This is a genomic window from Pseudomonas sp. CFBP 13602, from assembly GCF_014842725.1.
GTDB lineage: Bacteria > Pseudomonadota > Gammaproteobacteria > Pseudomonadales > Pseudomonadaceae > Aquipseudomonas > Aquipseudomonas baltica.
The window spans coordinates 170,248-225,092 of the sequence record NZ_JACYVT010000004.1; the positions used below are offsets into that span (position 1 = coordinate 170,248).

General features: G+C 62.5%; 56 protein-coding genes (2 of these 56 only partly in view). 21 read left to right on the forward strand and 35 right to left on the reverse strand.

What is annotated here, in order from left to right:
• Window positions 1–30, forward strand: the final stretch of a protein-coding gene (lgt, locus tag IFU31_RS09665; protein ID WP_122480547.1) for a prolipoprotein diacylglyceryl transferase. Its footprint begins 783 nt before the window's first position; only the last 30 of its 813 coding nucleotides appear in the window; the start codon falls outside the window, past its left edge; the stop codon is at window positions 28–30.
• A 53-nt stretch (window positions 31–83) separates the two neighbouring features.
• On the forward strand, window positions 84–1,055 hold the full coding sequence (locus tag IFU31_RS09670; protein ID WP_185794890.1) for a thymidylate synthase: 972 nt from the start codon (window positions 84–86) through the stop codon (window positions 1,053–1,055).
• 120 nt (window positions 1,056–1,175) lie between these two features.
• Here IFU31_RS09670 and IFU31_RS09675 read toward each other — a convergent pair whose 3' ends face one another.
• The 7 genes from IFU31_RS09675 to cadR form a co-directional block, all read right to left on the reverse strand.
• Window positions 1,176–3,284 (reverse strand): TonB-dependent receptor, encoded by a 2,109-nt coding sequence (locus IFU31_RS09675; protein WP_122480545.1) that lies wholly within the window; start codon window positions 3,282–3,284, stop codon window positions 1,176–1,178.
• A gap of 22 nt (window positions 3,285–3,306) precedes the next feature.
• Window positions 3,307–4,497, reverse strand: coding sequence for an MFS transporter (locus IFU31_RS09680; protein WP_122480544.1), 1,191 nt, complete (start codon window positions 4,495–4,497; stop codon window positions 3,307–3,309).
• On the reverse strand, window positions 4,487–6,412 hold the full coding sequence (locus IFU31_RS09685) for an IucA/IucC family protein (protein ID WP_122480543.1): 1,926 nt from the start codon (window positions 6,410–6,412) through the stop codon (window positions 4,487–4,489). The genes IFU31_RS09680 and IFU31_RS09685 overlap by 11 nt, the downstream gene beginning before the upstream one ends.
• Before the next feature lie 287 nt (window positions 6,413–6,699).
• Window positions 6,700–7,176, reverse strand: coding sequence for a GNAT family N-acetyltransferase (locus tag IFU31_RS09690; protein ID WP_192058928.1), 477 nt, complete (start codon window positions 7,174–7,176; stop codon window positions 6,700–6,702).
• 96 nt (window positions 7,177–7,272) lie between these two features.
• Window positions 7,273–8,538, reverse strand: coding sequence for a type II toxin-antitoxin system HipA family toxin (locus IFU31_RS09695; RefSeq protein ID WP_192102811.1), 1,266 nt, complete (start codon window positions 8,536–8,538; stop codon window positions 7,273–7,275).
• Window positions 8,535–8,834 carry a helix-turn-helix domain-containing protein gene (locus IFU31_RS09700; protein ID WP_090355550.1) on the reverse strand — a complete coding sequence of 100 codons (300 nt, stop codon included), beginning with the start codon at window positions 8,832–8,834 and terminating at the stop codon, window positions 8,535–8,537. Before IFU31_RS09700 ends, IFU31_RS09695 begins: the two co-directional genes overlap by 4 nt.
• 115 nt (window positions 8,835–8,949) lie before the next feature.
• Complete coding sequence (cadR, locus tag IFU31_RS09705; protein WP_090355553.1) at window positions 8,950–9,399, reverse strand: Cd(II)/Pb(II)-responsive transcriptional regulator; 450 nt, start codon at window positions 9,397–9,399, stop codon at window positions 8,950–8,952.
• 84 nt (window positions 9,400–9,483) lie between these two features.
• On the opposite strand from cadR, the gene IFU31_RS09710 reads away from it, so the two are divergent.
• Entirely contained in the window at window positions 9,484–11,742 is a 2,259-nt protein-coding gene (locus IFU31_RS09710) for a heavy metal translocating P-type ATPase (RefSeq protein WP_192102812.1), read from the forward strand.
• 268 nt (window positions 11,743–12,010) lie between these two features.
• On the opposite strand, the gene IFU31_RS09715 is transcribed toward IFU31_RS09710, so the two are convergent.
• On the reverse strand, window positions 12,011–13,369 hold the full coding sequence (locus IFU31_RS09715) for a DUF3482 domain-containing protein (RefSeq protein WP_192102813.1): 1,359 nt from the start codon (window positions 13,367–13,369) through the stop codon (window positions 12,011–12,013).
• Window positions 13,362–14,741: a DUF2868 domain-containing protein gene (locus tag IFU31_RS09720; RefSeq protein WP_192102814.1), complete on the reverse strand. Its 1,380-nt coding sequence runs from the start codon at window positions 14,739–14,741 to the stop codon at window positions 13,362–13,364. The genes IFU31_RS09715 and IFU31_RS09720 overlap by 8 nt, the downstream gene beginning before the upstream one ends.
• 65 nt (window positions 14,742–14,806) lie before the next feature.
• Between IFU31_RS09720 and IFU31_RS09725 the strand changes: the two genes are divergently transcribed.
• Window positions 14,807–15,319 (forward strand): dihydrofolate reductase, encoded by a 513-nt coding sequence (locus IFU31_RS09725; RefSeq protein ID WP_192102815.1) that lies wholly within the window; start codon window positions 14,807–14,809, stop codon window positions 15,317–15,319.
• A 58-nt stretch (window positions 15,320–15,377) separates the two neighbouring features.
• On the opposite strand, the gene IFU31_RS09730 is transcribed toward IFU31_RS09725, so the two are convergent.
• The 3 genes from IFU31_RS09730 to IFU31_RS09740 all read right to left on the reverse strand — a co-directional run bounded on the left by IFU31_RS09730 (window position 15,378) and on the right by IFU31_RS09740 (window position 20,530).
• Window positions 15,378–16,769 carry an L-cystine transporter gene (locus tag IFU31_RS09730; RefSeq protein WP_192102816.1) on the reverse strand — a complete coding sequence of 464 codons (1,392 nt, stop codon included), beginning with the start codon at window positions 16,767–16,769 and terminating at the stop codon, window positions 15,378–15,380.
• 207 nt (window positions 16,770–16,976) lie between these two features.
• A complete protein-coding gene (ilvD, locus tag IFU31_RS09735; protein WP_122795915.1) occupies window positions 16,977–18,818 on the reverse strand; it encodes a dihydroxy-acid dehydratase in 1,842 nt (613 codons plus the stop codon).
• Between the two features lie 515 nt (window positions 18,819–19,333).
• A complete protein-coding gene (locus tag IFU31_RS09740) occupies window positions 19,334–20,530 on the reverse strand; it encodes a class I SAM-dependent rRNA methyltransferase (RefSeq protein WP_122480530.1) in 1,197 nt (398 codons plus the stop codon).
• 185 nt (window positions 20,531–20,715) lie between these two features.
• Between IFU31_RS09740 and mutM the strand changes: the two genes are divergently transcribed.
• Complete coding sequence (gene mutM / locus IFU31_RS09745) at window positions 20,716–21,528, forward strand: bifunctional DNA-formamidopyrimidine glycosylase/DNA-(apurinic or apyrimidinic site) lyase (RefSeq protein ID WP_122480529.1); 813 nt, start codon at window positions 20,716–20,718, stop codon at window positions 21,526–21,528.
• Between the two features lie 109 nt (window positions 21,529–21,637).
• Entirely contained in the window at window positions 21,638–21,982 is a 345-nt protein-coding gene (locus IFU31_RS09750; RefSeq protein ID WP_192102817.1) for a multidrug transporter, read from the forward strand.
• 34 nt (window positions 21,983–22,016) lie between these two features.
• Here the strand turns inward: IFU31_RS09750 and IFU31_RS09755 are convergent, their stop codons facing one another.
• Complete coding sequence (locus IFU31_RS09755; RefSeq protein WP_043191560.1) at window positions 22,017–22,268, reverse strand: YfhL family 4Fe-4S dicluster ferredoxin; 252 nt, start codon at window positions 22,266–22,268, stop codon at window positions 22,017–22,019.
• Between the two features lie 101 nt (window positions 22,269–22,369).
• Window positions 22,370–22,852 (reverse strand): pantetheine-phosphate adenylyltransferase, encoded by a 483-nt coding sequence (gene coaD / locus IFU31_RS09760; RefSeq protein WP_122480527.1) that lies wholly within the window; start codon window positions 22,850–22,852, stop codon window positions 22,370–22,372.
• A 268-nt stretch (window positions 22,853–23,120) separates the two neighbouring features.
• Between coaD and IFU31_RS09765 the strand changes: the two genes are divergently transcribed.
• The gene (locus IFU31_RS09765; protein ID WP_192102818.1) at window positions 23,121–23,975 is read left to right on the forward strand and encodes a sulfurtransferase; all 855 of its coding nucleotides are present in this window, start codon (window positions 23,121–23,123) and stop codon (window positions 23,973–23,975) included.
• Here the strand turns inward: IFU31_RS09765 and IFU31_RS09770 are convergent.
• Genes IFU31_RS09770 through IFU31_RS09785 form a run of 4 tightly spaced genes read right to left on the reverse strand, consistent with a single transcriptional unit; the run spans window position 23,938 to window position 28,404 of the window.
• Window positions 23,938–24,969, reverse strand: a complete 1,032-nt coding sequence (locus IFU31_RS09770) for a hydrolase (RefSeq protein WP_192102819.1) — start codon at window positions 24,967–24,969, stop codon at window positions 23,938–23,940. The two genes, IFU31_RS09765 and IFU31_RS09770, sit on opposite strands and share 38 nt — an antisense overlap.
• A gap of 24 nt (window positions 24,970–24,993) precedes the next feature.
• The gene (gene rsmD, locus IFU31_RS09775; protein ID WP_122480524.1) at window positions 24,994–25,581 is read right to left on the reverse strand and encodes a 16S rRNA (guanine(966)-N(2))-methyltransferase RsmD; all 588 of its coding nucleotides are present in this window, start codon (window positions 25,579–25,581) and stop codon (window positions 24,994–24,996) included.
• Window positions 25,581–27,056, reverse strand: a complete 1,476-nt coding sequence (locus tag IFU31_RS09780) for a M16 family metallopeptidase (RefSeq protein ID WP_192102820.1) — start codon at window positions 27,054–27,056, stop codon at window positions 25,581–25,583. Before IFU31_RS09780 ends, rsmD begins: the two co-directional genes overlap by 1 nt.
• Entirely contained in the window at window positions 27,049–28,404 is a 1,356-nt protein-coding gene (locus IFU31_RS09785) for a M16 family metallopeptidase (protein WP_192102821.1), read from the reverse strand. Before IFU31_RS09785 ends, IFU31_RS09780 begins: the two co-directional genes overlap by 8 nt.
• Window positions 28,405–28,636: 232 nt before the next feature.
• Between IFU31_RS09785 and ftsY the strand changes: the two genes are divergently transcribed.
• The 4 genes from ftsY (at window position 28,637) to rpoH (ending at window position 32,817) form a co-directional block, all read left to right on the forward strand.
• Window positions 28,637–30,112, forward strand: coding sequence for a signal recognition particle-docking protein FtsY (gene ftsY, locus IFU31_RS09790; protein ID WP_192102822.1), 1,476 nt, complete (start codon window positions 28,637–28,639; stop codon window positions 30,110–30,112).
• On the forward strand, window positions 30,109–30,780 hold the full coding sequence (gene ftsE / locus IFU31_RS09795) for a cell division ATP-binding protein FtsE (RefSeq protein WP_122480520.1): 672 nt from the start codon (window positions 30,109–30,111) through the stop codon (window positions 30,778–30,780). The genes ftsY and ftsE overlap by 4 nt, the downstream gene beginning before the upstream one ends.
• Window positions 30,777–31,808 carry a permease-like cell division protein FtsX gene (gene ftsX, locus IFU31_RS09800; RefSeq protein WP_122714503.1) on the forward strand — a complete coding sequence of 344 codons (1,032 nt, stop codon included), beginning with the start codon at window positions 30,777–30,779 and terminating at the stop codon, window positions 31,806–31,808. Before ftsE ends, ftsX begins: the two co-directional genes overlap by 4 nt.
• Window positions 31,809–31,962: 154 nt before the next feature.
• Window positions 31,963–32,817: an RNA polymerase sigma factor RpoH gene (rpoH, locus tag IFU31_RS09805; RefSeq protein WP_043191535.1), complete on the forward strand. Its 855-nt coding sequence runs from the start codon at window positions 31,963–31,965 to the stop codon at window positions 32,815–32,817.
• A gap of 104 nt (window positions 32,818–32,921) precedes the next feature.
• Here the strand turns inward: rpoH and mtgA are convergent, their stop codons facing one another.
• A complete protein-coding gene (mtgA, locus tag IFU31_RS09810; RefSeq protein ID WP_122480672.1) occupies window positions 32,922–33,644 on the reverse strand; it encodes a monofunctional biosynthetic peptidoglycan transglycosylase in 723 nt (240 codons plus the stop codon).
• 79 nt (window positions 33,645–33,723) lie between these two features.
• On the opposite strand from mtgA, the gene IFU31_RS09815 reads away from it, so the two are divergent.
• The 4 genes from IFU31_RS09815 to trmB all read left to right on the forward strand — a co-directional run bounded on the left by IFU31_RS09815 (window position 33,724) and on the right by trmB (window position 35,962).
• The gene (locus IFU31_RS09815) at window positions 33,724–34,095 is read left to right on the forward strand and encodes a DUF423 domain-containing protein (RefSeq protein ID WP_122480518.1); all 372 of its coding nucleotides are present in this window, start codon (window positions 33,724–33,726) and stop codon (window positions 34,093–34,095) included.
• Window positions 34,096–34,165: 70 nt separating this feature from the next.
• On the forward strand, window positions 34,166–34,381 hold the full coding sequence (gene thiS / locus IFU31_RS09820) for a sulfur carrier protein ThiS (protein ID WP_446731029.1): 216 nt from the start codon (window positions 34,166–34,168) through the stop codon (window positions 34,379–34,381).
• Between the two features lie 54 nt (window positions 34,382–34,435).
• Window positions 34,436–35,230, forward strand: a complete 795-nt coding sequence (locus IFU31_RS09825) for a thiazole synthase (protein WP_122480517.1) — start codon at window positions 34,436–34,438, stop codon at window positions 35,228–35,230.
• Between the two features lie 9 nt (window positions 35,231–35,239).
• On the forward strand, window positions 35,240–35,962 hold the full coding sequence (gene trmB, locus IFU31_RS09830; protein ID WP_122480516.1) for a tRNA (guanosine(46)-N7)-methyltransferase TrmB: 723 nt from the start codon (window positions 35,240–35,242) through the stop codon (window positions 35,960–35,962).
• A gap of 10 nt (window positions 35,963–35,972) precedes the next feature.
• Here the strand turns inward: trmB and IFU31_RS09835 are convergent, their stop codons facing one another.
• From IFU31_RS09835 to IFU31_RS09870, 8 genes are all read right to left on the reverse strand, one after another.
• Window positions 35,973–36,296 (reverse strand): DUF3392 domain-containing protein, encoded by a 324-nt coding sequence (locus IFU31_RS09835; protein WP_122480515.1) that lies wholly within the window; start codon window positions 36,294–36,296, stop codon window positions 35,973–35,975.
• Between the two features lie 11 nt (window positions 36,297–36,307).
• A complete protein-coding gene (gene hemW, locus IFU31_RS09840) occupies window positions 36,308–37,495 on the reverse strand; it encodes a radical SAM family heme chaperone HemW (RefSeq protein ID WP_192055874.1) in 1,188 nt (395 codons plus the stop codon).
• A complete protein-coding gene (rdgB, locus tag IFU31_RS09845; protein WP_192102823.1) occupies window positions 37,492–38,088 on the reverse strand; it encodes an RdgB/HAM1 family non-canonical purine NTP pyrophosphatase in 597 nt (198 codons plus the stop codon). Before rdgB ends, hemW begins: the two co-directional genes overlap by 4 nt.
• Before the next feature lie 112 nt (window positions 38,089–38,200).
• Complete coding sequence (metW, locus tag IFU31_RS09850) at window positions 38,201–38,821, reverse strand: methionine biosynthesis protein MetW (protein WP_043191520.1); 621 nt, start codon at window positions 38,819–38,821, stop codon at window positions 38,201–38,203.
• A 7-nt stretch (window positions 38,822–38,828) separates the two neighbouring features.
• Complete coding sequence (metX, locus tag IFU31_RS09855; protein WP_122480513.1) at window positions 38,829–39,968, reverse strand: homoserine O-succinyltransferase MetX; 1,140 nt, start codon at window positions 39,966–39,968, stop codon at window positions 38,829–38,831.
• Between the two features lie 152 nt (window positions 39,969–40,120).
• A complete protein-coding gene (locus tag IFU31_RS09860; RefSeq protein ID WP_122480512.1) occupies window positions 40,121–40,711 on the reverse strand; it encodes a YggT family protein in 591 nt (196 codons plus the stop codon).
• 21 nt (window positions 40,712–40,732) lie between these two features.
• The gene (gene proC, locus IFU31_RS09865) at window positions 40,733–41,554 is read right to left on the reverse strand and encodes a pyrroline-5-carboxylate reductase (RefSeq protein WP_185794909.1); all 822 of its coding nucleotides are present in this window, start codon (window positions 41,552–41,554) and stop codon (window positions 40,733–40,735) included.
• Complete coding sequence (locus IFU31_RS09870; protein WP_192102824.1) at window positions 41,551–42,291, reverse strand: YggS family pyridoxal phosphate-dependent enzyme; 741 nt, start codon at window positions 42,289–42,291, stop codon at window positions 41,551–41,553. Before IFU31_RS09870 ends, proC begins: the two co-directional genes overlap by 4 nt.
• Before the next feature lie 66 nt (window positions 42,292–42,357).
• Here IFU31_RS09870 and IFU31_RS09875 point away from each other — a divergent pair, with 66 nt between their 5' ends.
• Window positions 42,358–43,392 (forward strand): type IV pilus twitching motility protein PilT, encoded by a 1,035-nt coding sequence (locus IFU31_RS09875; protein ID WP_122480509.1) that lies wholly within the window; start codon window positions 42,358–42,360, stop codon window positions 43,390–43,392.
• A gap of 226 nt (window positions 43,393–43,618) precedes the next feature.
• On the opposite strand, the gene IFU31_RS09880 is transcribed toward IFU31_RS09875, so the two are convergent.
• Window positions 43,619–44,254, reverse strand: coding sequence for a C40 family peptidase (locus IFU31_RS09880; RefSeq protein ID WP_122480508.1), 636 nt, complete (start codon window positions 44,252–44,254; stop codon window positions 43,619–43,621).
• 249 nt (window positions 44,255–44,503) lie between these two features.
• Between IFU31_RS09880 and IFU31_RS09885 the strand changes: the two genes are divergently transcribed.
• Window positions 44,504–44,911 carry an NINE protein gene (locus IFU31_RS09885; RefSeq protein ID WP_122480507.1) on the forward strand — a complete coding sequence of 136 codons (408 nt, stop codon included), beginning with the start codon at window positions 44,504–44,506 and terminating at the stop codon, window positions 44,909–44,911.
• 312 nt (window positions 44,912–45,223) lie between these two features.
• On the opposite strand, the gene IFU31_RS09890 is transcribed toward IFU31_RS09885, so the two are convergent.
• The 7 genes from IFU31_RS09890 to gshB all read right to left on the reverse strand — a co-directional run bounded on the left by IFU31_RS09890 (window position 45,224) and on the right by gshB (window position 51,269).
• Window positions 45,224–46,495 carry a dihydroorotase gene (locus IFU31_RS09890; protein ID WP_192102825.1) on the reverse strand — a complete coding sequence of 424 codons (1,272 nt, stop codon included), beginning with the start codon at window positions 46,493–46,495 and terminating at the stop codon, window positions 45,224–45,226.
• Window positions 46,492–47,496 (reverse strand): aspartate carbamoyltransferase catalytic subunit, encoded by a 1,005-nt coding sequence (locus tag IFU31_RS09895; protein WP_122480505.1) that lies wholly within the window; start codon window positions 47,494–47,496, stop codon window positions 46,492–46,494. The genes IFU31_RS09890 and IFU31_RS09895 overlap by 4 nt, the downstream gene beginning before the upstream one ends.
• A gap of 11 nt (window positions 47,497–47,507) precedes the next feature.
• Window positions 47,508–48,026: a bifunctional pyr operon transcriptional regulator/uracil phosphoribosyltransferase PyrR gene (gene pyrR, locus IFU31_RS09900; protein ID WP_122480504.1), complete on the reverse strand. Its 519-nt coding sequence runs from the start codon at window positions 48,024–48,026 to the stop codon at window positions 47,508–47,510.
• 223 nt (window positions 48,027–48,249) lie between these two features.
• Window positions 48,250–48,690, reverse strand: coding sequence for a Holliday junction resolvase RuvX (ruvX, locus tag IFU31_RS09905; protein WP_122480503.1), 441 nt, complete (start codon window positions 48,688–48,690; stop codon window positions 48,250–48,252).
• Window positions 48,690–49,259: a YqgE/AlgH family protein gene (locus tag IFU31_RS09910; RefSeq protein WP_122480502.1), complete on the reverse strand. Its 570-nt coding sequence runs from the start codon at window positions 49,257–49,259 to the stop codon at window positions 48,690–48,692. Before IFU31_RS09910 ends, ruvX begins: the two co-directional genes overlap by 1 nt.
• A gap of 61 nt (window positions 49,260–49,320) precedes the next feature.
• A complete protein-coding gene (locus tag IFU31_RS09915; protein WP_192102826.1) occupies window positions 49,321–50,226 on the reverse strand; it encodes an energy transducer TonB in 906 nt (301 codons plus the stop codon).
• A gap of 89 nt (window positions 50,227–50,315) precedes the next feature.
• The gene (gene gshB / locus IFU31_RS09920; RefSeq protein WP_122795940.1) at window positions 50,316–51,269 is read right to left on the reverse strand and encodes a glutathione synthase; all 954 of its coding nucleotides are present in this window, start codon (window positions 51,267–51,269) and stop codon (window positions 50,316–50,318) included.
• 192 nt (window positions 51,270–51,461) lie between these two features.
• On the opposite strand from gshB, the gene IFU31_RS09925 reads away from it, so the two are divergent.
• The 4 genes in view from IFU31_RS09925 to IFU31_RS09940 are tightly spaced (at most 58 nt apart) and all read left to right on the forward strand, a layout consistent with a single transcriptional unit that may run on beyond the window.
• Window positions 51,462–51,851 carry a response regulator gene (locus IFU31_RS09925; RefSeq protein WP_122714517.1) on the forward strand — a complete coding sequence of 130 codons (390 nt, stop codon included), beginning with the start codon at window positions 51,462–51,464 and terminating at the stop codon, window positions 51,849–51,851.
• Between the two features lie 54 nt (window positions 51,852–51,905).
• Window positions 51,906–52,271, forward strand: a complete 366-nt coding sequence (gene pilH / locus IFU31_RS09930; protein ID WP_122480669.1) for a twitching motility response regulator PilH — start codon at window positions 51,906–51,908, stop codon at window positions 52,269–52,271.
• A 9-nt stretch (window positions 52,272–52,280) separates the two neighbouring features.
• On the forward strand, window positions 52,281–52,820 hold the full coding sequence (locus IFU31_RS09935) for a chemotaxis protein CheW (protein ID WP_185794914.1): 540 nt from the start codon (window positions 52,281–52,283) through the stop codon (window positions 52,818–52,820).
• 58 nt (window positions 52,821–52,878) lie between these two features.
• Window positions 52,879–54,845, forward strand: the 5' portion of a protein-coding gene (locus tag IFU31_RS09940) for a methyl-accepting chemotaxis protein (RefSeq protein ID WP_192102827.1). 91 nt of this gene lie beyond the right edge of the window; only the first 1,967 of its 2,058 coding nucleotides appear in the window; its start codon is at window positions 52,879–52,881; the stop codon falls past the right edge of the window.

Consider the following 54,845-nt stretch of genomic DNA (forward strand, 5'->3'; position numbering starts at 1 on the left):
ACGCCGGCGGCTTCACGTCCGGCCGTTTGATTCTTTTTGCCTGGGCGTGACTGCGGTTGCGCCCTGAACGATGCAGGTAAGTCATGAAGCAATATCTGGAACTGGTCGCCCACGTCATCAAGAACGGCACCTTGCAAAGCAACCGCACCGGCGTGCGCACCATCAGTTTCCCGGGTGCCATGCTGCGGTTCGACCTGCAGGAAGGCTTTCCGGCGATCACTACCCGGCGGCTGGCGTTCAAGTCGGCCATCGGCGAAATGGTCGGTTTTCTGCGCGGGGTCAACAATGCCGCCGAATTCCGCGCCCTTGGCTGCAAGGTCTGGGACCAGAACGCCAACGAGAACGCTCAATGGCTGGCCAACCCGTTCCGCCAGGGTGAAGACGACCTGGGCGAGATCTATGGTGTGCAGTGGCGCCAGTGGCCGGCTTACAAGCGCATCGCCCTGAGCAACCCGGCGGCAATCGAGCTGGCCACCAGCCAGGGATATCTGCAGATTGCCCAGGCCGAAGAAAACGGCGAAGGCTTTGTGGTGCTGTACAAGGCCATCGACCAGATTCGCCAATGCGTCGACACCATCATCAAGGACCCCGGCAGCCGGCGAATCCTGTTCCACGGCTGGAACTGCGCCCAGCTCGATGAAATGGCGCTGCCGCCATGCCACTTGCTGTACCAGTTCCACCCCAACCCGGAAACCCGCGAGATCTCGCTGACGTTGTACATCCGCTCCAATGACCTGGGTCTGGGCACGCCGTTCAACCTCACCGAAGGCGCCGCGCTGCTGTCCCTGGTCGGTCGCCTGACGGGCTACACGCCACGCTGGTTCACCTACTTCATCGGCGACGCCCATGTGTACGAAAACCACCTGGACATGCTCAACGAGCAGATGAAACGCGAGCCGCTGCCGGCCCCCAAGCTGGTGATCTCCGACCGCGTGCCCGAGTTCGCCAAGACTGGCGTGTACCAACCGGAGTGGCTGGAGCTGATCGAACCCAGCGACTTTACCTTGGAAGGGTACGAACACCACGCACCACTGACTGCACCGATGGCGGTGTGATCGGTCTCCACTGAAGGCGAGAACCCCCCTGGAATCGGTCTGGCGGCGGGCAAGACTTGGCTGCAGGAGGCGTGACGTACCGCAGCAATTTCGGCGTTCGCGACAAGTCAGGTCCCAACCCTACCAATCGGCCGAATAGGCCAGGCTCAGCGTTCGCCCTTGCGCATTTGCATAAGGCGCGGTGGCATTGGCTTGGGTAAGCAGCGTCTGGTATTTCGTGTTAGTCGCGTTGTAAACGCCTGCTTCCAGACGGCCGACCGGGAGTGCAACGCCGCCTATCAGATCCATCGTCAGATAGCCCTTGGTTCTGCGACCGTTGTGGTCTCGCGCAGCGGCGCCATAGCTGCTGAGTCGCATGGCTTGGGCGCGCAGGTCGTAGGTGCTTGATTGATAGCTGACATACGCGGTGGTTTTGGGCGGTGCAATCCGGGTAGCGGGAAGGTCCAGCCACTTACCTCGCTGGTATGTCTCGCCTTTTGTCCAGGCGTAGGTGCCGCCCGCTCTCCATTGTTCGTTGAGTGAGTGGTCAACACTCATTTCAAAGCCTCGCACACGTTCACGTTGGTTGATCAGCCGCAGTACGCGTGCTTGGGCATCGTAGAACTGCGTAACATCCGATGTGTTCTGATAAGCGCTTACGCGGCCTTGCCAGTTGCTCCAATCACCTCGCCAGCCCAGCTCGTAGCTATCGACCTTTATGGCTTGGGCGTTGAGAGTTTGGATATCGAAGCTGCTGGTGACGTCCCGCATGAAACGCTGAATATCAGGCAAAGAGAATCCCTGACTGAAATTCGTAAAAACGTTCTGTTGATCAGTGAGCTGATACACCATACCCAGATTGTAGAGCGTGGCGTTGTAATCAAGCGTGTCCCCGGGGAGTACAGCGCGCTGGCCGGTTTGAACGATCTCGCCATAGGCAATGCTGTCCGCTATCTCGCTATTGATCCGCTCGTGTCTAACGCCCCCTCGAAGCGTCCAGTCGCCCCAATACCATGCGGACTGGGCAAATAGCGCGCGTGTCTGAGTAGTCAAGTCAGGCCCCAATTCGTAACGAATTCCAGTTTTTCGATAGGTCAGCCCATCCACCAGGTAGTGGTCGCCACGTTGACGTGCGTGTTCGTTGCTATAGTCCGCACCCCACACAAGATCTCCGCTACTGGCGCCGATGCCGGGAAGCTCGGTTTCCACTGCCGCGCGAAGGCCGTATACATTCTGCGTGCTGGTGGTGCTGGCAACGCCGGCGTGTCCGCGTTTGCGGTCGGGGAAAAAACGCGCATCGGCCTTACGCCAATAGGTTTCGAGTTGCACTGTCTGGCCGTAAAAGTCCCCCTCTCTGTAGTTCAGATTGATCGCTTGATTATGCGTGTAAGGCTGTTCCTTCAGATACAGCCCCTTCACAGCTACTGGACGGGTCTTGTTTCGAGGGTCTTTGGTGTAGTCAGTGTCCTGACGGTCCTTATAGTCCTGCAGAGACAGGGTCAGATTACGGTCTTCCCCCAAAGCAAGTCCCCACCGGGTCTGCAGGTCATAGGTTTGAGTGTCCATGCTGCTACCCTGCGACGTGTCTTGAGGTATACGCGCGTGGCTTGCATCGTATTGATCGTTGCGCTGAATGAGATTGCCAGAGCCATACCAGTCCAGCGGACCGTGCCGGCCAGTTGCGCTCTGGAAGAATTCATAGGCGAGCCCTCCACGATGTAGGGTATCGGGAGATGTCAGTCCGATTTTACTGTGCAGCAATAAATCGGCATCAGAGTTGCGTTTGGTGATGATATTGATGATGCCACCTGACGCACCTGCGCCGTAGATACTGGTCGCTCCAGATATGACTTCGATACGCTCTATGCTGTTGGGAGCAATACTGTTCAGCTGTCGGAAATTGTCTCTAGTAGCATTCTGGGAAACCCCGTCAATCAAGACCAACATGTTCCTTCCCCGAAGCGTTTGGCCAAAATTGCTCATGCCACCGCTAGAAGGCGAAAGGCTGGGTACAAGCTGACCAAGCACATCCGAAAGGCGGCGACCGGTGCCTGCCTGTTGTCTGATCTGGTACTCATCGATCACTTGGATCGAGCCTGGAATCGAAGCGATGCTCGCCTGTGTTCTGGTGGCTGAGACCACACTGGCGTCAAGACTCAGGAAGGCCTCTTTTTCCATTTCACTGGCGCGCGAGTCCGTGCACAGAGTCAGTATCGTCAAAAGCCAGACAGGTCTAATCGTGTAGGGCATACAAAGTCCTTTTAGTTGGAAACTAGGAGATACTGCGTGGCGCGCCAGTCCTTTTGCGCATGAGCCGAATGGCTATGGCCGCTGCAACATAGGTTGCAGCCACGATCCAAAAACTTTGAGCGAGGGGCATCCATGCCAGCGTTGAAGCGCCCAAGGCGATGCCCAACAGCGACCCTGCCTTGGCTGCACTATTACCAAGCGCCATCACGAATCCACGCTGGGTTGAATCGATTGTCTGAGCAATAATTGCGTAAGTGACAGGCAGCAAAGCTCCTTGCCATACGCCCCAAACCAAACGTGTTATCAAGAAACTTAGCCAACCTTGTGCGAATATTGTTATTGCCATAGTAAGTGCACAGAGCCATGCGATACCTTCGATCAGCCTGAGCGTCTGGCTATGTGAATGATGATCAAACAGTTTCCCCCATAATGGCGCGGAGACTGCAAGGGTTGCTGCGCTTGCGGCATAAGTAATTCCAATAAGCCACCCAGGTGCATTCAGTACCTCCAGTACATAAAGTGAGTAGAAAGGCTGAGAGATTACTTTAGCCGCTTGCAAAAAAAACATGACTGATAACAACCCAGCAAGCCACTTTCTATCGAGCCTGATCACAGGCCCTCGTTGGCGGTACCTATAAGCCTGCGGGCGATGGTTGGTCAAGAACGCGCCGCCTATTGCACAGGCTAGGCAAACGTATGCAGCTACACTGCAAATGTGTTTGAAGTCATATTTGTCAATCAACCATCCGCCTACGACTGGACCAACCAAAGAACCGATTGCAGTTGCTGATTGAAGTAAAGCCAATGTTTTGGCTTTGTTAAACTCGTGACAACAACACAAAGCATAGGCCTGTGCGGCTACCAAGAACCCTGCAAGTCCGCCTTGGATGCTACGAGTTATGACCAAAGTTGTCGGGTCTGAGATAAATGCCACTGCGCCTTGGAATATGCTCAGCGCAAGAAGTGCGCGCAAGATCATCGCTTTGTGCCCGACCCGGTCTCCGTAGCGAGCCCATAGCGGGCTCAGCAGCATTGCCGCTACCAAGGGGCCTGCATATACTCCCATTGTGAAGAATGCCAAGTGTTCCTGAGATGCTGGACCTAGAAGAGCTTTTATATGCAAAGGCCAGAAAGGGCCACTCATTTCCAAAGCACCCATCGACAGTGCCTGGATCGCAACGAGGAGAAAAATCGCTTTATGGTCAGCGTGCATTGCTGTGCGTGCGCAGTGGATTGGGTATCCTTTCAACAATATCTTTCGAACTTTCTTCCAGCCGCATGCGCAGAAATGCTTTTGCAGGCCAGTCCTCAAAAAGGATAGCCTGGCGCTCTGCTTCCCAGCGTTGAGCGTCTACTTTTGACCTGAATTGGTAGAACACAGATTCTATTTCCTTAGTCAGGGCATTCCACAGCACAGCATGGGGAATACGCCACTGCCGTGCGCAGAGCAGAGAGAGTTCCCCAATGTGGCACATCAGGGTCGTGTGAATGAATTTGTCTCTCACATGGTTAGAATCATCGAACAGTGTCATGTGAGGGTCATGCAGTTGAATATTCAAAGCATGTTTATTGAATGCCTGACGATCTATTCGGATGTCACCAAAGTCGCGGATCAGGAGCTTGCTGGGCTGTTGGCCGGTGCCTAATATCACGAAGCTGTTCTGTTGGTGTGCCTCAAACGCGACACCGAAAATCAGATAGAATCCCAGAAGCCCAGGGAGTGCCATTGAAATGTATTCTTTGTAGAATTTCAAAGCGGCGTCAGGCTCATTGGAGTTGTAGCGTAACTCAATCCACTGTTCCAATAACGGCCTGCCAGACGCGTCCATTGCAAATAGGCTGCCCACCGGGATCGCCAGTTCGCCGTCATCAACCAGATCTGCAGGATTGTCTCTGAATATGGCTGCTATATGCCGCGCGCGATCGTCATCCGATTGTGCTGGTTCATATTGGATGCCCACGCGCTCTGGAATGATCTTCAGGTAGTGGATAAGGGTCGGCTCAATTTCGTGCATTTCTTGTAATAGTCTGCTTACTCGTGGTCCCATCCGTACAGAGCGGGGTGAGATTGTTCTCTGCACACTGGTCAGCCTTAGCGAGACTGGAAGTTTTACTAATGGGGCTTTCCTCCTGCCATCTGGTATTACGGTTCTGAATGACATCGTTGGATGGCCCGTAAACGCTGTCACATCGGTAATCACCAGCATATGCTGACGAATTTCATCAGGAAATAAATTCGGGAGTTCCGTAGTCGCTTGCCAGGGGTGAACCGGAATGGGCGTGTAATCATCGGGCTTTAGTTTAAGTTTTATAAGGGCTTGCTTCCACTCTTCAGCCGCTTTTGGAAAACGTTGTTGCCACCACTTTGTATGGCTCTCAACAGGATCCATTGACTCTATGTAACACACGTCAGTGCGCAACGCAGCCAGCATCACCGGAAGTCTAGCTTCGAACTCTGGGGAAAAGTCGATGATCTGAGAGATGTCCAAACCCAGCTTGGTTTTGTAATTTGGATGCCAAGGATGTCCGAGGGTACCCCATTGCTCCAGTAAGGCTGTAGGATTCGAGTTTTGAGGATTTGAGTGGAGCCAGTCCAGCGTGTTTCTATAGCCATCATGCTTGGCGATATTGCTAAGTTGTGATGCCCAACGGCGTTGGAATGCTATGCACAAAATATCATTCGCAAAGCTATCGTTGATTTCGGACTCAATCCTTGCGAAGGTGCAGTTACTGTTATGCACCGTAAGATGATCGTATATTAGTTCCAGAAGATCGGAGGGTAGTTCGACAGGTTTTACCACGCCTTGTACGTTTTCGACCGAAACCTTCCCTGTTATCGTCCAGCTCCCCATGGGCCCTGACTTGAGTGAGTCAAAGCGTATACGACCACGCCCTGAGATAGCCAAGCATGTGGTTCCATCCGCACAGGCACTAAGCGCTGAAGAATCCAGAAGTTTTTCCCGAAACATCGCCTGGATCAAGCGTTGGCAAGAATGTTCCAAGGCGATGGGCGCCGCATTTACTAGATCACTGAGACCTATACCTCGACGTTTAAAAGCTTCCGTATCTAAGGCTTTTATCCAGCGGGATAGAACGGCTTGTTGCGTTCCGATTCGAGCCGACGTCATGGGCACCCTCACATCCTTGAAATGAAGATCAAAGCGTATAGCGTAAAGCAACTCGATAAAACGTAATGATTCCTATTATCACGTAAGGCATTTCCGAAACCTATGCTTTAGGATGCCTTGCGCCATTTCCTTCACAAACGCAGGTTTTTCGTCGGATTAGGTGATGAATGGATAGAGTTGCGTGTCTTCGCAAGGGTCTTTACGGTTTTCAAGACGGGGCGGCGAGCTTTCTGGTCAGGTAACAACATCGAAGTCTGGCATATGCCAGCCCTACAGACTTTCCGACCTTACTCCTTCGACATTTTCATGAAGATATTCATCCCCCCAACGTCAGTCTCGATCTGCTCCCAGCCAAGCCGCCCGTAGTACGCCGACTTTTCCTCGACAGCACATAGATAGACCCGCTCGACACCCTCAGCTTTCGCTTTCTGCATTCCGGCTGTGAGTAATGCCGCCCCGACGCCCTCATTGCGGCTCTCGGCCTCCACCCACAGCGCCGCCAGCCAGGGCGAATACTGCACTCGTTCATCCATGTCCGAAACGATCAGCGATACCGTGCCCATGAACCGCTCACCTGCATGAGCGACCAAAGTGGTGGGAATGGGCTTGGAACGCAGGCTGTCTTCCAGAAGCGTCAGCACATCTTCCAAGGTGTGGCCGTCTTCCTTCCACCAGGCTTGCCACAGCCGCTCGCCCACGATGGCAAGAAAACCAGGTTCAGTGCGCAGATCTGATATTTGAAAGGGGGTTGCGGTGCGATTCATGACAGGTTCTTTTTGTTGGACATGTGCAACGAACCTATAGGCAGGCTTTGCAATAGCGAAACCAGGATTGTTTCAAAACCTTGCTCGCTGATTCAGTTAAGAGATCCGAAAGTCCGCATGCAGCTGTTGCCAATGTTGGCGCAGGATCGCTTGCTGGTTTGGCTTCATGACGCTGGCCGCTAGGGCCTCAGGCCACAGCGTTCGTGCTGCGTCCAGTGTTTTTCGTAGATGAACGAGCACGGGTCGCCAAGGTATTCCAGAGGTCTCGGCCCATCGTTTGAAGTGTTCGAGCGAGACGTCATACCAGGCTTTGGTATCGGCCATGTTCAACGCAAACTGGCTCTCGCCGGGAATAAATACCTTGGTCGCGACGATGTCGTAAGCCGGGGACAGTTCTGCGCTGAAAGTGTCCGGATAGATCAGGCTCCAGTTCTTCAGATGCGCGTCGCCGTTGGCCAGGAGCACATTGACCAGCAAACGCACAGCCATTTGCGTGACATCCCGTTGGCCATGGCGGGTCTGGGTGTAGAGCAATTTGGCGATCTGTTCATAACGGCCGCTGCGGTATTTATCGTGTGCGTAGGCGTAAAGCACCTGGGCGAAGTCTTCTGAATGAACGCGCTGACCTCCAGCAAGCCGATCATAACGACGAATGCCATAGGCCCATTGCTCGTCGGGTAGGTTGATTGCGGGCAGGCTGTCGATCATGTCCATGCCGACCAGGCGTATTTCAGGAATGTCGACGCCTGCCAGTTGTGCCAGTTTCATGCAGGTGTATTCGTTGAGCGGCACGAATGGATGAACGGTGGAAGGCGTCTTGATGATCCAGTCTCCCGGCGCCGTGGGGTCTGCGGTTATGTAACGACCATCCCGGTCGTGCATGGAGAATTTCATCTGTACGCCGGCCAGCGAGAAATGCGAGCGATGGTCGGGTGTGTCGATGGATACTGGAGTGATCTTGCCGTGGTTGCCCAGCGCATAGGCGGGTATGTGTTCGGCAGATACGGGAGTGGCGACCAATGCACCCGGCAAGTCCTGACCGAGCCAGCTCAACAAGGGAAATTCGCTGTCTGGATGCACTTTCATGGCTTGCGCAACCAGGCCACGCAGCGCGCCTTCCGGAAGTAGATTGCTCAACACCGGGTGCAGCCGGTGATGGGTGATGTAGGGGTGTTTGTTTGCCAGTTGACGCCTGAATATGCCCGGATTGAGGTGAGATAAGGTCAGCGTGCGGCGGTGTGGATCATCGATGTAATCCGGCGCCAAGGTAAGTACATTCTTGCCATTCGAATGGCCGGTGACATAACCGACTAGTTGCGAATGCAGCGTCAGCTTCAAGGCCGCTACGGTTTCGATACTCATGGCAGATCGTCCCAAGGATTTTCCGGATAGTTATCCACAGGGCGATCGTCCTCGAAGTACACCGGTGCGCCTGCCAGGATCTTTTCGATCAGCTTGAGTTGATCCTTGGGTACCAGGACCATGCTGGCGTCCAGGCCTTCGGCAATCAGGTCGAGGGTGTTGAGGCGCGGGTTGCCGTCTTTTTCGATCTTTCCGTATTGCTGGCGGGTGAGGCCCGTGCGCAAGGGCATGTCCTGGATCTGAAGGCCCAGTTGTTGGCGGCGGTTGCGGATCTGTTGCAGAAGTGTGGTTAACATAGGCTGATTATGAGCCTGATATGGTTCATGTCAAATGTAATGAGCCATATATTATTCATATTTCTTGGGCGATTCGAATACCAGGGTGTATCTGCTGAACCGCGACGTATTTTTTTCAATGCCCGTGACTGCGGCCCACATGTGAGTGCTCAGCATCGGGGACGGTGACGGCGCCGCTGACTTCCAAACGCTGGAGAATCGCGCAGTGCTCCTCGGCGGTACCGCCATGGCATTTCTGGCGCAGAGCAACGAGCTGCTCCTGCAAGGCTACCAGGCCGTCTATCCGCGCCTTGACGTGATGGATGTGTTCATCGATCAGGTCGTTGACGCTCTGGCACTGGTCCTGGGGGCTGTCGCGCAGGGTCAACAGGTTGCGGATCTCGTCGAGGGTCATGTCCAGGATGCGACAGTTGCGGATGAACGTCAGCCGTTCCACGTGAGCCTGGGTGTAGAGGCGATAGTTGCCGTCGCTGCGGGCAGGGGGCGGCAACAGGCTTTCGCGTTCGTAATAGCGGATGGTTTCGACTTGGCAGTCGGTGATTTTCGCCAGTTCGCCGATTTTCATGCTCAAAACCCCTGAAAGATGCTTGACCCTATAGTGGCTACAGGGTGTTCACTTGGCAACCTGCACTTCAGGGAATTGCGACCAATGAGCCACCCCACTTCCGGCCATGCCCACGATCATAAGCACGAGCACGAGCACGAGCACGAGCATGAGCACGAGCACCAGCCAAGCTCCGCACCGTCGAGCCACTGCTGCTCGAGCAAGTCGACTGCACCGTCGACCGTCCAGCTGGCACCCGGCGACAGCCAGGATGCCCGGCTGAGTCAGTTCCGCATCGAGGCGATGGACTGCCCGACCGAGCAGACCTTGATCCAGAACAAGCTGGCCAAGCTGGCCGGCGTGCAGCAGCTGGATTTCAATCTGATCAACCGCGTGCTTGGCGTGCGCCATTCGCTGCCCGATACCCAGGCGATCGAGAGCGCCATCAAATCGTTGGGCATGCATGCCGAACCCATCAACGGAGACGAGCCTGCCGCCAGTGCGCTGCCGACGCCGCGCAAGCCCTGGTGGCCGCTGGCGCTGTCAGGCGTGACGGCGGTCGCGGCCGAAGTGGTCCATTTCACCCAGGCGGCGCCGACTTGGGTCGTGGCATTGCTGGCCTTGGTGTCGATTGCCAGTTGCGGCCTGGGCACCTACAGCAAGGGCTGGATCGCGCTGAAGAACGGCAACCTCAATATCAACGCGTTGATGAGCATCGCGGTGACCGGTGCGGTGTTGATCGGCCAGTGGCCGGAAGCGGCGATGGTGATGTTCCTGTTCACCGTGGCCGAGCTGATCGAAGCCAAGTCCCTGGATCGTGCGCGCAATGCGATTGGCGGTCTGATGCGCCTCACGCCGGACACGGCCACCGTGCGCCAGGCCGATGGCCAATGGCTGGAACAGGACGTCAAGACCGTCGCTCTGGAGGCCATCGTACGTGTGCGTCCAGGGGAACGCATCGGTCTTGATGGTGAAGTGATTTCCGGTCAATCCAGCATCGATCAGGCGCCCATTACCGGTGAAAGCCTGCCGGTGGAGAAGGGCGTGGGCGACAAGGTGTTCGCCGGCACCATCAATCAGGCGGGTTCGCTGGAGTTTCAGGTCACTGCCGCGGCTAGCCAGTCGACACTGGCGCGTATCATCCATGCGGTCGAGCAGGCGCAGGGCGCGCGGGCACCCACTCAGCGCTTTGTGGATAACTTTTCACGGATCTATACGCCGGTGGTGTTTGCCCTGGCTCTGCTGATCGCTGTGGTACCGCCGCTGGTAGGTTTCGGCGCCTGGTTTGACTGGATCTACCGTGCGCTGGTACTGCTGGTGGTCGCCTGTCCCTGCGCGCTGGTCATTTCTACCCCGGTTACCATCGTCAGTGCGCTGGCTGCGGCTGCGCGCAAAGGCATCCTGGTCAAGGGGGGCGTGTACCTGGAAGGTGGCCACAAGCTGGATTATCTGGCGCTGGACAAGACCGGCACGCTCACCCACGGCAAGCCGGTGCAGACCGATTACGCGCTGCTCGATTCCGCCTTCGAAGGCCGGGCACAGGCGATTGCCCAGGCGTTGGCGGGACGTTCGGACCATCCTGTGTCGCGAGCGATTGCTGCTGACGCAAATGGGGCGGCCCTGACCTTGGACAACTTTGAGGCCTTGCTTGGGCGAGGCATCAAGGGCCAGGTGGAAGGGCAGACCTATCACCTGGGCAACCATCGCTTGGTGGAAGAGCTGGGTCAGTGCTCCCCGGCGCTGGAAGCGCAACTCGATCAGCTGGAGCGCGAAGGTAAATCGGTCGTGGTATTGCTGGGCCCGCAGGGGCCGGTGGCGTTGTTCGCGGTGGCCGATACGGTGAAGCAGACCAGCCGCGAGGCCATTGCCCAGTTGCATGCGTTGGGCATAAAGACCGTGATGCTGACCGGAGACAACCCGCACACCGCCAAGGCGATTGCCGCCCAAGTGGGTATCGATCAGGCCATTGGCGATCTGTTGCCTGCCGACAAGCTCAAGGCCGTGGAACAGCTGTACGCCCAAGGACATCGGGTTGGCATGGTCGGTGACGGCATCAACGATGCACCGGCGCTGGCGCGGGCCGAAATCGGTTTCGCCATGGCGGCAGCGGGCACCGACACTGCGATCGAAACCGCCGATGTCGCCTTGATGGACGATGATCTGCGCAAGATACCGGCGTTCATTCGGCTGTCGAGGCAGACCCGCGCCGTGTTACTGCAGAACATCGTACTGGCCCTGGCGATCAAGGCAGTGTTTCTGCTGATGACCGTGGCCGGTATGGCAACGCTGTGGATGGCAGTGTTTGCCGACATGGGCGTAAGCCTGTTGGTGGTGTTCAACGGGCTGCGGTTGCTGCGCAAGTGACGTTGCACCCGTGACTGCGCGGCGCGCTTTTCGCGGCCACTGGCCGCTCCTACGGGGTTCGTGGCACTGCGGATCTCACCGTAGGAGCGGTCATCGGCAGCGAAAGCCCCCCCCCCCGATGCATCTGACATACCGCGGCGCTCTTTTCGCGGCCACTGGCCGCTCCTACAAGGTTCGTGGCACTGCGGATCTCAGCGTAGGAGCGGTCATCGGCCGCGAAAGGCTCACCCCGATGCATCTGACATACCGCGCCGCTCCTACGGGGTTGTCAGAGCTGCCGGGCCAGCGCCTCGATCTGCTCTTCGCGCTCGCGTTGGCTCAGGTGCTTGTGGCCGTTGAGCGAGGACCATTGCGGATAGGCGCGGGCCTTGTTCAGGGCTTCGGGCAGCTTGCCTTCGCGCCAGGTCTGCTCCTGTGGCGCCGCCACTTCGATGGTGCCCATGGCGGCATGGCCACGGGCATCGAGGGCTTTGACCAATTGCTGTTGGCGCAACGCCAGCAGCCGTAGCACATTGTCGTCCACGGTCAGTTCGCGCTCGCCCTTGAACTTGCCCAGCAAGCGCGCGCCATAGCCTCGTGCGGTTTGCAGCGCGCCGCCGGCAATGGCCCCAGCGATGGCCGCCATGCCCAAGGTCAAACCGCCCACCAGCAGGTCGACGCCCGCGCCAGCCGCTGCGCCGGCCGCAATGCCGCCGCCGACCTTCACCCCCAGCTGCCTGAGCGTATCGGGGTTGAACAGATCGTCTCCCCAGCGCCCATCCGACAGCGGCAGGTCGCCTGCCGAGGCATCCTGGCTGCGGAAGGCATACAGTTTCAGCAACGTTTCCACGCAGCGCTGCTCGCGTGTGCGCACCGCTTGGCGGAGGTCTTCGATGGCGCCCGCCGCGGCGTCACTGGTAACGCTGCGACGACAGGCGGCGCAGTCGATCAGCAGTTCGGCAATCAACCGCCGCGCGCTGCCCTGGCGCGCCAGCCGTTGTGCCTGTTGATCGTCGATCAGCCGCTGCAGGGCCGGACGGGAATGCTCCAGCAGCAACGCCAGGCTTTCATAAAGACGCCGTTCACCGTCTTCGGGCGGCGCCACGCTGTCGAAGCGCACCAAGGCATGCAAACCAAGGCGGGCCAGGGCCTCGCGCCAATCCCCCTCGCGCTGCAGGCTGCTGCTGACGAAATTGAGCACTGGCAGTAGCGGTTTCCCGCAGCTGGCCAGCACTTCCAGCTCATCCCGGTACTTGGCCAGCACCGGCTCGCGTGCGTCGATCACGTACAGGCCCGCATCGGAAGCCAATAACTGGCGCAGCACCTTGGCCTCCTGCTCGAAGCGTTGACGGGCTTCGCTGCCCTGCAGAAACCGCTCGACCCGCGCCGGACCGTCGAGACGCTCGCCGGGGCGATCCAGACGCTCCACGAATTCCAGCAAGGCAATGGCATCTTCCAACCCAGGGGTGTCGTAGAGCTCCAACAAGGCATCGCCATCCACTGAAAGACGTGCGCCTTCCACATGTCGTGTGGTGCTGGGCCGGTGTGACACTTCGCCAAAACCCACGTCGCGGGTAAGCGTACGCAGCAGCGAAGTCTTGCCGACGTTGGTATGGCCGACCACGGCCAGGGTCAGGGGCTTACTCATGGCCTGTCTCCAGCCAGCTCAACGGGGTCGATTCATCGACCGGCAGGCCCAGTGCATCCAGCCCCGCCTGCCAATCTCCACGGCGTTGTGGGTCGAGGGCCTGGCCGGGTGGCGCGGGTAACAACCACACTCGGGTAACGTTGGCGCACCTGGCCAGTTCGGCAATCAGGCCGAGGCTGCCGCGATCCGGCGAGCGCCGCGGATCGCAGGCGATCACCAGCCGCGCGGGCGGAAAGCGGGTCATCTGTTCCAGCAGCCGCTGGCGCGACTCGCGGCTGTCGAGCACGCCGGCATCCTGAATGTCGGGCGCCAGGGCAGGCGGCCACGGATGCTGGCCGTCGAGTTCCAGTGCTACCAATACAGCGCCGCTGCTCGATTCGCTGGCTGCTTGAGTGGTGACATGCGGCAACGCGTCTGGCGCCTCATCGCGCACGCCCAAGCGTTCGCTGCTGGGCATCAGCCGTTCGCGCAACTGGCTGTAGCCGGGCAGGCTGGTATCCAGGGTCAAACCCGCGCGGCCTCGGCGCCAACGCCATTGGCAGAACGCGGCCAGCACCAGGCGCGGGCCGATACCGAACACCAGCAGCACGCCGACCAGCCAACCGGCCCAGGCCTGGCGTGCGCCTTCGATGTTGGTCGCCTGATCGCCACTGGCGCGGATCATGTCGATGTCCGGCACACTGAAACCCAGCAGCGCGGGCACGGCGCCCAACATCTGAGTCAGGTTGATGAAGGTGTCCGCGCCCAGAATGGTGGTCTCCCAGACGAAACCATAGCGCCGGGTCGCCAGCAGCAACAGCAGCACGGCCAGCGCACTCAGCAAGGCCAGCAGCCACAGCCCATGCACCAGTGTGCCCAAGGCCCAGCGGTTGAGTCGCCGCCGCTGCAGCAGCAATACCAGCGCCGGTGCCAGATGCATGGCTTGCGCATCACGCGCCAGTTTCTCGCTCAGCCACAACCACAGGCGGCCCAGCACCGTACCGTGTCCACCGGACGCGACCAGCCCCAGCAGCCAGCTCAGCAGCAAAATAAGGTTAAGCCCCAACAGGCTGCCCAGCGCCCAGAACACGTTGACGGGCTGCAGGCCATCGCCCAACGCCGCGAATGCCAGGCCCGCGCCGCTGAACATGGCCAGTACGCCCAGCAGCAGCATCGCCAGTCGCGCACCCTGCAACCAGTGGCCCAGGGCCTGGCGCTGGCCATCACGTTCGGCCAGCAGCAGAGCACGGTGCTCGATGCGCGCGGCCAGGTCGCCGCCTTGCTGACGTGCGCGGCGGTTGGCTTCCAGGTCTTCCAGGGGGCCTGCCTGCTCTTCGCGCAGGCGGATGGCTTCACTGAGCCAGAGTCGATGCAATGCAGTGGGTGCGCTCACGCGTTTTTCCAGGCGGCCGATTCGTCGTGAGCATAACCCAAGGAGGCTCTGCTATTCTGCCGGCCATGAAGACATCTCTCCCTTTAAGCCTGATCGCGGCGCTCGCCGAGAACCGCGTGATCGGCATCGACAACAGCATGCCCTGGCACCTGCCGGGGGATTTCAAGTATTTCAAGGCAACCACCCTGGGCAAGCCCATCATCATGGGTCGCAAGACCTGGGACTCGCTCGGCCGACCACTGCCGGGGCGCCTGAACCTGGTGGTCAGCCGACAGCCGGACCTGCAACTGCCGGGTGCCGAAGTATTCACTTCGCTGCAGGCGGCCATCGAGCGTGCCGAAGCCTGGGCTCGCGAACAGGGCGCCGAGGAAGTGATGCTCATTGGTGGCGCGCAGCTGTACGAGCTGGGCCTTGCTCAGGCGGATCGCCTGTACCTGACGCGGGTAGCCTTGCACCCGGAAGGGGACGCCTGGTTTCCCGAGTTCGACGAGAACCAATGGCAGAGGGTGTCGAGCGTGCCCAACGAAGCGGTCGACGACAAGCCGGCCTACGCGTTCGAGGTATGGGCGCGCAGATGATCGGATGGCCTGTTCGCGCCGCCTGTTCGAGAGGGCGCCCACGAACAGGCAGCAGCGGTTACGCCGAAGCCAGTTCCTTGTGCTCATCGGCTGCCAGCAAAGCCTGGTCGGTCTGACCCATCACTTGGCTGGTAATGGTGCCCGCCGCCATCGACCCGCTCACGTTCAGTGCCGTGCGGCCCATGTCGATCAGCGGCTCGACTGAAATCAGCAGCGCCACCAGGGTGACCGGCAAGCCCATGGCCGGCAGTACGATCAATGCAGCAAAGGTCGCGCCGCCGCCCACCCCTGCCACACCGGCCGAACTCAGGGTGACGATGCCCACCAACGTGGCGATCCACAGTGGATCGAGTGGGTTGATCCCAACCGTGGGCGCGACCATCACCGCCAGCATGGCTGGATACAGGCCAGCGCAGCCATTCTGGCCGATCGTCGCGCCAAAGGAGGCGGCGAAGCTGGCGATCGCTTGAGGTACGCCCAAGCGACGAGTCTGCGCTTCGATGCTCAGTGGAATGGTCGCCGCGCTCGAGCGGCTGGTGAAGGCAAAGGTCAGCACCGGCCACACCTTGCGGAAGAACCGCAGCGGATTGACCCCAGCCAGGCTCAGCAGCAGCCCGTGCACCGCGAACATCAATGCCAGGCCGATGTACGATACCACCACGAAACTGCCCAGCTTGACGATGTCCTGCACGTTGGAACTGGCGACCACCTTGGCCATCAGAGCCAGCACACCGTAGGGCGTCAGCTTCATCACCAGCCGCACCAGACGCATCACCCAGGCCTGCAGCACGTCGATCGCACCCAGCACTTTCGTCCCTTTGTCGGCATCGTCCTTGAACAGCTGCAAAGCCGCCATGCCCAGGAACGCGGCAAAGATCACCACGCTGATGATCGACGTGGGTTTGGCCCGTGCCAGGTCGGCGAAGGGGTTCTGCGGAATGAACGAGAGCAGCAGTTGCGGCACGTTGAGGTCGGCCACCTTGCCCGCATAGTCGCTCTGGATCGTCGCCAGACGTGCCGTTTCCTGGGTCCCGGCGACCAGGCCCTCGGCGGTCAGGCCGAACAGGTTGGTCAGACCGATACCGATCAGTGCTGCGATTGCGGTGGTGAACAGCAGCGTGCCGATGGTCAGGAAGCTGATCTTGCCCAGCGAAGAGGCATTGTGCAGACGGGCCACCGCACTGAGGATGGACGCGAAGATCAGTGGCATGACGATCATCTGCAACAGTTGCACATAGCCGTTGCCAACCAGTTCCAGCCAACTGATGGTGCTTTTGAGCACAGGGTGGCCGGCACCGTAGACGGTGTGCAGGCCGATACCGAACAGAACGCCCAAGGCAAGGCCCAGCAAGACCTTCTTGGCCAGGCTCCAGTCGGTGCGACGCGTTTGTGCCAGACCCAGCAGCAATGCCGCGAAGATCAGCAGGTTCAACAGCAGGGGCAGGTTCATGTCAGCTCCGAAAGATTGACGACCGCGGCTCTACGGACGCTGGTCAATCGCGAATGCTAACACCCTGAATCGAAAGGTAATTAATATCGGAATGGAAGATCGTTAGGCGTTTTTGGAATAAGCGTCTGGGCCCTCACGGCAAATGGCCGGTCTTCACCAGAGGTTGCGTGAAGACCGGCCTGCAGGGTCCTGCTAGCGAAGAGCGTCTTACAGCCCGTCGAGCATCGCCTTGTTGCGTACCGCGCCCTTGTCGGCGCTGGTGGCCAGCAGGGCATAGGCCTTGAGTGCGGTGGTCACCTTGCGTGGACGCACCTCGACCGGCTTCCAGCCTTTCTTGTCCTGCTCGGCACGACGGGCAGCCAGTTCGGCATCGTCCACCAGCAGGTTGATCGAGCGGTTGGGAATGTCGATCAGCACCTTGTCGCCGTCCTGCACCAGGCCAATGGCACCACCTGCCGCCGCTTCAGGCGATGCGTGGCCGATCGACAGGCCGGACGTGCCGCCCGAGAAACGTCCGTCGGTGAGGAGCGCGCAGGCTTTGCCCAGGCCCTTGGACTTGAGGTACGACGTCGGGTACAGCATCTCCTGCATGCCCGGCCCACCCTTGGGGCCTTCGTAGCGGATGATCACGATGTCACCGGCCTGCACTTCGTCGGCAAGGATGCCACGCACCGCGCTGTCCTGGCTTTCGAAGATCTTGGCGTTGCCCTCGAACACGTGGATGGACTCATCCACGCCGGCGGTCTTCACCACGCAGCCATCCATTGCGATGTTGCCGTAGAGCACGGCAAGGCCACCTTCCTGGGAGTAGGCGTGTTCGAAGCTGCGGATGCAGCCGTTTTCGCGGTCGTCGTCCAAGGTGTCCCAGCGGGTCGACTGGCTGAAGGCAGTTTGCGTCGGTATGCCACCGGGGCCGGCCTTGAAGAAGTGGTGCACCGCTTCGTCGGTGGTCTGGGTGATGTCCCACTTGGCGATGCCTTCGGCCATGCTGCGGCTGTGCACGGTCGGCAGGTCGGTGTGCAGCAGGCCGCCACGGGCCAGCGAGCCGAGGATGCTGAAGATGCCGCCAGCGCGGTGCACGTCTTCCATATGGTATTTCTGAATGTTCGGCGCGACCTTGCACAGCTGCGGCACGGTACGCGACAAGCGATCGATGTCGCGCAGGTCGAATTCGATCTCGGCTTCCTGGGCAGCGGCCAGCAGGTGCAGGATGGTGTTGGTCGAACCACCCATGGCGATGTCCAGCATCATGGCGTTTTCGAATGCCTTGAAGTTGGCGATATTGCGCGGCAGGACCGACGCGTCGTCCTCGCCGTAGTAGCGCTTGCACAGCTCGACGATGGTGCGGCCCGCCTGCAGGAACAGCTGCTCGCGGTCACTGTGGGTCGCCAGGGTGGAACCGTTGCCCGGCAGAGCCAGGCCCAGGGCCTCGGTCAGGCAGTTCATCGAGTTGGCGGTGAACATGCCTGAACACGAACCGCAGGTCGGGCAGGCGCTGCGCTCGTATTCGGCGACCTTTTCATCCGAAGCGGTATCGTCGGCGGCAATCACCATGGCGTCGACCAGGTCCAGGCCGTGGCTGGCCAGCTTGGTCTTGCCGGCTTCCATCGGCCCGCCGGAAACGAAGATCACCGGAATGTTCAGGCGCAAGGCGGCCATCAGCATGCCAGGAGTGATCTTGTCGCAGTTGGAGATGCACACGATGGCATCGGCGCAGTGGGCGTTGACCATGTACTCGACCGAGTCGGCGATGATCTCGCGGCTGGGCAGGGAATACAGCATCCCGTCGTGGCCCATGGCAATGCCGTCGTCCACGGCAATCGTGTTAAATTCCTTGGCCACGCCGCCGGCGCGCTCGATTTCGCGTGCAACCAGCTGACCGAGATCCTTGAGGTGCACATGCCCCGGCACGAACTGGGTGAACGAGTTGGCGATGGCAATGATCGGTTTCTTGAAATCGTCGTCCTTCATGCCAGTGGCACGCCACAGCGCGCGGGCACCGGCCATGTTGCGACCGTGGGTGGACGTTTTCGAGCGATAGTCAGGCATGGAACGACTCCGGGCGGCTAATCGGGTTGCAATGAGGGATTGAGCTTTTCCTGGTCCGCGGCACGCTCGGGCGGTGTGTTGCCGTGCTTGCGGATGAGGCCGGTAACGCTGCGGGATCGCCACGCGTTCGGCCGAGCTCATAAACCCGCCGGGGGATGATTGGCGATGAGTAGGGCGATTCTACACCCATGGGGGAAGGATGGAACGTGGGGCAGGGCAAGTAATCGGCAGTAAGGCCTGACGCGGCCAGGCCCTCTTGATTCTCCGTAGGAGCGGTCCGTGGCCGCGAACCAAGCGCCGCGGTGCATCAGCCAGTGCGCGTCGTCCTTTTCCCGGCCGATGACCGCTCCCACGGACGACACAATTCTCTGTAGGAGCGGTCCGTGGCCGCGAACCAGGCGCCGCGGTGCATCAGCCAGTGCACGTCGTCCTTTTCGCGGCCGATGACCGCTCCCACGGGCGACACAATTCTCTGTAGGAGCGGTCCGTGGCCGCGAACCAGGCGCCGCGGTACGTCAGCTATTAGGCAACAACCGGCACGTAATGCTCTTGATGTACCGCGTTTCCGGAATCGCTGGATGCACCGGGTGGTCCGGGCCTTGGCCGCCGCGTTCCAGCAGTTGGATGTTGCGGTCCAGGTGGCGGGCGCTGGTCAGCAGGATGTTCTGCAGATCGTCTTCGGGCAGGTGCATGGAGCACGAGGCGCTGACCAGGATGCCGTCCTTGCTGAGCAGGCGCATGGCTTGTTCGTTGAGGCGGCGGTAGGCGCCTTCGCCGTTCTTCAGGTCTTTCTTGCGCTTGATGAACGCGGGCGGGTCAGCCACGATCACGTCGAAGCGTTCTTCGGCGGCCTTCAGCTCTTTCAAGGCTTCGAACACGTCGCCTTCCACGCAGGTGACTTTTTCGGCGAAGCCGTTGAGCGCGGCATTGCGCTCGACGCCATCGAGGGCGAAGCCCGAAGCGTCGACGCAGAATACTTCGCTGGCGCCGAAGGCACCGGCCTGCACGCCCCAGCCGCCGATGTAGCTGAACAGGTCGAGCACGCGCTTGCCCTTGACGTACGGCGCCAGGCGCGCGCGGTTCATGCGGTGGTCGTAGAACCAGCCGGTCTTCTGGCCTTCCATCACCGGCGCTTCGAACTTCACGCCGTTCTCTTCCAGGGCGACCCACTCCGGCACCACACCAAAGGCGCTCTCCACGTAGCGCTCCAGGCCTTCGGCATCGCGGGCGGCTGAGTCGTTCTTGAACAGAATGCCGCTGGGTTTGATCACCTGGATCAATGCGGCCATGACATCGGCCTTGTAGCGTTCCATGGTGGCCGAAGCCAGCTGCACCACCAGGATGTCGCCGAAGCGATCCACCACGAGGCCCGGCAGCAGGTCGGAATCGCCGAATACCAGGCGATAGAACGGCTTGTCGAACAGGCGCTCGCGCAACGACAGACACACGTTGAGGCGGTGCACCAGCAGCGACTTGTCCAGGCTCAGCTTGACGTCGCGCGACAGCAAGCGAGCGCAGATCAGGTTGTTCGGACTCATTGCGACCACGCCCAGGGGCTTGCCACCCGCCGCTTCGAGAATGGCCTGATCGCCCGCCTGGAACCCGTTCAGCGGAGTGGCGGCCACGTCGATCTCGTTGCTGTAGACCCACAGGTGTCCGGCGCGCAGGCGGCGGTCGGCGTTGGCTTTGAGGCGAAGGCTGGGCAGGGACATGAAGTCGCTCCGGAAAAAAGAGCGGGAGTATAACCCGCCGTCCCCGTCCCCGACGGCTCATTCGACAAATGACCCGGTGCGCACGGTGGGCGCTGCGGGGCTTAGCGGTTAGAATCTCAGGGTGTCCGAGGCGTCGAGCCTGGGGCACGATTGCCTATCGATCCGCGTTTCGCATCAGGGGGCCCATGCCTGAATTACCCGAAGTAGAAACCACTCGCCGGGGCATTGCCCCGCACCTGGAAGGGCAGCGCGTGAGCCGCGTGATCGTCCGCGACCGGCGCCTGCGCTGGCCGATTCCCGAAGATCTGGATGCGCGGTTGTCCGGGCAGCGGATCGTGGCCGTCGAGCGGCGGGCCAAGTACCTGTTGATCAACGCCGAAGTCGGCACCTTGATCAGCCACCTGGGCATGTCGGGCAACCTGCGCCTGGTCGAAGCCGGCCTGCCGGCGCTCAAGCACGAGCATGTCGACATCGAGCTGGAATCGGGCATGGCCTTGCGCTACACCGATCCGCGGCGTTTCGGCGCCATGCTCTGGAGCCTGGATGCGCTCAACCACACACTGCTTCAGGGGCTGGGCCCCGAACCGTTGACCGAGCTGTTCGACGGCGAACGGCTGTTTCAGCTGTCGCGTGGCCGCAGCATGGCGGTCAAGCCGTTCATCATGGACAACGCGGTGGTGGTCGGGGTGGGTAATATCTATGCGACCGAAGCGCTGTTCGCCGCCGGTATCGACCCGCGCCGCGCGGCAGGGGGCATATCGCGCGGCCGCTACCTGCGCCTGGCGGTCGAGATCAAGCGCATCCTGGCCTACGCGATCGAACGCGGTGGTACCACGTTGCGCGACTTCATCGGCGGAGATGGACAGCCGGGCTACTTTCAGCAGGAATTGTTCGCCTATGGCCGGGGTGGGCAGCTGTGCAAGGTGTGCGGTACCACCCTGCGCGAGGTCAAGCTGGGCCAGCGTGCCAGTGTGTATTGTCCGCGCTGCCAGACATGATCCGGCTGCGCGCGGCCTGCACAATGGCGGGCAACTGATATAGTTACTTGCATCCCTGATGACCCCATCGCAAATCGCAGTCGCCCCACGTGAGCAGAAGGATTGTGCCATGAACCTGTTTCGAACCCTGTCGCTGGCGCTGATCGTCAGTTTCGGCCTGCACGTCGTGCCGGCCACTGCCGCCGATTCGAGCATGAGCACGAGCAGCGGTGACCCGACCTACCAGATCCAGAATCCGCCGGCCTATGCCATGATCGGCGATCTGCTGATCGCGCGGCCGCTGCTGGTGGCCGCCACTATCGTGGGCGCGGGGCTGTTCGTGATCGCATTGCCGTTCACCGCCGCCGGTGGCAACGTCGGCGCCAGCGGCAAGGCCTTGGTGGTCGATCCGGGCCGGGCCGCCTTCGTGCGTTGCCTGGGCTGCACGAACAGCGGCTACGGCAACCGCGACTGAGCGTGCCGCTGGCGCATCTGCCAGCGCGCTGGAATCAATGCTTGCCGGTGATCTGCTTGTACTTGGCCATCAGCTGTTCCTGGGATTCAGGATGCGCTTCGTCCAGCGGTATGCAATCCACCGGGCAGACCTGCTGGCACTGTGGCTCGTCGTAGTGGCCTACGCACTGGGTACACAGGTTGGGATCGATCACGTAGATCTCTTCCCCCTGGGAAATGGCAGCGTTCGGGCACTCGGGTTCGCAGACGTCGCAGTTGATGCAATCGTCGGTGATGATAAGGGACATGAAGACTCCGGCCCGAGACTACGGCCCAGGCATGTGAAAACCGATGGGCGCAATTGTGCCGCATTAGCGCCCGCAGTGCACGCGGGCGCAACCTTTGCCGGCTACTTGTTGCTGAAGCGCAGGGTGAGCGCCTCGGCCACGGCCGGGTGGACGAACTTGGTGATGTCTCCACCCAGGGCCGCAATTTCCCGCACCAGCGTCGACGAAATGAAGGAATAGCGTTCCGAAGGGGTAAGGAACAGGCTTTCCACATCCGGGGCCAGTTGCCGATTCATGTTGGCCAGCTGGAACTCGTATTCGAAATCGGACACCGCCCGCAGGCCGCGCAGCAACACGTTGGCGTTCTGCTCCTTGGCAAAGTGCGCGAGCAGGGTCGAGAAGCCCACGACCTCGACGTTCGGCAGGTGCCGCGTCACTTCGCGGGCCAACTCCACCCGTTGCTCGAGGGCGAACAGGGGGTTTTTCTTGGGGCTCGCGGCGACCGCGATGATCACGTGATCGAACAGGCGCGAGGCGCGTTCGACCAGATCACCGTGACCCTTGGTGATAGGGTCGAAGGTACCTGGGTACAACACTCGGTTCATCACGGCGTCCTGGCGGGAATCTGTTGGGGAATGCGATGGTATCGCAGCCGGAGAGGTGGGCCAAGCCTGCATCCATGGCGCAATGCAAGCAGGATCGCCTGTGGCACGCTGTCGCGGTGGTCGGCCGCTCGTTGTACGATGGCCGCCAGCCCCGACGCGCCGCGCGAACGGGTGTGCCGACTGCTACAGTGATTCATGCCGCGATCGATTTTGCCCGAGCTTTTCCAGCTGCGCGCAGGTCCATCATTCATCCCCGCCGGAGTCCTTCATGCCCCTCGCGCAACTGATCAGCCCGCAAGCGCTCGCCGAACATATCGATTCCCCCGGATGGGTCCTGCTCGACTGCCGCTACAGCCTGGAAGACGCCGATTACGGCCAGCGCAGCTATGCCGAGGGCCACATCGCCGGTGCCTGTTTCGCCGACCTGGGCCGTGACCTCAGCGCCCCGGCGGTCAGAGGCGTCACCGGGCGTCATCCGCTGCCCGAGCCTGGACAGTTGCAGGAACGGCTGCAGCGTTGGGGCATCGGTGCAGACAGTCGGGTGGTTCTCTACGATGACGGGCCGGGTGCCTATGCGGCACGTGCGTGGTGGCTGCTGACCTGGCTGGGCAAGCGCGACGGCGTCTTCCTTCTCGACGGCGGGCTGGCGGCGTGGCACGCCGCCGGACTGCCTTTGAGTCTGGATGCAGCGTCCACCGAGCCAGGCGATTTCATTGCAGCGCCCGACGACGAGCGTGTGGTCGATGCGGCCCAGCTGCAGGCGCGCCTGCAATCGCCCGGGTTGACCTTGCTGGACGCACGCGCATTGCCCAGGTTTCTGGGCGAGGTCGAACCCATCGACCCTGTGGCGGGGCATATTCCCGGCGCACAGTGCGCAGCCTTTACCGAGAACCTCGGGCCCGATGGGCGCTTTCTCCCTGTGCAACAGTTGCGTGAGCGGTTCGATGCTCAACTCAAGGGCCGTCCTGTGGAACAGGCCGTGGCCTACTGCGGCTCGGGCGTCACCGCCTGCCACAACCTATTCGCCATGGCCTTGGCGGGCTACCCGTTGGCGACGCTGTATCCAGGCTCCTGGAGCGACTGGATCACCGACCCGCAGCGACCCGTGCAGAAGGGGCCATGAACTCGATCCACTGGTTCAGCCATTGCGGTATGCGCCGCTCCAGATAATAGCCGGGGTTGCGCAGGCTGCCATCGACGAAGCCGACGTGCCCGCCCCGCGCATGCAGTTCGAACTCGATGCAGGGCGACATCTCCTCGGCGGTGGGCAGGCTGTGGGCAAACACGAACGGATCGTCCTTGGCCTGGATGATCAGCGTGGGTTTGGCGACGCCGCCCAGGTAGTAGCGACTCGACGAGCGGCGATAGTAGTCCTGGGCATCCTTGAAGCCGTGCAGCGGAGCCGTGACCTGCCCGTCGAAATCCCAGAAGGTCCTGATGCCCTGCAGCGAGCCCAGCGCTTCGAGCGCGGCCAGTCCCTCGTGCTGCCCCTCGTGCTGGAAGCGGCTGCGCTTGTCGGTCAGGTAGCCGAGCATGGCGCGCATGAAATGCGCCTGGTACACCCTGGAAAAGCCCTGGGTCATGCGGTCGGCACACTGGTCCAGGCGAAACGGCACCGATACCGCCACCGCGGCCTGCAATGGGCTGTTCGCTCCGCTTTCACCCAGGTGCTTGAGCAGGATGTTGCCACCCAGTGAATAACCGACGGCGTAAAGCGGCGCCAGGGGTCGTTGCCTGCCCAGGTGGTCGAGTACGTGCAGCAAGTCTTCGCTGGCGCCGGAATGGTAGCTGCGCGCCAACAGGTTGGGCTCGCCGGAGCAGCCGCGCCAGTTGACGGCCACGCTTGCGCAACCGTGCAGCCCCAACTGCCGTTGCAGGCCGGCGACGTAGGGCGAGTTGGATGATCCGGTCAGGCCGTGCAATACCAGCACCAGTGGCGCATGGGGTGCGTGTGGGCCGTGCCAATCGAGGTCGACGAAGTCGCCGTCCTCCAGCCACAGGCGTTCGCGCTCGCGCGCCATTGCCGGTTGCTTGCGCCACAAAGGGCCCCACAGCGTCTGTAGATGCGGGTTGCCCAGCCCAAGGGCCGGGCGGAAGCTGGAGTGCGTTGGGTTCAACGTGGCTGCCTTGGCAAGCCTGTGTCAGCCACGCTGCCACAGGGAGTAGTAAACCTGTCCGGCTTTCTTCTCGCGGTGCAGGCGCCATGTTGCCGGCATCTGCAGCGCAGAGGGCGGTGCCTCGCTCTCCGTGTAGATCCAGGCCCGCGCGGCCAGCCAGCCTTTGTCTTCAAGCAGTGTGCAGGTGGCTGGCAGCAGGTTCTGGTGGAAAGGGGGGTCGAGGAACACCAGGTCGAATGCGCTTGGGGTCTGGGTTTCCAGGTACTTGAGCGCGTCGCTTTGCAGCAGTTGGCCGACGGCACACCCGAGCAGGTCGAGATTTTGCCGAAGGCTGGAAATGGCACTGGCATTGGCATCCAGTGCCAGTGCCATGCTGGCGCCGCGCGACAGCGCTTCGAGGTACAAAGCGCCGCTGCCGGTGAAGGCGTCCAGCACCTTGGCACCTTCGATGTGCGCTGCCAGCCAGTTGAACAGTGTTTCACGCACCCGATCCGGGGTAGGGCGCAGACCGGGCGCTTCCGGGAAGCTCAGTTTGCGGCTGCGCCACTGGCCGCCAATGATGCGCAGGTGGCCTTGGCCACTATGGAGTTGCTTGGTTTTGACGCTGGCCATCAGTGCTCCGGTACGCCGAGCGGTTGCTCATTGGGTGTGTCCGTAGGGGCCGGCAACGGTTGCTGCGCAACCTTGGGGCCAGCCGTGACGATCACCAGTTTATCGGCATCCAGATGTTTGTTCATCGCAGCTTTCACCTGCTCCACGGTCAGCGCCTGGGATTGCTGCAGGAAGTCTTCCATCCAGGTCAGCGGCATGTCGTAGAAACCGGTGGCGCCCAGTTGCGCGACGATGCTCGCGTTGCTGGCATTGGACAGCGGGAAGCTGCCGGCTTGTTCGCGTTTGGCGTTGTCCAATTCTTCCTGGGTGGGGCCGGTCTTGAGGTAATCGCGCAGGATGTCCTGCACCAGCTTCAAGGTGCCGTCGCCGAGCTCGGCACGGGTCTGCAGGTTGATCAGGAACGGACCGCGCACCTGCATCGGCGTGAAGCCCGAGTACACCCCATAGGTCAGCCCGCGTTTTTCCCGGACCTCGCTCATCAGGCGGGTACCGAAGGAACCGCCGCCCAGGATCTGGTTGCCCATGGACAGCGCGGCGAAATCCGGGTCCTTGCGGTCGATGCCCAGCTGCGCAATGAACATCTGCGTCTGCTTGGACGGGAAGTCGATATGGGTCACACCGGCTGCGGGCGCGGCTGGTTGCGCCGGCTTGGCCAGCGCAGGGCCCTTGGGCAGGGCGCTGGATACCTGTGCGGCGATCTGCTCGGCTTCGCCGCGCGACAGGTCGCCGACGATGGCGATCACCGCGTTGCCTGCAGCATAGGCACGTTGATGGAAGGCCCGCAGCTGCTCGATGCTCAGGCGCGGCAGGCTCTTGGCGTCGCCCTCGCTGGGGTGCGCATACGGATGGCTGCCATACAGCTGCGTGAACAGCTCGTTGCTGGCCAGCTTGGCAGGGTTCTGCTTCTGGAATTCGAAGCTGGCGAGCAGTTGGTTCTTGATGCGTACCAGGGCGTCTGCCGGGAAGGTCGGTTTGCCGACGACCTCGGCGAACAGCTTGAGGGCAGGGGTGCGCTTGTCGGTATCGCTGAGGCTGCGAAGCGACGCGACGGCCATGTCACGATAGGCGCCGTTGGAAAAGTCCGCGCCCAGGCCTTCGAAGCCCTGGGCGATGGCGCTGACGTCCTTGCCGGCTACGCCTTCGTTGAGCATGGCATTGGTCAGCACGGCGATGCCGGGATGGTTCTGATCCTGACTGCTGCCGGCGGCGAAGGTAAGCCGCAGGTCGAACATCGGCAGCTCATGGGCCTCTACGAACAGGACCTTGGCGCCTTCGGCGGTTTTCCAGCTTTGAATGTCGAGGCGGCGATGGCTGGGTGCGGTGTTGCCCAGCTCGCTCACCGATTGCAGGCCGCGCGCGGGTTGGCCAGCGCCGGTGGCGTCCGCAGCCTGGGCGGCGAAAGTGGCCAGGCAGCCGACCAGCACCAGAAGGGTCGAGCCAGCCAGGAAACGACGGGGGGTGGTGGGCTCACTCATGAGCGGCTTCCTCTGGCAGAACGTGGGCGATACTCAAGCGATCGCGGGTGAAATAGGTGCGTGCGGCGTTCTGGATGTCCTGCGGCGTCACGCTCTTGAGGTCTTCGAGTTCGCTGTCCATGAGTTTCCACGACAACCCCACGGTTTCGAGCATGCCGATGGTGGTGGCCTGGCTGCTGATGGAGTCGCGGCTGTAGACCAGGTCGGCGATGACCTGAGCGCGCACGCGCTCCAGCTCGTCGGCCGAGGGCGGCGTGGTCTTGAGCTCGTCGAGCAGTTTCCAGAGGCCTTTCTCGACATCGGCGAGGGTTTTTTTCTTCTGCGCATTGGGCGTCGCGGAAATGAAGAACAGACTGTCGCCGCGGGTGAAGGCATCGTACCGGGCGCCGCCGCTGGAGATCAGTTCCTCGCCGCGTTCGAGGCGTGTGGCCATGCGCGCGCTGTAGCCGCCGTCGAGCAGTGCGGAAATCAGCCGCAGGGCCTGGACGTCGCGCGGCTTGTCGGCAGTGGCCAGGGCCGGGACGTTGAAGCCGTACAGCAGGCTCGGCAGTTGAGTGCGTACGTGCAATGTGGCCAGGCGCTGGCCGGGGTTGGCCAGTTCCAGCGGGATCTTCGCCGGTGGGGTGGGGCGTCGGGCGATGTTGCCGAAGAAACGTTGGGCCAGGGCCTTGACCTCGTCTGGCTTGACGTCGCCTACCACCACCAGGGTGGCGTTGTTGGGCACGTACCAGGCCTGGTACCAATGGCGCAGCTCTTCGACCTTCATGCGTTCCAGGTCGGCCATCCAGCCGATGGTGGGCGTGTGGTAGCCACTGGCCGGGAAGGCCATGGCCTTGAAGATCTCGTACGCCTTGGCGCTGGGCTTGTCGTCCGTGCGCAGGCGGCGTTCTTCCTTGATGACTTCGATTTCCCGAGCGAATTCTTCGGCGGGCAGGCTGAGGCTGGCCATGCGGTCGGCTTCGAGGTCGAACGCCACGGCCAGGCGGTCCTTGGCCAGCACTTCGTAATAGGCGGTGTAGTCGTCGCTGGTGAAGGCGTTTTCTTCGGCGCCGAGGTCGCGCAGGATGCGCGAGCCTTCGCCGGGGCCCAGTTTGTCGGTGCCCTTGAACATCATGTGTTCAAGGGCGTGGGACAGGCCGGTCTGGCCGGGGGTTTCGTAGCTGGAGCCGACCTTGTACCAGATCTGGGAAACCACCACCGGGGCGCGGTGATCCTCTCGCACGACGACCTTGAGGCCGTTGTCCAGGGTGAATTCGTGCGTGGGCTGTGTATCGGCGGCAAAAGCTGCCAAAGGCAGGCTGAGCATGCAGAGCAGCAGGCCTGCGGCGCGGCGGGCGAGGACATTCATGGGATTCAGAACCTTGAGAGCTGCCCGCGTGGCCTTAGCGTCTACGGGCGAGGAGGTGCTAGGATACTGATCCGGTTCGCTGGGGGCCATGCCTGGAAGGCATGAACCTGCCCGGGCAACTCGACAAAATGTTGCGCGTGAACGAGCCGGCGTAAAAGCAGTCTGTGTTGCGTCTTCGAATTTTTTCCGACTCGCCGCCTGGCGCGTCGCTACCTTGAGATAGCCGTCTTCCATGTTTGGTTCCAACGACGACAAAAAGACCCCGGCCCCGGCCGGTGAAAAGAAAGGCCTGTTCGGATGGCTGCGCAAGAAGCCGCAGACACCTGTCGCCGAACAGCCGCCAACCCCTGCCGCCCAGGATCTGCCTGCAGCAGCCGACGCCGCCGCTGCCGAGGCGATCCCGCAGGCTTCCGTGGAAGCTGCAGTGGCGCTCGCACCGGAGCCGGTTCTGGCGCCGCAGGCCGAGCCCGCTGCCGTACCGGTCGAGCAGCCTGCCCCGCACGGCCTGGTGCTCCCGGTTCCCGAGGAGCCCGTGGCGCTGGTCGAGGACGATGCCCCGCAAACGCCGCCGGTCATCGCTCCGCGGCCGGAAGCGCCGGCCCCGGTGGCCGTCGAGCCTGCTCATGTTCCTGTTTCGCCACCAGCGCCGGCAGCGCCCGGCGCGCCAGCCCCGGTACCTGCGCCACCGCTGCCCGTACCCGTGGCAACCGTCGCTGCGCCCCGTGTCGAAGCGCCGACGCCTGCGGTTGCTGCCGCGCAACCTCCAGGGCAGACCAAGACCGGCTTCTTCGCCCGCCTCAAGCAGGGCCTGGCCAAGACCAGCGCCAGCCTTGGCGAAGGCATGGCCAGCCTGTTTCTGGGTAACAAGATCATTGATGACGACCTGCTCGAAGAGCTGGAAACCCGCCTGCTGACCGCCGATGTCGGCGTCGAGGCCACGTCGGTGATCATCCAGAGCCTGACCCGCAGGGTGGCACGCAAGGAACTGACCGATGCCGCCGCCTTGTACAAGGCTTTGCAAAGCGAGCTGACCGCCCTGCTGCGGCCGGTCGAGCAGCCGTTGGTGATCAGGGCCGAGCACCAGCCGTTCGTGATTCTGGTGGTGGGCGTCAACGGCGCCGGCAAGACCACCACCATCGGCAAGCTGGCCAAGAAGCTGCAGCTCGAAGGCAAGAAGGTCATGCTGGCGGCGGGTGACACGTTCCGTGCCGCAGCCGTCGAGCAGTTGCAGGTGTGGGGCGAGCGCAACAATATCCCGGTCATCGCCCAGCATACCGGTGCCGATTCCGCCTCGGTGATCTTCGACGCCGTGCAGGCCGCCAAGTCGCGCGGCATCGATGTCCTGATCGCCGACACCGCAGGTCGTCTGCACACCAAGGACAACCTGATGGAAGAGCTGAAGAAGGTCCGTCGGGTGATGGGCAAGCTCGACGAGCAGGCGCCGCACGAAGTCCTGCTGGTGCTCGATGCCGGTACCGGGCAGAACGCGATCAACCAGGCCAAGCAGTTCAACCAGACCGTGGCCCTGACCGGCCTGGCCCTGACCAAGCTCGACGGCACCGCCAAAGGTGGCGTGATCTTCGCGCTGGCCAAGCAGTTCGGCCTGCCCATTCGCTACATCGGCGTGGGCGAGGGCATCGATGACCTGCGTACCTTCGAGGCAGAACCCTTCGTCCAGGCCTTGTTCGCCGAGCGGGAGCCTTCATGATTCGATTCGAACAGGTTGCCAAGCGCTACCCCAACGGCCATGTCGGTCTGCATGAACTGAGCTTTCGGGTGCGGCGTGGCGAATTCCTGTTCGTTACCGGTCATTCGGGCGCGGGCAAAAGTACCTTGCTGCGCCTGCTGCTGGCGATGGAACGGCCCACCAGCGGCAAGCTGCTGCTGGCCGGCCAGGACCTGGGACAGATCACCAATGCGCAGATCCCGTTCCTGCGCCGCCAGATCGGCGTGGTGTTCCAGAACCACCAGCTGCTGTTCGACCGTACGGTGTTCAACAACATCGCCTTGCCGCTGCAGATCCTCGGGTTGAGCAAGCCGGAAATCGCCAAGAAGGTCGATTCGGCTCTCGAGCGCGTGGCGTTGGCGGACAAGGCCGACCTGTACCCCGGCGACTTGTCGACGGGCCAGCAACAGCGCGTGGGCATTGCCCGGGCCATCGTCCATCAGCCAGCCTTGCTGCTCGCCGATGAACCCACCGGCAACCTCGACCCGCGTCTGGCGGCCGAGATCATGGGGGTCTTCGAAGACATCAACCGGCTAGGCACCAGCGTGCTGATTGCCAGCCACGATCTGGCGCTGATCGCGCGCATGCGCCACCGCATGCTGACGCTGCAGCGCGGGCGCCTGATCGGTGACGGAGAGGCAGGACAATGAGTGCGACACGCAGTCCCAAGGTCGCGGACCGGGTAGCGCCCAAAGGCGGCGAGCCCACACCGCAGAAGCCGAAGAAACGCCAGCGTGACGAAGACGACGGGCCGCCGTTCAGCAGCTTGCTGCGCGCCTGGGTCGAAAGCCATCGCGCCAGTTGGGTCGACAGCCTGCGCCGTCTGGGCAAGCAGCCGATCGGCAGCTTCTTTACCTGCCTGGTCATGGCCGTGGCCTTGAGCTTGCCCATGGGCCTGTCTCTGCTGCTCAAGAACGTCGAGCGGCTGGGCGGTTCGTGGCAGCGCGCGGCGCAGATTTCGCTGTACCTGGAACTCGATGCCGGCGAGCGCGAGGGCCAGGCCCTGGTGACGCAGATCAAGGGGCTGTCGGGCGTGGCGCAGGCCGAGTTCATCAGTCGCGAGCAGGCGCTGGGCGAGTTTCAGCAGCAGTCCGGGCTGGGCGAGGCGCTCAAGGAGCTGCCCGAGAACCCACTGCCCGGCGTAGTGGTGGTCACCCCGCTGGAAATCGACAAGGCCGCCCTGGAAACCCTGCGCCAGCAACTCGCCGAACTGCCCAAGGTGCAGCAGGCGCAGCTGGACCTGGTATGGGTGGAGCGCCTGGCGGCGATTCTCAAGCTGGGCGACCGGTTCGTGTTCGGCCTGACCCTGCTGCTGGTGTCGGCGTTGCTGCTGGTGATCGGCAACACCATTCGTCTGCACATCGAGAACCGGCGCATCGAAATCGAGGTCATCAAACTGGTAGGGGGCACGGACAGCTACGTGCGTCGACCTTTCCTGTACATGGGTGCGCTGTACGGCTTCGGTGCAGGCATTTTTGCCTGGGGCATCCTGGCCTTCGGCCTGGATTGGCTCAACGATGCGGTCACCGGGCTTTCCGGCCTGTACGGCAGCGACTTCGCCCTGGGTGGGGTTCCCGTCGCCGACGGCTTGTCGCTCTTGCTAGGCGCGGTATTGTTAGGGTATATCGGTGCGTGGATTGCGGTCTGGCGGCACCTGCGCGAACTGGCGCCGCGTTAGCCTGCAACAGATATGTGTGCTGTGTGAACGTGTATTCAAGTTAACTTTATTGTCATTGACCGTTAAAGCGTCATAGGGAACTTGTCCACTGGTTTCCGGTCAATTTTTCGCAGTGCCCACGGGCACGAGTCATGTGAGTCGGAGGTTTTTTCGTATGACCACTTCTTTGCAACCTGCTTATGCGCTGGTGCCGGGTGCGAACCTGGAAGCCTATGTGCACACGGTGAACAGCATTCCCTTGCTGACACCCGAGCAGGAGCGTGAACTGGCCGAGAGTCTCTACTATGAGCAGGATCTTGGAGCGGCTCGGCAGATGGTGCTCGCTCACCTGCGTTTCGTCGTGCATATCGCGCGCAGCTATTCGGGCTACGGCCTGGCTCAAGCCGACCTTATCCAGGAAGGCAACGTCGGCCTGATGAAGGCCGTAAAGCGTTTCAACCCGGAAATGGGTGTGCGCCTGGTGTCGTTCGCCGTGCACTGGATCAAGGCTGAAATCCACGAGTTCATTCTGCGCAACTGGCGCATCGTCAAGGTGGCGACCACCAAGGCGCAGCGCAAGCTGTTCTTCAATCTGCGCAGCCAGAAGAAGCGTCTGGCCTGGCTGAACAACGAGGAAGTGCACCGCGTGGCCGAAAGCCTCGGTGTGGAGCCGCGTGAAGTCCGCGAGATGGAAAGCCGCCTGACCGGCCATGACATGGCCTTCGATCCGGCTGCCGAAGCAGACGACGACAGTGCGTTCCAGTCCCCGGCGAACTACTTGGAAGACCATCGCTACGACCCGGCGCGCCAACTGGAAGACGCCGATTGGAGCGACAACTCCAACACCAACTTGCACGAAGCCCTGCAGGTGCTGGACGATCGCAGCCGCGACATCCTCTACCAGCGCTGGTTGGCCGAGGAAAAGGCGACGCTGCACGAGCTGGCCGAGAAGTACAACGTGTCGGCCGAGCGCATTCGTCAGCTGGAAAAGAGTGCGATGAACAAGCTGAAGGTTTCGATCGCGGCTTGATGTGATGTGTTGAATTGAAAAGCCCCGACTGGTTCGGGGCTTTTTGTTGCCTGGCAGGAAGTCTTTGCGGGAGAGGGCTTGCCGCACTCTCACACAGACGTGGCCTAATCCGCCCAGGGCGCCGGGCGCGGCATGTTGAGGCGCAGCAGATAGTCATGCCCGCCGAGTTGGCCCATTTGCTGGCGGATCCAGCCCGCGCGGCGAGCCACGTAAGGGCTGGGCCGGCTGGCACTCCAGTTGCGCGGGTTGGGCAGCACGGCGGCCAGCAGGCTGGCTTGCTGGCGGGACAGTTGAGCTGCGCCCACGCCGAAATGATGCCGCGCGGCCGCCTCGGCGCCGAACACCCCGTCATCCCATTCCGCACTGTTGAGGTACACCTCGAGGATGCGCTGCTTGGACCAGAACATCTCGATCAGGCCGGTGAACCACGCCTCCAGGCCTTTGCGCAACCAGCTGCGGCCCGACCATAGAAATACGTTCTTCGCCACCTGCTGGCTCAGAGTGCTGGCACCGCGCAGCGAGCCACCTTCTTCGTTGTGGGCAAACGCTGCACGGATGGCGGCGATGTCGAAGCCCCAGTGCTCGGCGAAACGTTGATCTTCGCCGGCGATCACCGCCACCTTGAGATCGTCGGCAATGTTCGCCCAGGGTTGCCAATCGCGTTGCAGGTCGATCGGCTGGCCGTCGATCAAGGATTCGATCTTGCGTTCGGCCATGAGCATGGTGCCCGGCGGTGGAATGAAGCGAAAGATCACCACCACGGCCACGCTTGCGGCGACGAACCAGAGCAGGGTCTTGCACAGACGGCGGAAGAAGGATTGCAGCATGAAGGGCTTGGCCTGGCCGGGTGAGCGGGCCATTATACAGACCCTGCAGTGCAACACGGCTTTATGAGGACACACCTGGATGCTGCGTACGTTCATGATGCTGGCTGCGTTCTTCGGCTTTACCGGTGTGGCGCTCGGCGCCTTCGCCGCCCACGGTTTGAAGAACCGCCTGAGCGCCGAGTACCTGGCCATTTTCCAGACCGGCGTCAGCTACCAACTTATCCACACATTGGCGTTGTTCGGGGTCGCGCTGCTCAGCGTCCATGTGCCAGGGCGCCTGGTGGGCTGGGCGGGCGCGCTGTTCTGTCTGGGTATCGTGTTGTTCTCGGGCAGCCTGTATCTGTTGACCCTGACCGGCGTCAGCAAGCTGGGTATCGTGACCCCGTTCGGCGGCCTGGCCTTGCTCGCCGGTTGGCTGTGCCTGGGTATGGTCGCCTGGCGCCTGGGCTGATCGCGCGGGTGGTCGGCTTGGCCTTGGGAATCCTCGGCGATCGGGCTAGAATGGCGACCCCCAAAAAATGATGGCTGTCGACCGCATGCGCATTCAATTGAACGGCGACCCTTTCGAACTTCCCGACGGCGAAACCGTTGCCGGGCTGCTGGTCCGTCTCGAGCTGGTCGGCCGCCGCGTGGCCGTCGAGCTGAACCAGGACATCGTCCCGCGCAGCCAGCACGGTGACACCGTACTGGGCGAGGGCGACCAGATCGAAGTGGTTCACGCCATCGGCGGCGGCTGATCGAGTCGCCGGCACCTTCCACGTTCGTATCTTTACCTCAGCAGAGGAATTCCGATGAGCAATGCTCGCATTGACAAGCCATTCACCTTGGCCGGTCGCACCTTCGAGTCGCGCCTTCTGGTCGGCACCGGCAAGTACCGCGACCTCGAGCAGACGCGCCTGGCCATCGAAGCCTCGGGCGCCCAGATCGTCACGGTCGCCGTGCGCCGTACCAATATCGGCCAGAACCCCGGCGAGCCGAACCTGCTCGACGTGCTGCCGCCGGATCGCTACACCATTCTGCCCAACACCGCCGGTTGCTACGACGCCGTGGAGGCAGTGCGCACCTGTCGCCTGGCCCGCGAGCTGCTCGATGGCCACAACCTGGTCAAGCTGGAAGTGCTGGCCGACCAGAAGACCCTGTTCCCCAACGTGATCGAAACCCTCAAGGCCGCCGAAGTGCTGGTCAAGGACGGTTTCGACGTGATGGTCTACACCAGCGATGACCCGATCATCGCTCGCCAGTTGGCCGAGATCGGCTGCATCGCAGTCATGCCGCTGGCTGGCTTGATCGGCACTGGCCTGGGTATCTGCAACCCGTACAACCTGCAGATCATCCTGGAAGAAGCCAAGGTCCCGGTACTGGTCGATGCCGGCGTGGGTACCGCGTCCGACGCCACCATAGCCATGGAACTGGGCTGTGAAGCGGTGCTGATGAACTCGGCCATCGCCCACGCGCAGGATCCGATCATGATGGGCGCGGCCATGAAGCACGCCATCATTGCCGGGCGCATGGCCTATCTGGCCGGGCGCATGCCGAAAAAACTCTATGCCAGCGCCTCTTCGCCGCTGGATGGCCTGATCAAGTAAGAGCCCCCGATGACTGACTCGCAAGAAACGCCAACGTCCAACGAAGGCGAACCGCGCCAGCACCGCGCTATCAAGAGCTTCGTGATGCGCGCCGGACGCATGACCGAAGGTCAGCAGCGTGGCCTGGACCAGGGCAAGCCGCTGTTCGTGCTGCCACTGACCGATGAACCGGCCGACTTTGACCAGGTGTTCGGCCGCACTGCGCCGCGCACCCTGGAGATCGGCTTCGGCATGGGCCACTCGCTGCTCGAGATGGCAGCGGCCTCGCCGGAGCTGGATTTCATCGGTGTTGAAGTACACCGGCCTGGCGTTGGCGCGCTGCTCAACGGCGTCCTGACCCAGGGCCTGAAAAACCTGCGGGTCTACGACTGCGATGCCATCGAAGTGCTCAAGCAGTGCGTTGCCGACAACAGCCTGGATCGCCTGCTGCTGTTTTTCCCGGACCCATGGCACAAGGCGCGCCACCACAAGCGGCGCATCGTCCAGCCGGCGTTCGCCGAACTGGTTCGCAGCAAGCTGAAAGTCGGTGGTGTGCTGCACATGGCGACCGATTGGGAACCCTATGCCGAGTACATGCTGGAAGTCATGAACGTTGCGCCCGGTTACCGCAACCAGGCGGCCGATGGCGGTTGCGTACCGCGTCCGGCCGAGCGGCCGGTGACCAAGTTCGAACGCCGCGGTGAGCGGCTGGGGCATGGGGTGTGGGATCTGAAGTTCGAGAAGGTCGATTGAGGCTCACGCATCATTTGCGATCAGCGACAATCCCCAGCAGCACCAACACCACCAACAGCACCGGCGCCAGGCTGTAGTTGTTGAACTGGCTCAACCCCTTCAGCACCCAGGGCGTGGCATAGATCAAGGCCGCGCCACTGCCGATCACGCACATCAAGGCGATCAGGGGCACTCGCAGCATGCCTGAGAGCGAGCCCAGGCGGCCCTCGGCCCACGCCTTCACATCGGCGCCGAACAGCACCAGCACACAGCCCACCAAGGCCAGGGAGATCTCCGAAAGGTTGCCTCGGCCCCAGCGGGACACGGTGGCGAGCAGATCGAGCACGAAATCCATCAGGACAATCCTTATACCAGGAAGTATTGCAGCAGGTCGTTGAGGAACAACTGCCCGCGGGCAGTGGCGACCAGACGCGTCGGTTCGACCTGTAAAAGGCCCTTTTGTTCGGCGTTGGCGCGTGCCGTCGCCAGTGACTGCAGGGACAGGCCGGTGCGTTGCGCGAACAGCCCGGCGTCGACGCCCTGGGTGAGGCGCAGCGCGTTCATCAGGAACTCGAAGGGCAACTCGTCTGCGGCCAAGGCCTTCTCGCCGGCCTTGAATGGTTTGGCGGGGTTCAGGTAATCCTTGGGCAGGCGGGTTTTCCAGGTACGCACGATGCGTCCATCAGGGTGGCTCAGCTTGCCGTGGGCACCGGCGCCGATGCCGATGAAGTCGCCGAAGCTCCAGTAGTTGAGGTTGTGCCGCGCTGCCTTGCCTGGCCTGGCATAGGCCGACACTTCGTACTGGCCGAAGCCATGCTCGGCCAGCAGGGCCTGACCGGCCTCCTGGATGTCCCAGAGAATATCGTCCTCGGGCAGCACGGGTGGCTGGTTCCAGAACACCGTGTTGGGTTCCAGGGTCAGCTGGTACCAGGACAGGTGCGTGGGCGCCAGGGCAATGGCCTGGCGCAGATCATCCAGTGCCTCTTCCAGGGACTGATCGGGCAGGCCGTGCATCAGGTCCAGGTTGAAGTTGTCGAAACCGGCGCGGCGCGCCATTTCGGCAGCGCGCAAGGCTTCGTCACCGGTGTGGATGCGGCCCAGCGCCTCGAGCTTCTGCGGCTGGAAGCTCTGGATGCCGATGGACAGGCGGTTGATCCCCAGCTTGCGATAGGCGACGAACTTGTCCTGTTCGAAGGTCCCGGGGTTGGCCTCCAGGGTGATCTCGATGTCGGGCGCGAAGGCGATGCGTTGCTCGACGCCGGCCAGCAGTCTGCCCAGGGCGGCCGCGCTGAACAGGCTGGGCGTACCGCCGCCGAAGAAGATCGAACTCAGCGGGCGTCCGTAGACCGCGGGCAAGTCCTGGTCCAGGTCGGCCAGCAGGGCGTCGACGTATTCTTCTTCAGGCAGAACCGGGCTGGCGGTGTGGGAATTGAAGTCGCAGTACGGGCATTTGCGCACGCACCAGGGGATGTGGATGTACAGCGCCAGGGGCGGCAATTGCGCCAGCGCCTGGTCGGGACGCGGTGCCGGCGGATAAAGCAGTTGGTCGTTCATGCAAGGCTCAGGCGTTGGCGCAGCAAGGCCATGGCACGGGCGCGGTGGCTCAGTTGGTTCTTTTGCGTAGGGTCGAGTTCGGCGCTTGAACAGTTGCGCTCGGGCACCCAGAACAACGGGTCGTAGCCGAATCCGTGAGCACCGCTGGCGGCGTGCAGGATGCGGCCGTGCCAGAGCCCTTCGCAGAGGATCGGCAGCGGGTCGTCGGCGTGCCGCACCAGGGCCAGCACACAGACGAACTGCGCACCGCGCGCCTCGTCGGGTACGCCCTGCAAGGCGTCGAGCAGCTTGGCATTGTTGGCGGCATCGCCCTGGCCATCGGCATAGCGCGCCGAATAGATGCCCGGGGCACCGCCGAGGAAGTCCACGGCCAGGCCGGAATCGTCCGCCAGTGCCGGCAGGCCGGACAGGCGCGCAGCGTTGCGTGCCTTGAGGATGGCGTTCTCGACGAACGACAGCCCGGTTTCCTCGGGCTCGACCTGGCTGAATTCGCCGACCGAGCGAAGTTGCACCGCACCGCCGAGCATGGCCTGCAGTTCCTTGAGCTTGCCGGCGTTATGGCTGGCGAGGACGAGTTGGGTGAAATTGATCATGGTTGTGAATGGGTTCCGAAGGGTTCAAAGAGCCAGTTCATGCAGTCTGTCTGATGTATCCAGTCGTCAGCTTCGCGGGCAGAGCCCGCTCCCACAGACCGCGAAAAGCCGTCTACACCGCCACCCGATGCTCCTGCAGACCGGGGCTGCTGACCCGGTAGATGCCGATCTCGCCCAGAAGGTTTGGCCAGATCTTGCTCGCCCACCCGTGGCGGTGCTGTTGATCCACCGCCAGGCGGTTGAGCACCTGCGCGCGACGCTCGCTGCACAGGGCCTCGAAGTCGGCAAAGGTGCAGAAGTGGATGTTCGGCGTGTTGTACCAGGTATAGGGCAGGAACTCGGACACCGGCATGTGGCCCTTGCTGGCCAGGTACCAACGGCAGCGCCAGTGGCCAAAATTGGGGAAGGTGATGATGCACTGGCGACCGACCCGCAGCATTTCGTCAAGAATGCGGTCAGGGTATTCCACGGCCTGCAGCGCCTGGGTCATGACCACGATGTCGAAGCTGTTGCTGGCGAAATTGCCCAGGCCTTTGTCCAGGTCCTGCTCGATGACGTTGATGCCCTTGCGCACGCATTCGGTGATGTTGTCCGCATCGATTTCCAGGCCATAGCCGGTGACCTGCTTGTGGTCGCGCAGCCAGGCGAGCAACTCGCCATTGCCACAGCCCAGGTCGAGCACGCGGCTGCCGGCAGGGATCCAGTCCTGGATGATTTCTAGGTCAGCTCTCATGGATGCCTCACAGTGCAATGCGGTTCATGTAGCTGCTGAACGCCTGCAGATACCGTGGAATGGGGATCAGGAAAGCGTCATGCCCCTGTGGCGCGTCGATTTCCAGGTAGCAGACGTCTTTCTTCGCGGCCATCAAGGCGTCGACCAGCTCGCGCGAGCGCGCTGGCGAAAAACGCCAGTCGGTGGTGAACGACATCACGCAGAACTTGGCCTGCACATGGGCGAACGTGGCGGCCAGATCATCGTCGTGAGCTGCGGCAGGGTCGAAGTAGTCCAGCGCCTTGGTCATCAGCAGGTAGGTATTGGCGTCGAAGCGACCGGAGAATTCCTCGCCCTGATAACGCAGGTAGCTTTCCACCTGGAATTCCACGCTGTGGAAATCGTAGTTGAGCTTTTCGCTCTTGAGGCCGCGGCCGAATTTCTCGCCCATCGAATCATCCGACAGGTACGTGATGTGCCCGACCATGCGCGCCAGCATCAGGCCGCGTTTGGGTATCACCCCGCGGGCCTGGAAATCACCGCCATGGAACTCGGGGTCGGACAGGATGGCCTGACGCGCCACCTCGTTGAAGGCGATGTTCTGTGCGCTGAGCTTGGGCGCCGAAGCGATTGCCAGGCAGTGACGAACGCGCTCGGGGTAGGTGATGGTCCACTGCAAGGCCTGCATGCCGCCCAGGCTGCCTCCAACCACCGCCGCCCACTGGGTGATTCCCAGGGCGTCTGCCAGGCAGGCCTGGCTGTGAACCCAGTCTTCGACGGTCAATACCGGGAAATCGGCGCCGAACGGTTTGCCGGTGTCGGGATCGATGCTGCTGGGCCCGGTGGAACCGTTGCAGCCGCCCAGATTGTTCAGGCTGACCACGAAGAAGCGGTTGGTATCGATGGGCTTGCCGGGACCGATGCAGCTGTCCCACCAACCCGGCTTGCGGTCGTCGGCGGAGTGGTAGCCGGCGGCGTGGTGATGGCCCGACAGCGCGTGGCAAATCAGCACCGCGTTGCTGGCACTGGCGTTGAGCTGGCCGTAAGTCTCGTAGATCAGGTCGTAGGCGGGCAGCGAGCGTCCGCAGGCCAGGGCCAGGGGTTCGCTGAAGTGGGCAATTTGTGGAACGACCAGACCGACGCAATCATCGGGAAAGACAGTGGACATCGACCCTGCTCACGCTTGAATGAGGCGTAAGTCTAAAGAGCGCGGGGCACAGGGGCAAGCAGCGCTTGGCGGGGTTGGAGGCACGCAGGCAGGGAGCGTTTGCCGCGTGCGTGAAAGCCCATCGGGACCTTCACGCAGGCGGCGTGCAGCGGTCAGATCAGCAGGCGCAGGATCTGCGGCATGCCGGTGCTCATGGCCAGGTTGTTGATGACCAGCATGTCCAGCAGCTTGAGTACCATGAAGGCCAGGATCGGCGAGATGTCCAGGCCACCCAGGTTGGGCAGGATGCGCCGGAACGGCGCCAGAGCCGGCTCGCAGATCTGGTTGACCAGCTCGGCACCCGGGTTGTGGCTCTGCGGCGCGACCCAGGAAAGGATCACGCTGATGATCATGGCGAAGAAGAAAATCTTCAGGAACAGCGCGGTCACCCCGATGATCGACCACACCAGCAACTGCAAGGGGTTGCCGGTGGTGCCGTAGGCGAGCAGCAAGGTCAGCGCCATGATGATCATCTGGATGACGATGGCCAGCAGCAGCGAGGACATGTCCAGCCCGAACAGGCTGGGGATGATCCGCCGCACCGGCTTGAGCAGCGGCTGCGTGGCGCGCACGATGAACTGGCACAGCGGATTGTAGAAGTCGGCACGCACCAGCTGCAGCACGAAGCGCAGCAGCATGATCAACAGATACAGGCTGCCCAGGGTTTGCACGACATAGATCGCCGCGGTATTGAGACCGTACATGAAAGCTCCTTGATGACCTGGTTATTGACCCAGCTGTTCGGCCAGCTCGGCCGAACGCCGAGCGGCGGCGTTCAGGGCGTTCTGCACCAGGGTTTCGAACCCTTCGGACTGGAATGACTTGATGGCCGCTTCGGTGGTACCGGCGGGTGAGGTGACGCGACGACGCAGTTCGGCAGCGTCGACGTCGCTGGCCACGGCCATGTGCGCGGCGCCCAGGGCGGTCTGCAGGGTCAGCCGGGCAGCCGTCTCGTGCGGCAGTCCGAGTTTTTCCCCGGCGGCGGTCATGGCTTCTATCAACAGAAAGAAGTAGGCCGGGCCGCTGCCGGACACGGCGGTGACCGCATCCAGCTGCTGTTCTTCATCCAGCCAAAGGGCCAGGCCGACCGCGCCCAGCAAGTCTTCGGCCTGCTGGCGTTGTTCGGCATTGACGTCGGCGGTGGCGTACAGGCCGCTGGTGCCCTGGCGCAAAAGCGCGGGGGTGTTGGGCATGCAGCGCACGATCGGCTGTTGCTCGCCGAGCCACGCCTGCAGGCTCGCGCAGTTGATGCCCGCGGCGATCGAGACCACCAGTTGACCGGGTGCCAGGCTCGGTGCCAGCGATTGGCACACGTCCTTCATGCCTTGCGGCTTGACGGCCAGCACCACCACGTCGACCCCCTCGATGGCCTCGGCGTTGTCGGCGAACACCTCGATGCCATGTTCGGCCGCTACCTTGTCACGCTGTTCGGCGCCGCGGTCGCTGGCGCGGATGTGGCTGGCTTCGACACCCTGCGCGCGCAGGCCGCCGATCAGGCTGGCGGCCATGTTGCCGGCGCCGATGAAGGCAATACGAGTGTTGCTCATGAAGGATCCTTGCTCAGAGGTGAGGAGGCCACAGCGGTGTGCGCCGGGGAGGTGTCTTGGCAGTAGTTGCGCGCGCCGAACAGCGCCGTGCCGATGCGCACCCACGTGGCGCCCTGGGCGATGGCTGCCTCCAGATCGTGGCTCATGCCCATGGACAAGGTGTCCAGCGGCATTGGCAGATCGTGCTGCAGCGCATGCACGCGGGCAAAGGCAGCGTTCTGCAGGGCGATGTCATCGGTGGGCTCCGGTATGGCCATGAGGCCACGCAGGCGCAGGTTGGGCAGCGCGGCGATGGCGCTGGCCAGGGTGTCTACGTCGTCGGGATCGCAGCCGGACTTGCTGGCCTCGCCGCTGACATTGACCTGGATGCAGATGTTCAGGGGGCCAAGCGCGGCCGGGCGTTGTTCGCTGAGCCGTTGGGCGATCTTGAGGCGGTCCACGGAATGTACCCAGTCGAAGTGTTCGGCAATTGCGCGCGTCTTGTTCGATTGAATGGGGCCGATGAAGTGCCAGATCAAGGGCAGGTCGGCGAGTTCCAGCTGTTTGCCCAGGGCTTCCTGCAGATAGTTTTCGCCGAAGTCACGGATGCCGGCGGCGAATGCCTCGCGCATGGCGGCGGCAGGCTTGGTCTTGCTGACCGCGAGTAGGCCGACTTGGCCGGGCTCGCGTTGCGCCTGTCGAGCAGCGGCTGCGATTCGGGCACTCACTTGCGAAATGTTGTCTGCTATCGTGGACATTGAATTCGTGCCGGCGGGTTTCAGGTCTGCGGCATTCTACCTGCTTGTCTGTATTTGGGGAGTCTCATGGACATTACCGAGCTGTTGGCCTTCAGTGCGAAACAAGGCGCATCCGACCTGCACCTGTCCGCAGGCCTGCCGCCGATGATTCGGGTGGATGGCGACGTGCGCCGTATCAACCTGCCGGCGCTGGACGATAAACAGGTCCAGGCGCTGATCTACGACATCATGAACGACAAGCAGCGCAAGGACTTCGAGGAGTTTCTGGAAACCGACTTTTCTTTCGAAGTGCCCGGTGTGGCGCGCTTTCGGGTTAACGCGTTCAACCAGAACCGTGGTGCCGGTGCAGTGTTTCGGACCATTCCGTCCAAGGTGCTGAGCATGGACGACCTGGGCATGGGAGATGTGTTTCGCAAGATTACCGAAGTGCCGCGCGGGCTGGTGCTGGTCACCGGGCCGACCGGGTCGGGCAAGTCGACTACCCTGGCGGCGATGATCGATTACCTCAACAGCAACAAGCACCATCACATCCTGACCGTGGAAGATCCGATCGAATTCGTCCACGAGTCGAAGAAGTGCCTGGTCAACCAGCGTGAAGTGCACCGCGACACCCTGGGGTTCTCCCACGCCTTGCGCTCGGCGTTGCGGGAGGACCCGGACGTGATCCTGGTGGGCGAAATGCGCGACCTGGAAACCATTCGGCTGGCGTTGACGGCGGCCGAGACCGGGCACCTGGTGTTCGGCACGCTGCACACCACGTCGGCGGCGAAGACCATCGACCGGGTGGTCGATGTGTTTCCGGCAGAGGAAAAGTCGATGGTGCGTTCAATGCTGTCCGAATCGCTGCAGGCAGTGATTTCTCAGACCTTGCTGAAGAAGATTGGTGGCGGGCGGGTGGCTGCGCACGAGATCATGATCGGCACCCCGGCGATTCGTAACCTCATCCGTGAAGACAAGGTCGCGCAGATGTACTCGTCGATCCAGACAGGTGGATCGCTGGGCATGCAGACCTTGGACATGTGCCTGAAGAACCTGCTCGCCCAGGGCATCATCAGCCGCGACTCGGCCCGCGAAAAGGCCAAGTCCCCGGACAACTTCTGAACGGTGCATATCCCGCTGCACCGTGGCGTACGTTTCGCGGCCACTGGCCGCTCCTACAGAGAATGGCAGTCATCCGTAGGAGCGGCCAGTGGCCGCGAAGGGCGCACCGCGGTCGGGCTGATGCCCTGCGGTGAATGCGTTGCGGCCGATGACCGCTCCTACAGACAATTGCGGTCATCAGTAGGAGCGGTCCGTGGCCGCGAAGGGCACGCCGCGGAAAGAGGGATCAGCGCTGGACGATGCGCAGCGCGGGCTCTTTGGGCAGGACGCGCTTGGCGACAGCGTAGTGGGTGTTCCAGTACGGTTTCTTCAAGGTGTCGATGGTCACAGCCTTGCCACGACGCGGGGCATGGATGAAGCGGTCGTTGCCCAGGTAGATGGCGACGTGATTCACCTTGCGGCTCTTGATGTTGAAAAACACCAGGTCACCCGGCTTGAGGTCCTTGCGTTCAACCTTGACACCGTGGCCCGCAGCCATGGCGTTGGACGTACGCGGCAGATCAACGGCTTTCACGTCGTTGAAGGCATACTTGACCAGGCCACTGCAGTCGAAACCCTTGCTCGGGCTGCTGCCGCCCCAGCGATAGGGGGTGCCAAGCACGTTGACCGCACGGCTGAGCACATCGCTGCTCTGCTTGGACGAGGCGCTGCCGACCTTGACCGCGGTAACCTTGGCCAATGCCTGGTTGTTGCTGGCAGGGCGGGTCACGACGATGCGTGGGGCGCGTTGCGATTGTTCGGTAGCGGACTGGGCGGTGTAGCCATTGAAGCCAGCGGGAAGTCGTTGCTCACGATTGGTGGCGTGGGCGGCCAGGGGCAATAATAGGCAGATGGTCAGCCATGTCTTGAAAAATGGACGCATTCGGCAGGGCTCATGTGGGTAGGCGCGCAACTTTATAACAGCTTTTTGTGTGGTTTTTAATCCGCTGGTCGAGGCACGCAGGTCGCAAATGGCACCAATCGGGCGCAGAATTGTCCTTTGTGCGGCACGCGACTCAGGTGCTGCAAGGGTTCAGCCGATGTCGGTCACAGAAATGCCATACGTCGGGACGGGGCAAAAAAGTCACAAAACCGTTCAAAAAATTTTTATATCAGAGGGCGCACATCAACAATGAACAGCTATCGGATCCACGATACCCACAGCAAAGTCATGGGCTACCTGTTGTGGATTTTGGGCTTTACCGGTGCTCATCGCTTCTACTACGGCAAGCCGGTGACCGGGACGATCTGGTTTTTCACCCTGGGGCTGTTCGGCATCGGCTGGCTTATCGACCTGTTCCTGATTCCGGCCATGGACCGGCACGCCGACATGCGCTTTCACAGCGGCCAGACCAACTACAACGTGGCCTGGGTACTGCTGACTTTTCTCGGTTTGTTCGGTGTGCACCGCATGTACATGGGCAAGTGGATCACCGGGGTGATCTACCTGCTGACTGGGGGGTTGTTCTTGGTGGGCGTGCTCTATGACTTCTGGACGCTGAATGATCAGGTGTCGATGAAGAACGCGCAGCGCGGGTAGGTCGTTCAGGCTGCAGCCCCTGCTGCGCTGTGTCAGGCAGGCCGCAGCGAGGCCTTCGCGGCCACTGACCGCTCCTACGGGGGTGGTCGTCTGTGGGAGCGGGCTCTGCCCGCGAAGAAGTGGGTGCGGTGCATCAGGCAGACCACAGTAAGGCCTTCGCGGCCGCTGACCGCTCCTACGGGGGTGGTCGTCTGTGGGAGCGGGCTCTGCCCGCGAAGAAGTGAGTGCGGTGCATCAGCCGTACTGCGGCGAGGCTTTCGCGGCCGCTGACCGCTCCTACAGGGATGGTGTCGTCTGTAGGAGCGGGGGGGATCAGCCAGTGAAGCTGATATGCCCATCCACCAAGGTGTAACGCACGGCGCCCGGCAACGTGTGACCGAGGAACGGGCAGTTGGCGCCCTTGGACAGCCAGCGCTCGCCGGCCACCGTCGAGACGCCTTCATCGAACAGCACCAGATCCGCCGCCGCGCCCACCTGCAAGCGGCCTGCCGGCAAGCGCATGGCCTCGGCCGGGCCCTGGCCCAGGCGCGCGAGCAAGGTCGGCAGGTCGAGCAAGCCGTCCTGCACCAGGGTCAGGGCCAACGGCAATAGCAGCTCGACACTGCTGATACCCGGCTCGGTCGCACCGAACGGGGCCAGTTTGGCATCACGGTCGTGGGGCTGGTGATGGCTGGCAATGGCCTGCACCACGCCCTTCTTCACCGCCGCACGCAAGCCTTCCCGATCCGCCGCCGAGCGCAGCGGCGGTTGCACGTGATACAGGCTGGAAAACCCGGTCAGCGCCTCGTCGGTCAGGATCAATTGGTACAGCGCCACGTCCGCCGTGACCGGCAGGCCGCGGCCTTGGGCCTGTTCGATCAGCTCGACGCCGCGGGCGGTGGTCAATTGGCTGAAATGCGCACGCACGCCGCTCTGCTCGACCAGCAGCAGGTCGCGCGCCAGGGCGACGGTTTCCGCAGTGGCTGGAATACCCGCCAGGCCGAGGAAAGCGGCGGTGGGCCCATCGTGGGCGAGCCCGCCGGCGGACAGGTCGCGGTCCTGGGAATGGAAGATCACCGTCAGGTCGAACGTTGCGGCGTACTCAAGCGCACGACACAACGTCCGGTGGTTGCCGAAGCTGTTCAGGCCATTGCCGAAAGCAATGCAGCCGGCATCGCGCAAGGCAATCAGTTCCGCCAGTTGCTCGCCTTCCAGGCCCTTGCTCAGGGCACCGATCGGAAACACCTTGGCATGCCCGGCCTCGCGGGCGCGATCCAGGATCAGCTCGGCCACTGCCGAGGTATCGAGGATCGGCTTGGTCAGCGGCGGGCAGCACAGGCTGGTGACGCCACCGGCAGCTGCGGCCCGGGTTTCACTGGCGATGGTGCCCTTGCGGCTGTAGCCGGGCTCGCGCAGCGACACGCTGAGGTCGACCAGGCCGGGCGCGGCCACCAGGCCGCTGGCGTCCAGGCGCTGGCTGGCGGTGAAATCGGCGGGCGCATCGCCGATGGCCACGATTCGCCCCTGGCTGATATGCAGGTCGCTGATCTGGTCCAGACCACTGGCGGGGTCGATCACCCGTGCACCGATAATACTGAGGCTCACTGGACGCTCTCCTGCTCGAATTGACGCTGGGCCGTCTGCCCGCTCATGGCCATCGACAACACCGCCATGCGGACTGCGATGCCGTAGGTGACCTGGTTGAGAATTACCGAATGAGGTCCATCGGCGACGGCCGATTCGATCTCGACGCCACGGTTGATCGGCCCTGGGTGCATGACGATGGCGTCGGGCTTGGCACCGGCCAGACGCGCAGTGGTCAAGCCGTAGAGGCGATAGAACTCGCCTTCGCTGGGCAGCAGGCCACCGGTCATGCGTTCACGCTGCAGGCGCAGCATGATCACCACATCGACATCCTTGAGGCCCTGCTCCAGGTCGGTAAACACCTTGACGCCATACTGCTCGACGCCGATGGGCAACAGCGTCTTCGGACCGATCACACGGATGTCCGGGCAGCCCAGGGTCTTGAGGGCGATCATGTTCGAGCGCGCTACCCGCGAGTGCAGGATGTCGCCGACGATCGCTACCGACAGGTTCTCGAAGCCGCCTTTGTGCCGACGAATCGTGAGCATGTCGAGCATGCCCTGGGTCGGGTGGGCATGGCGGCCGTCGCCACCGTTGATGATGGCCACTTCCGGGCTGACGTGCTCGGCGATGAAGTGCGCGGCCCCGGAGTCGGCGTGGCGCACGACGAACATGTCGGCGGCCATCGCTTCGAGGTTGCGCAGGGTGTCGAACAGGGTTTCCCCCTTGCTGGTCGAGGAGGTCGACACGTTCAGGGTGATGACGTCGGCCGACAGGCGCTGGGCGGCGAGCTCGAAGGTGGTGCGCGTGCGCGTGGAGTTTTCGAAGAACACGTTGCACACGGTCTTGCCGCGCAGCAACGGGACTTTCTTGACCGCACGGGCGCCGACTTCAAGGAACGAATCGGCGGTGTCGAGCACTTCGGTCAGCAGTTCGCGGGACAAGCCGTCGAGGGAAAGAAAATGGCGTAGCTGGCCCTGGTCATTGAGCTGCAGCGGGCGCTTGGCGTCGATAGGCGTCATGGCGGGGGCTCTTAAAGGCTGGAGGCGGAAACGAGGTCCTGGCGCTCGAGGGCGAGCGGGGACGGGCCGAGCAATTTTACCCGTTCATGGGCAGCCAGCGACAGGGTGGCACCGACGATGTCGGGGCGAATCGGCAGCTCGCCGGCGTCCAGGTCGAGCAGGCACACCAGGGTCACGCTGGCAGGGCGGCCGTAGTCGAACAGTTCATTAAGGGCGGCGCGGACGGTGCGGCCACTCATCAGCACGTCGTCGATCAGCACCAGATGCTGGCCCTCGATCTCGAAGGGCAGGGCCGAGGGGCGCACTTGCGGGTGCAGGCCGTTCTGGCTGAAGTCGTCGCGGTAGAACGACACGTCCAGGGTGCCCAGCGCAGCCTTGCTGTCCATGGCTTGCAGCAACGCCTGAGCGACCCAGACACCGCCGCTGTGAATGCCGATGTAGCGCGGCTCGGCAATGGAGCGCCTGGCCAGATGGGCCTTGAGGTCGACAGCCATCGCGCCGATCAGCTCGGCCGGGTTGGGAAGGCTCATGTGTGCTCCTGTGGTTGAGATCGTCCGAAGAGAGGGGTGCGGTGTGACGCGGCCGTGCGGTATGCCTGGAAAAATGCCCCGAGGCCGGACGCGGCTTGCGCCGCACCTGTAGCAGCGGCGCAAGCCGCGTCGGCGGTCGTGCGGTGTATCTGGAAAAATGCGTCGAGGCCCGACGCGGCTTGCACCGCTGCTACAGGGGGGTGGGGTGCAGCTGCTGTCATCTTCAGCTGTTGCCACCCAGCGCATTCGCCTCCAGCCAGCCTTGCAGCAGCAGCTTGGCAGCGATGGCGTCGACCGGGTTGTCGCGGTAGCTGCCGCGCTGCCCGCCACGGGCCATGCGCTCGCCCTTGGCCTCGAAGGTGGTCAGCCGTTCATCGTGGGTGTGCACCGGGATGTTGAAGCGGCCGTTCAGGCGGCGGGCGAACTTTTCTGCCCGTTCGCTCATTTCGCTGGGGCTGCCGTCCATGTTCAGCGGCAGGCCGACGACGATGGCGTCCGGCTGCCATTCCTTGATCAGCGCTTCGACGCGGGTCCAGTCGGGCACGCCGTTCTGGGCCTTGAGGGTACACAGTTCACGGGCCTGGCCGGTGATCACCTGGCCAACCGCGAAGCCGATCTGCTTGGTGCCGTAATCCACGCCGAGCAGCAGTCTGGGTGCGCTCATCAGGCGTGGCCCGCCTGGCTGGTCAGCAGGCTGAGGTTAATGCCCAGGCGTGCCGCCGCCGCGCCGAGGCGCTGGTCGCTGTCGGTATTGAACAGGATGTCGGCATCGAAGGGGCAGGTCAGCCAGGCATTGTCGGCCAGTTCGGCTTCCAGCTGACCGGCCTCCCAGCCGGCGTAGCCCAAGGTGATCAGGCTTTGCTCGGGACCCGCGCCATCGGCGATGGCGAACAGGATGTCCTGGGAGGTGGACAGCGAGACCTCGCCCAGCTCGACCGTGGCCTGGAACACCGGGCCGCTGGGGTGCAGAACGAAGCCGCGGTCGGTCTGCACCGGCCCGCCGTTGTAGATGGGCACCTGCTGGCAGGAAGCCGGTGGTTCGGTGTCCGGCCGCAACTGCTCGAGTATGTCGGCCAGGTTCAGGTCCTGCAGGCGGTTGACCACCAGGCCCATCGCGCCATTGGGCGTGTGCTCGACGATGTAGGTCAAGGTATGGGCAAAATTGGGGTCCGCCATGTGCGGCATGGCGATCAGGAACTGGTTCCTGAGGTAGCTCGTTTCGAGGTTTTTCATGACCTGTAGTGTGGCGTCGGCCTGCCAGCCTGACAAGCTTGCAGGCGCAGTTTCATGTGTCTCAATTGCTCTGCAGGCGATCGCCCTTGGCGAAGCGCCAGGTACGGATGATCTCCAGGCGGTCGACGTCGGCCAGATCGCCGGTGAAGGGCGCGAACGGCGCGGCCAGGCGCACGATGCGCTGGGCCGCCTGATCGAGCAGCGGCTGGCCGGACGATTCGAGCACCAACACCTCGTAGAGCGAGCCGTCGCTGTTGATCGACACCATCAGCCGCAGGCTGCCGTAGATCTGCTGGCGGCGTGCCTCGTCGGGGTAATTGAGGTTGCCGATGCGTTCGACTTTCTTGCGCCAATCATCCTTGTACCAGGCACCCTTGTCGCGCATGGTCGAGGCCGCGCTCAAACGGTGGATGCGCGGACGCTTGGCGTAGGCCTGCTGCTCGTGGGACAGCTCGGCTTCCAGGCTGGCGATCTCGCTGGACAGCTGCGAGCTGTCGAATTCCGGGGTAGCGGCCTTTGGTTTGGGGTCGGGCTTGACCGGTGGCGGTCGTGCCTCGGTCTTCACCGGCCGGGGGGCCGTGGTGGCGATGGCCTTCTTCAGCGGTGCAGGCTCGGGCTGGGTGACCGGCTTGGGCGCAGGCGGTGGCGTCACCTTGTTGATCTTGCTGTCCTGGAAGGGCGCGACTTCAGTGGTCTTGGGCACGGCCTTCTTGTCCAGGGTGCCGCTGCCTTGCTGGTTGTCCTGGGCAAGAAAATCCGCATCCTTGGGCGCGGTCTGGCTCTTGAGCGGTGCCAGGGTCACTTCCAGGGTCTTGCTGATCTGGGTAGGCGGCTGCGTGCCGAAGCCCACGCCGACGATCAGGGCGACGTGCAGCAGCGCGGCGAGGAACAGGGTAAAACCCAGCCGATCCGCAGGGCGGGCGCCGATGCGGGTCAGTTCAGCAGGGAGGTCGGCGGGCAGCGTCATGAAGAATCCGGCAGGCGTGCAACCCGGGCGGCGATGCGCGCCCGGCAACTGAAAGGGCGTGCATCATAACCCGGAGCAGGGGCGTAGGGTCAGCGTGCCTTGAGCTTGCGATCGATGGCGTCCATCAATTGGCCGCCGATGTCGGTGCCGAATGCCGCGTCGATTTCGCGGATGCAGGTCGGGCTGGTGACGTTGATCTCGGTGAGGTGCTCGCCGATCACGTCCAGGCCGACGAACAACAGGCCCCGGGCGCGCAGCGACGGGCCGACCTGTTCGGCGATCCAGCGGTCCTTGTCGCTCAGCGGACGCGCTTCGCCACGCCCCCCGGCTGCCAGGTTGCCGCGAGTCTCGCCGCTGGCGGGAATACGCGCCAGGCAGTAGGGCACCGGCTCGCCGTCGATCATCAGGATGCGTTTGTCGCCGTCCTTGATCGCCGGCAGGTAGCGCTGCGCCATGATCTGCTGGGTCCCCATGGCCGTCAGCGTTTCGAGGATGACCGACAGGTTCGGATCGCCCACCCGATGGCGGAAGATCGAGGTGCCGCCCATGCCGTCCAGCGGCTTGAGAATGACGTCGCCATGTTCGGCGGCGAACTCGCGCAGGATGTCGGCCCGACGGCTGACCAGCGTGGGCGGGGTCAGTTGCGGGAACAGCGTGGCGAACATCTTCTCGTTGCAGTCGCGCAGGCTCTGCGGCTTGTTCACCACCAGTACGCCCGCGGCCTCGGCCTGTTCGAGCAGGTAGGTGCTGTAGACGAATTCGAGGTCGAAGGGTGGGTCCTTGCGCATCAGGATGACGTCGAGATCGGCCAGCGGCGCGTCGAATTCCGACTCGAACTCGAACCAGTGCTGCGGGTCGGCGAAGACCTTGAGCGGACGCATCCGCGCGCGGGCCTGACCCTGGCCTTGATACAGGTCCTGGATTTCCATATGGAACAGCGACCAACCGCGTGCCTGGGCCGCCAGCAGCATGGCCAGCGAGCTGTCCTTCTTGTAGGAGATGTTGGCGATCGGGTCCATGACAATGCCGAGGCGAACGCTCATGGGGTAGCTCCTGTACGCGGGACGTGCCGCTTGCGAATGGGTCTTGGAAAGTGGCGTCAGGGTGGCGCCGCATGGCCCGCAGGTCAAGGGGCAGCGGCCGATGGAACGCTGTTGGAGAGTGTGCTAAAAAGGCTCGGACTTCTTTATTGCCCGCGAAGGCGCCCGTCGGGGCAAGCGCACATCAGAGCCTCCATGAAAACGTCCGAAGCCTTCAAGATCATGGTGATCGACGACTCCAAGACGATTCGTCGCAGCGCCGAACTGTTGCTCGAACAGGCAGGCTGCCAAGTGATCACCGCACTCGATGGCTTCGATGCCCTGGCCAAGATCGTCGACGAACGTCCCGATATCATCTTCATTGATGTCATGATGCCGCGCCTGGATGGCTACCAGACCTGCGCGCTGCTCAAGAGCAACAGCGCCTTCAGCGCCATTCCGGTGGTGATGTTGTCGTCGCGCGATGGCCTGTTCGACAAGGCTCGCGGCCGCAGTGTCGGCTCGGATCAATTTTTGACCAAGCCCTTCAGCAAGCAAGAACTGCTCGCCGCGATCCGCACCCATGTGCCGGGTTTCGCCGCGTAGCGAACGTTGTCCAGCCCTGGCGCGTGCCAGGGCCTTTACCGCATGGGGAACAGCATGGCTCGAATCCTGATCGTCGATGATTCGCAGACGGAAACCTACAAACTCACCGGCATGCTGGAACGGCACGGTCATGAAGTGCTCAAGGCCCAGAACGGTGCCGATGGTGTGGCCCTGGCCCGCCAGGAGAAGCCCGACGCCGTCCTCATGGACATCGTCATGCCCGGCTTGAACGGCTTCCAGGCGACCCGCCAGTTGCACAAGGACGAAGAGACCGCGCACATTCCGGTGATCATGATCACCACCAAGGATCAGGAAACCGACAAGGTCTGGGGCACTCGCCAGGGGGCCAAGGGCTACCTGACCAAGCCGGTGGACGAGGACACCTTGATCCAGACGTTGAACACCGTCCTGGCCGGTTGACCCACGCCGATGCTGGAGTCACGCACCGCCTTCGACCTGCTGCTCGATATCGACCAGCGTTGTCGCCTGCTGGCCGCCGAACTGCCCTCGCAGGAACTGCGCCTGCAGACCTGGAGCGGCATCGGTTTTCGTCTGGCCGGGCACTGGTACGTCGCGCCCATGGGCGAGGTTGCCGAAGTGCTGCCCGAGCCACGCAGCACGCGGCTGCCGGGGGTCAGGCCTTGGGTCGTGGGCGTGTCGAACCTGCGCGGGCGGCTGTTGCCGGTCATCGACCTGGGCGGATTCTTCGGCCATGGCCTGTCGCCGCAGCGCAAACAGCACCGGGTGCTGGTGGTGGACCGAGCGGACATCTTCGTCGGCCTGCTGGTGGACGAGGTCGCCGGTCTGCAGCATTTCAGCTCGGCCAACCACCAGGCATCATTGCCCGAAATGGCGCTGGCTGCCGCCGCGCCGTTCCTGCAGGGCCACTTCCTGCGTGAACACCCCTGGTGCGTGTTCAGCCCGGCCCGGCTGGTACAGGCCCCCGCTTTCCTGGATGTAGCACTCTGAGCATGCCTATGCGTATCCGTACTTCCCCCAGCAGACTCGCCCTACACGGGCCCACATCATGACCAAGCGCTGGCCAGGCAACTCTCTGTTGGGCTCCCGAGCCGGCGCGCAGATCATCGGCCTGTTCGTGGCGTTGGTGATCTTCATCGTTCTGCTGTTCGCCAATTTCACCTACCTCAACACTCAATCCACCTACGACAAGCAGTACATCGGCCATGCCGGCGAATTGCGCGTGCTGTCGCAGCGCATCGCCAAGAACGCCACCGAGGCGGCGGCGGGCAAGGCTGCAGCGTTCAAGTTGCTGGCCGACGCGCGCAACGATTTCGAGCGCCGCTGGGGTTTTCTCAAGGAAGGCGACAGCGCCACCGGGCTGCCTGCGGCCCCCGCGGCGATGCGCGAACAGATGCGCTTGGTGCAGCGCGACTGGGACGAGCTGCGCCACAATTCCGATGCGATCCTGGCCAGCGAACAGACGGTGCTGTCGCTGCATCAGGTGGCCGCGACCCTGGCCGAAACCGTGCCGCAACTGCAGGTCGAGTACGACAAGGTCGTCGACACGCTGCTGCGCGGCGCCGCGCCAGCCAGCCAGGTTGCCGTGGCGCAGCGCCAGTCGTTGCTCGCCGAACGCATTCTGGGCGCCGTCAACACGGTGCTGTCCGGCGACGAAAGCGCGGCCCAGGCTGCAGAAAGCTTCGGCCGCGACGCCAACCGTTTCGGCCAGGTGCTGGGCGGCATGCTCGACGGCGATGCGCTGATCCGGGTGACCCAGGTACAAGATCCGGAGGCACGCGCGCGCTTGCGCGAGATCGCCGAGTTGTTCCAGTTCGTCTCGGGCAGTGTCGACGAGATCCTGGAAACCTCGCCCGAACTGTTTCAGGTGCGGGCCTCGGCCAGCAATATCTTCAATCAGTCGCAGAGCCTTCTGGAAGAAGCCTCGCGCCTGGCCAGCGGCTTCGAGAACCTGGCCAGCGGGCGTTCCGCTGGTACCGTCGGTGGCTATGTGCTGGGCCTGGCGGCGCTGGCTTCGATCATTCTGATCGCCCTGGTGATGGTGCGCGAAACCAAACGGCAACTGCGCCAGACCGCAGAGAAAAGCGAGCGCAACCAGGCGGCGATCATGCGCCTGCTCGATGAGATCGGTGGGTTGGCCGATGGCGACCTGACCGTGACCGCCTCGGTGACCGAGGAATTCACCGGTGCCATCGCCGATTCGATCAATCATTCCATCGACCAGTTGCGCGATCTGGTGGCCACCATCAACCTCACCGCCGAAGAGGTCGCTACGGCCGTGCAGGACACCCAGGCCACCGCCCACCAGTTGGCGCGGGCCTCGGGGCATCAGGCGCAGCAGATCAGTGACGCATCGGTGGCGATCAGCGACATGGCCCAGTCGATCGACCGGGTGTCGACCAACGCCTGGGAGTCGGCCAAGGTTGCGGATCGTTCGGTGACCATCGCCAACAAGGGCAGCGAGGTGGTGAACAACACCATCCAGGGCATGGACAACATTCGCGAGCAGATCCAGGACACCGCCAAGCGCCTCAAGCGGCTGGGCGAATCATCCCAGGAAATCGGCCACATCGTCAGCCTGATCGACGACATTGCCGACCAGACCAGCATCCTTGCCCTGAACGCGGCGATCCAGGCCTCCATGGCTGGCGAGGCCGGGCGTGGCTTTGCCGTGGTCGCGGACGAAGTGCAACGCCTGGCCGAGCGCTCGTCATCGGCTACCCGGCAGATCGAGACGCTGGTGCGGGCGATCCAGGCCGACACCAACGAGGCAGTGATCTCCATGGAACAGACCACGTTCGAAGTGGTGCGCGGTGCGCGCCTGGCTCACGACGCCGGGATCGCCCTGGAAGAGATCGAGGGCGTGTCGCAGGATCTGGCCGAGCTGATCCAGGTGATTTCCAGCGCTGCCCAGCAGCAGACCAGTTCGGCAGGACAGATCTCGCACACCATGTCGGTGATCCAGCAGATCACCGAGCAGACCTCTTCAGGCTCCAGTGCAACGGCTGAAAGCAT

Bases quoted from the DNA above. Each gene is read 5' to 3' on its own strand.
- IFU31_RS09875 (WP_122480509.1), top strand. From the start codon at position 42,358: ATGGACATTACCGAGCTGTTGGCCTTCAGTGCGAAACAAGGCGCATCC.
- IFU31_RS09725 (WP_192102815.1), top strand. From the start codon at position 14,807: ATGAAGACATCTCTCCCTTTAAGCCTGATCGCGGCGCTCGCCGAGAAC.
- trmB (WP_122480516.1), top strand. From the start codon at position 35,240: ATGACTGACTCGCAAGAAACGCCAACGTCCAACGAAGGCGAACCGCGC.
- IFU31_RS09860 (WP_122480512.1), bottom strand. From the start codon at position 40,711: ATGTACGGTCTCAATACCGCGGCGATCTATGTCGTGCAAACCCTGGGC.
- pilH (WP_122480669.1), top strand. From the start codon at position 51,906: ATGGCTCGAATCCTGATCGTCGATGATTCGCAGACGGAAACCTACAAA.
- IFU31_RS09695 (WP_192102811.1), bottom strand. From the start codon at position 8,538: ATGAGTATCGAAACCGTAGCGGCCTTGAAGCTGACGCTGCATTCGCAA.
- mutM (WP_122480529.1), top strand. From the start codon at position 20,716: ATGCCTGAATTACCCGAAGTAGAAACCACTCGCCGGGGCATTGCCCCG.
- IFU31_RS09755 (WP_043191560.1), bottom strand. From the start codon at position 22,268: ATGTCCCTTATCATCACCGACGATTGCATCAACTGCGACGTCTGCGAA.
- IFU31_RS09780 (WP_192102820.1), bottom strand. From the start codon at position 27,056: ATGAGTGAGCCCACCACCCCCCGTCGTTTCCTGGCTGGCTCGACCCTT.
- IFU31_RS09675 (WP_122480545.1), bottom strand. From the start codon at position 3,284: ATGCCCTACACGATTAGACCTGTCTGGCTTTTGACGATACTGACTCTG.
- IFU31_RS09730 (WP_192102816.1), bottom strand. From the start codon at position 16,769: ATGAACCTGCCCCTGCTGTTGAACCTGCTGATCTTCGCGGCATTGCTG.
- ftsY (WP_192102822.1), top strand. From the start codon at position 28,637: ATGTTTGGTTCCAACGACGACAAAAAGACCCCGGCCCCGGCCGGTGAA.
- pyrR (WP_122480504.1), bottom strand. From the start codon at position 48,026: ATGAGCCTTCCCAACCCGGCCGAGCTGATCGGCGCGATGGCTGTCGAC.
- IFU31_RS09910 (WP_122480502.1), bottom strand. From the start codon at position 49,259: ATGAAAAACCTCGAAACGAGCTACCTCAGGAACCAGTTCCTGATCGCC.
- IFU31_RS09825 (WP_122480517.1), top strand. From the start codon at position 34,436: ATGAGCAATGCTCGCATTGACAAGCCATTCACCTTGGCCGGTCGCACC.
- IFU31_RS09880 (WP_122480508.1), bottom strand. From the start codon at position 44,254: ATGCGTCCATTTTTCAAGACATGGCTGACCATCTGCCTATTATTGCCC.
- cadR (WP_090355553.1), bottom strand. From the start codon at position 9,399: ATGAAAATCGGCGAACTGGCGAAAATCACCGACTGCCAAGTCGAAACC.
- ruvX (WP_122480503.1), bottom strand. From the start codon at position 48,690: ATGAGCGCACCCAGACTGCTGCTCGGCGTGGATTACGGCACCAAGCAG.
- IFU31_RS09925 (WP_122714517.1), top strand. From the start codon at position 51,462: ATGAAAACGTCCGAAGCCTTCAAGATCATGGTGATCGACGACTCCAAG.
- IFU31_RS09870 (WP_192102824.1), bottom strand. From the start codon at position 42,291: ATGTCCACGATAGCAGACAACATTTCGCAAGTGAGTGCCCGAATCGCA.
- mtgA (WP_122480672.1), bottom strand. From the start codon at position 33,644: ATGCTGCAATCCTTCTTCCGCCGTCTGTGCAAGACCCTGCTCTGGTTC.
- IFU31_RS09885 (WP_122480507.1), top strand. From the start codon at position 44,504: ATGAACAGCTATCGGATCCACGATACCCACAGCAAAGTCATGGGCTAC.
- IFU31_RS09835 (WP_122480515.1), bottom strand. From the start codon at position 36,296: ATGGATTTCGTGCTCGATCTGCTCGCCACCGTGTCCCGCTGGGGCCGA.
- IFU31_RS09765 (WP_192102818.1), top strand. From the start codon at position 23,121: ATGCCCCTCGCGCAACTGATCAGCCCGCAAGCGCTCGCCGAACATATC.
- IFU31_RS09715 (WP_192102813.1), bottom strand. From the start codon at position 13,369: ATGAGTAAGCCCCTGACCCTGGCCGTGGTCGGCCATACCAACGTCGGC.
- IFU31_RS09785 (WP_192102821.1), bottom strand. From the start codon at position 28,404: ATGAATGTCCTCGCCCGCCGCGCCGCAGGCCTGCTGCTCTGCATGCTC.
- IFU31_RS09750 (WP_192102817.1), top strand. From the start codon at position 21,638: ATGAACCTGTTTCGAACCCTGTCGCTGGCGCTGATCGTCAGTTTCGGC.
- ilvD (WP_122795915.1), bottom strand. From the start codon at position 18,818: ATGCCTGACTATCGCTCGAAAACGTCCACCCACGGTCGCAACATGGCC.
- gshB (WP_122795940.1), bottom strand. From the start codon at position 51,269: ATGAGCGTTCGCCTCGGCATTGTCATGGACCCGATCGCCAACATCTCC.
- IFU31_RS09690 (WP_192058928.1), bottom strand. From the start codon at position 7,176: ATGAATCGCACCGCAACCCCCTTTCAAATATCAGATCTGCGCACTGAA.
- rsmD (WP_122480524.1), bottom strand. From the start codon at position 25,581: ATGGCCAGCGTCAAAACCAAGCAACTCCATAGTGGCCAAGGCCACCTG.
- coaD (WP_122480527.1), bottom strand. From the start codon at position 22,852: ATGAACCGAGTGTTGTACCCAGGTACCTTCGACCCTATCACCAAGGGT.
- ftsX (WP_122714503.1), top strand. From the start codon at position 30,777: ATGAGTGCGACACGCAGTCCCAAGGTCGCGGACCGGGTAGCGCCCAAA.
- IFU31_RS09710 (WP_192102812.1), top strand. From the start codon at position 9,484: ATGAGCCACCCCACTTCCGGCCATGCCCACGATCATAAGCACGAGCAC.
- IFU31_RS09935 (WP_185794914.1), top strand. From the start codon at position 52,281: ATGCTGGAGTCACGCACCGCCTTCGACCTGCTGCTCGATATCGACCAG.
- IFU31_RS09895 (WP_122480505.1), bottom strand. From the start codon at position 47,496: ATGACGCCTATCGACGCCAAGCGCCCGCTGCAGCTCAATGACCAGGGC.
- IFU31_RS09700 (WP_090355550.1), bottom strand. From the start codon at position 8,834: ATGTTAACCACACTTCTGCAACAGATCCGCAACCGCCGCCAACAACTG.
- IFU31_RS09670 (WP_185794890.1), top strand. From the start codon at position 84: ATGAAGCAATATCTGGAACTGGTCGCCCACGTCATCAAGAACGGCACC.
- IFU31_RS09915 (WP_192102826.1), bottom strand. From the start codon at position 50,226: ATGACGCTGCCCGCCGACCTCCCTGCTGAACTGACCCGCATCGGCGCC.
- rdgB (WP_192102823.1), bottom strand. From the start codon at position 38,088: ATGATCAATTTCACCCAACTCGTCCTCGCCAGCCATAACGCCGGCAAG.
- metX (WP_122480513.1), bottom strand. From the start codon at position 39,968: ATGTCCACTGTCTTTCCCGATGATTGCGTCGGTCTGGTCGTTCCACAA.
- ftsE (WP_122480520.1), top strand. From the start codon at position 30,109: ATGATTCGATTCGAACAGGTTGCCAAGCGCTACCCCAACGGCCATGTC.
- IFU31_RS09680 (WP_122480544.1), bottom strand. From the start codon at position 4,497: ATGCACGCTGACCATAAAGCGATTTTTCTCCTCGTTGCGATCCAGGCA.
- IFU31_RS09740 (WP_122480530.1), bottom strand. From the start codon at position 20,530: ATGTCCCTGCCCAGCCTTCGCCTCAAAGCCAACGCCGACCGCCGCCTG.
- IFU31_RS09815 (WP_122480518.1), top strand. From the start codon at position 33,724: ATGCTGCGTACGTTCATGATGCTGGCTGCGTTCTTCGGCTTTACCGGT.
- thiS (WP_446731029.1), top strand. From the start codon at position 34,166: ATGGCTGTCGACCGCATGCGCATTCAATTGAACGGCGACCCTTTCGAA.
- hemW (WP_192055874.1), bottom strand. From the start codon at position 37,495: ATGAACGACCAACTGCTTTATCCGCCGGCACCGCGTCCCGACCAGGCG.
- rpoH (WP_043191535.1), top strand. From the start codon at position 31,963: ATGACCACTTCTTTGCAACCTGCTTATGCGCTGGTGCCGGGTGCGAAC.
- proC (WP_185794909.1), bottom strand. From the start codon at position 41,554: ATGAGCAACACTCGTATTGCCTTCATCGGCGCCGGCAACATGGCCGCC.
- metW (WP_043191520.1), bottom strand. From the start codon at position 38,821: ATGAGAGCTGACCTAGAAATCATCCAGGACTGGATCCCTGCCGGCAGC.
- IFU31_RS09685 (WP_122480543.1), bottom strand. From the start codon at position 6,412: ATGACGTCGGCTCGAATCGGAACGCAACAAGCCGTTCTATCCCGCTGG.